Annotated in this window: 56 protein-coding genes, 1 other RNA gene and 1 pseudogene (2 of these 58 running past the window's edge); 25 read left to right on the top strand and 33 right to left on the bottom strand. The window is 68.5% G+C overall.

Going from position 1 to position 55,407, the window contains the following annotated elements; translation table 11 throughout:
• The 4 genes from ACR9FL_RS12670 to ACR9FL_RS12685 form a co-directional block, all read right to left on the bottom strand.
• Positions 1–1,064, bottom strand: the 5' end (the start) of a protein-coding gene (locus ACR9FL_RS12670) for a TonB-dependent receptor plug domain-containing protein (protein ID WP_296175297.1). It extends 1,822 nt beyond the left edge of the window; 1,064 of the gene's 2,886 nt are visible here — the first part of the coding sequence; it begins with the start codon at positions 1,062–1,064; its stop codon lies off the left edge, out of view.
• Positions 1,065–1,464: 400 nt separating this feature from the next.
• A complete protein-coding gene (ftsA, locus tag ACR9FL_RS12675; protein WP_105563928.1) occupies positions 1,465–2,790 on the bottom strand; it encodes a cell division protein FtsA in 1,326 nt (441 codons plus the stop codon).
• A 25-nt stretch (positions 2,791–2,815) separates the two neighbouring features.
• Positions 2,816–3,670, bottom strand: a complete 855-nt coding sequence (locus ACR9FL_RS12680) for a cell division protein FtsQ/DivIB (protein ID WP_296175296.1) — start codon at positions 3,668–3,670, stop codon at positions 2,816–2,818.
• Positions 3,658–4,596: a D-alanine--D-alanine ligase gene (locus ACR9FL_RS12685; RefSeq protein WP_296175294.1), complete on the bottom strand. Its 939-nt coding sequence runs from the start codon at positions 4,594–4,596 to the stop codon at positions 3,658–3,660. Before ACR9FL_RS12685 ends, ACR9FL_RS12680 begins: the two co-directional genes overlap by 13 nt.
• Positions 4,597–4,780: 184 nt before the next feature.
• Here ACR9FL_RS12685 and purQ point away from each other — a divergent pair, with 184 nt between their 5' ends.
• Positions 4,781–5,443, top strand: coding sequence for a phosphoribosylformylglycinamidine synthase subunit PurQ (purQ, locus tag ACR9FL_RS12690; RefSeq protein ID WP_292032795.1), 663 nt, complete (start codon positions 4,781–4,783; stop codon positions 5,441–5,443).
• Between the two features lie 6 nt (positions 5,444–5,449).
• Here the strand turns inward: purQ and ACR9FL_RS12695 are convergent, their stop codons facing one another.
• Positions 5,450–5,689, bottom strand: a complete 240-nt coding sequence (locus ACR9FL_RS12695) for a hypothetical protein (RefSeq protein WP_296175293.1) — start codon at positions 5,687–5,689, stop codon at positions 5,450–5,452.
• 130 nt (positions 5,690–5,819) lie between these two features.
• On the opposite strand from ACR9FL_RS12695, the gene ACR9FL_RS12700 reads away from it, so the two are divergent.
• The 5 genes from ACR9FL_RS12700 to ACR9FL_RS12720 are packed head-to-tail and all read left to right on the top strand — an operon-like array spanning position 5,820 to position 11,867.
• Positions 5,820–6,617, top strand: a complete 798-nt coding sequence (locus tag ACR9FL_RS12700; RefSeq protein WP_436355836.1) for a hypothetical protein — start codon at positions 5,820–5,822, stop codon at positions 6,615–6,617.
• A gap of 46 nt (positions 6,618–6,663) precedes the next feature.
• Positions 6,664–8,874, top strand: a complete 2,211-nt coding sequence (gene purL, locus ACR9FL_RS12705; RefSeq protein ID WP_436355837.1) for a phosphoribosylformylglycinamidine synthase subunit PurL — start codon at positions 6,664–6,666, stop codon at positions 8,872–8,874.
• Positions 8,874–9,230 (top strand): indole-3-glycerol-phosphate synthase, encoded by a 357-nt coding sequence (locus ACR9FL_RS12710; protein WP_436355838.1) that lies wholly within the window; start codon positions 8,874–8,876, stop codon positions 9,228–9,230. The genes purL and ACR9FL_RS12710 overlap by 1 nt, the downstream gene beginning before the upstream one ends.
• A gap of 55 nt (positions 9,231–9,285) precedes the next feature.
• Complete coding sequence (locus ACR9FL_RS12715; RefSeq protein ID WP_436355839.1) at positions 9,286–10,368, top strand: glycosyltransferase family 4 protein; 1,083 nt, start codon at positions 9,286–9,288, stop codon at positions 10,366–10,368.
• A gap of 59 nt (positions 10,369–10,427) precedes the next feature.
• Positions 10,428–11,867, top strand: coding sequence for a cytochrome P450 (locus ACR9FL_RS12720; protein ID WP_436355840.1), 1,440 nt, complete (start codon positions 10,428–10,430; stop codon positions 11,865–11,867).
• On the opposite strand, the gene ACR9FL_RS12725 is transcribed toward ACR9FL_RS12720, so the two are convergent.
• From ACR9FL_RS12725 to ACR9FL_RS12755, 7 genes are all read right to left on the bottom strand, one after another.
• On the bottom strand, positions 11,818–12,123 hold the full coding sequence (locus ACR9FL_RS12725) for a BlaI/MecI/CopY family transcriptional regulator (RefSeq protein ID WP_296175276.1): 306 nt from the start codon (positions 12,121–12,123) through the stop codon (positions 11,818–11,820). The two genes, ACR9FL_RS12720 and ACR9FL_RS12725, sit on opposite strands and share 50 nt — an antisense overlap.
• A gap of 26 nt (positions 12,124–12,149) precedes the next feature.
• Positions 12,150–12,599: a MotA/TolQ/ExbB proton channel family protein gene (locus ACR9FL_RS12730; protein ID WP_296175274.1), complete on the bottom strand. Its 450-nt coding sequence runs from the start codon at positions 12,597–12,599 to the stop codon at positions 12,150–12,152.
• 72 nt (positions 12,600–12,671) lie between these two features.
• Positions 12,672–13,493 carry a TIGR00282 family metallophosphoesterase gene (locus ACR9FL_RS12735; RefSeq protein WP_436355841.1) on the bottom strand — a complete coding sequence of 274 codons (822 nt, stop codon included), beginning with the start codon at positions 13,491–13,493 and terminating at the stop codon, positions 12,672–12,674.
• Positions 13,490–14,035, bottom strand: a complete 546-nt coding sequence (locus ACR9FL_RS12740) for a 5-formyltetrahydrofolate cyclo-ligase (protein WP_436355842.1) — start codon at positions 14,033–14,035, stop codon at positions 13,490–13,492. Before ACR9FL_RS12740 ends, ACR9FL_RS12735 begins: the two co-directional genes overlap by 4 nt.
• Positions 14,036–14,245: 210 nt before the next feature.
• Positions 14,246–14,406, bottom strand: a non-coding RNA gene (gene ssrS, locus ACR9FL_RS12745) — 6S RNA.
• Between the two features lie 165 nt (positions 14,407–14,571).
• Positions 14,572–14,910: a cell division protein ZapA gene (locus ACR9FL_RS12750; protein WP_436355843.1), complete on the bottom strand. Its 339-nt coding sequence runs from the start codon at positions 14,908–14,910 to the stop codon at positions 14,572–14,574.
• Positions 14,910–15,167 (bottom strand): hypothetical protein, encoded by a 258-nt coding sequence (locus ACR9FL_RS12755; protein WP_105563939.1) that lies wholly within the window; start codon positions 15,165–15,167, stop codon positions 14,910–14,912. The genes ACR9FL_RS12750 and ACR9FL_RS12755 overlap by 1 nt, the downstream gene beginning before the upstream one ends.
• A gap of 144 nt (positions 15,168–15,311) precedes the next feature.
• On the opposite strand from ACR9FL_RS12755, the gene tkt reads away from it, so the two are divergent.
• The 11 genes from tkt to fba all read left to right on the top strand — a co-directional run bounded on the left by tkt (position 15,312) and on the right by fba (position 27,760).
• Positions 15,312–17,261: a transketolase gene (tkt, locus tag ACR9FL_RS12760; protein WP_436358158.1), complete on the top strand. Its 1,950-nt coding sequence runs from the start codon at positions 15,312–15,314 to the stop codon at positions 17,259–17,261.
• 5 nt (positions 17,262–17,266) lie between these two features.
• Entirely contained in the window at positions 17,267–18,124 is an 858-nt protein-coding gene (locus ACR9FL_RS12765) for an alpha/beta hydrolase (protein ID WP_436355844.1), read from the top strand.
• A complete protein-coding gene (locus ACR9FL_RS12770; RefSeq protein WP_436355845.1) occupies positions 18,121–18,513 on the top strand; it encodes a VOC family protein in 393 nt (130 codons plus the stop codon). Before ACR9FL_RS12765 ends, ACR9FL_RS12770 begins: the two co-directional genes overlap by 4 nt.
• Positions 18,514–18,516: 3 nt before the next feature.
• Complete coding sequence (purT, locus tag ACR9FL_RS12775) at positions 18,517–19,710, top strand: formate-dependent phosphoribosylglycinamide formyltransferase (protein WP_436355846.1); 1,194 nt, start codon at positions 18,517–18,519, stop codon at positions 19,708–19,710.
• A 286-nt stretch (positions 19,711–19,996) separates the two neighbouring features.
• A complete protein-coding gene (locus ACR9FL_RS12780; protein ID WP_436355847.1) occupies positions 19,997–22,084 on the top strand; it encodes a carbon starvation CstA family protein in 2,088 nt (695 codons plus the stop codon).
• Entirely contained in the window at positions 22,077–22,334 is a 258-nt protein-coding gene (locus tag ACR9FL_RS12785; protein ID WP_436355848.1) for a YbdD/YjiX family protein, read from the top strand. Before ACR9FL_RS12780 ends, ACR9FL_RS12785 begins: the two co-directional genes overlap by 8 nt.
• Before the next feature lie 57 nt (positions 22,335–22,391).
• Positions 22,392–23,678 (top strand): S41 family peptidase, encoded by a 1,287-nt coding sequence (locus tag ACR9FL_RS12790; protein ID WP_436355849.1) that lies wholly within the window; start codon positions 22,392–22,394, stop codon positions 23,676–23,678.
• A gap of 115 nt (positions 23,679–23,793) precedes the next feature.
• The gene (gap, locus tag ACR9FL_RS12795) at positions 23,794–24,801 is read left to right on the top strand and encodes a type I glyceraldehyde-3-phosphate dehydrogenase (RefSeq protein ID WP_296175252.1); all 1,008 of its coding nucleotides are present in this window, start codon (positions 23,794–23,796) and stop codon (positions 24,799–24,801) included.
• A gap of 99 nt (positions 24,802–24,900) precedes the next feature.
• Complete coding sequence (locus ACR9FL_RS12800) at positions 24,901–25,248, top strand: endonuclease domain-containing protein (protein WP_436355850.1); 348 nt, start codon at positions 24,901–24,903, stop codon at positions 25,246–25,248.
• Between the two features lie 91 nt (positions 25,249–25,339).
• Positions 25,340–26,533, top strand: coding sequence for a phosphoglycerate kinase (locus ACR9FL_RS12805; RefSeq protein ID WP_436355851.1), 1,194 nt, complete (start codon positions 25,340–25,342; stop codon positions 26,531–26,533).
• Between the two features lie 162 nt (positions 26,534–26,695).
• A complete protein-coding gene (gene fba / locus ACR9FL_RS12810; protein WP_436355852.1) occupies positions 26,696–27,760 on the top strand; it encodes a class II fructose-bisphosphate aldolase in 1,065 nt (354 codons plus the stop codon).
• 159 nt (positions 27,761–27,919) lie between these two features.
• Here fba and ACR9FL_RS12815 read toward each other — a convergent pair whose 3' ends face one another.
• Positions 27,920–28,558 carry a DUF2799 domain-containing protein gene (locus ACR9FL_RS12815; protein WP_436355853.1) on the bottom strand — a complete coding sequence of 213 codons (639 nt, stop codon included), beginning with the start codon at positions 28,556–28,558 and terminating at the stop codon, positions 27,920–27,922.
• Between the two features lie 75 nt (positions 28,559–28,633).
• Here ACR9FL_RS12815 and ACR9FL_RS12820 point away from each other — a divergent pair, with 75 nt between their 5' ends.
• Positions 28,634–29,635, top strand: coding sequence for an RluA family pseudouridine synthase (locus ACR9FL_RS12820; protein WP_436355854.1), 1,002 nt, complete (start codon positions 28,634–28,636; stop codon positions 29,633–29,635).
• On the opposite strand, the gene ACR9FL_RS12825 is transcribed toward ACR9FL_RS12820, so the two are convergent.
• On the bottom strand, positions 29,632–31,212 hold the full coding sequence (locus ACR9FL_RS12825; protein WP_436355855.1) for a DUF5605 domain-containing protein: 1,581 nt from the start codon (positions 31,210–31,212) through the stop codon (positions 29,632–29,634). The two genes, ACR9FL_RS12820 and ACR9FL_RS12825, sit on opposite strands and share 4 nt — an antisense overlap.
• Positions 31,213–31,508: 296 nt before the next feature.
• Between ACR9FL_RS12825 and rpoH the strand changes: the two genes are divergently transcribed.
• On the top strand, positions 31,509–32,393 hold the full coding sequence (gene rpoH / locus ACR9FL_RS12830; protein WP_296176546.1) for an RNA polymerase sigma factor RpoH: 885 nt from the start codon (positions 31,509–31,511) through the stop codon (positions 32,391–32,393).
• Between the two features lie 45 nt (positions 32,394–32,438).
• Here the strand turns inward: rpoH and ACR9FL_RS12835 are convergent, their stop codons facing one another.
• From ACR9FL_RS12835 to ACR9FL_RS12860, 6 genes and pseudogenes are all read right to left on the bottom strand, one after another.
• A complete protein-coding gene (locus ACR9FL_RS12835) occupies positions 32,439–33,221 on the bottom strand; it encodes a response regulator (RefSeq protein WP_436355856.1) in 783 nt (260 codons plus the stop codon).
• Positions 33,222–33,333: 112 nt separating this feature from the next.
• On the bottom strand, positions 33,334–34,629 hold the full coding sequence (locus tag ACR9FL_RS12840) for an adenylosuccinate synthase (RefSeq protein ID WP_296176542.1): 1,296 nt from the start codon (positions 34,627–34,629) through the stop codon (positions 33,334–33,336).
• Between the two features lie 78 nt (positions 34,630–34,707).
• Positions 34,708–35,880: a phosphoserine transaminase gene (locus ACR9FL_RS12845; RefSeq protein WP_436355857.1), complete on the bottom strand. Its 1,173-nt coding sequence runs from the start codon at positions 35,878–35,880 to the stop codon at positions 34,708–34,710.
• 42 nt (positions 35,881–35,922) lie between these two features.
• Positions 35,923–36,828 (bottom strand): DnaJ C-terminal domain-containing protein, encoded by a 906-nt coding sequence (locus tag ACR9FL_RS12850; RefSeq protein WP_436355858.1) that lies wholly within the window; start codon positions 36,826–36,828, stop codon positions 35,923–35,925.
• An 80-nt stretch (positions 36,829–36,908) separates the two neighbouring features.
• Positions 36,909–37,739, bottom strand: coding sequence for a GTA baseplate fiber-binding domain-containing protein (locus ACR9FL_RS12855; RefSeq protein WP_436355859.1), 831 nt, complete (start codon positions 37,737–37,739; stop codon positions 36,909–36,911).
• A gap of 34 nt (positions 37,740–37,773) precedes the next feature.
• Positions 37,774–37,998, bottom strand: a pseudogene (locus tag ACR9FL_RS12860) (DUF2460 domain-containing protein); the annotation flags it as partial.
• Between the two features lie 161 nt (positions 37,999–38,159).
• On the opposite strand from ACR9FL_RS12860, the gene ACR9FL_RS12865 reads away from it, so the two are divergent.
• A complete protein-coding gene (locus tag ACR9FL_RS12865) occupies positions 38,160–38,861 on the top strand; it encodes a DUF805 domain-containing protein (RefSeq protein ID WP_296176526.1) in 702 nt (233 codons plus the stop codon).
• Positions 38,862–39,012: 151 nt separating this feature from the next.
• Here ACR9FL_RS12865 and ACR9FL_RS12870 read toward each other — a convergent pair whose 3' ends face one another.
• From ACR9FL_RS12870 to ACR9FL_RS12910, 9 genes are all read right to left on the bottom strand, one after another.
• The gene (locus ACR9FL_RS12870; protein ID WP_436355860.1) at positions 39,013–40,077 is read right to left on the bottom strand and encodes a phage portal protein; all 1,065 of its coding nucleotides are present in this window, start codon (positions 40,075–40,077) and stop codon (positions 39,013–39,015) included.
• A gap of 170 nt (positions 40,078–40,247) precedes the next feature.
• The gene (locus ACR9FL_RS12875; RefSeq protein WP_436355861.1) at positions 40,248–41,501 is read right to left on the bottom strand and encodes a DNA-packaging protein; all 1,254 of its coding nucleotides are present in this window, start codon (positions 41,499–41,501) and stop codon (positions 40,248–40,250) included.
• Positions 41,392–41,823, bottom strand: a complete 432-nt coding sequence (locus ACR9FL_RS12880) for a hypothetical protein (RefSeq protein ID WP_436355862.1) — start codon at positions 41,821–41,823, stop codon at positions 41,392–41,394. The genes ACR9FL_RS12875 and ACR9FL_RS12880 overlap by 110 nt, the downstream gene beginning before the upstream one ends.
• A 199-nt stretch (positions 41,824–42,022) precedes the next feature.
• Positions 42,023–44,077 (bottom strand): ATP-binding protein, encoded by a 2,055-nt coding sequence (locus ACR9FL_RS12885; protein WP_436355863.1) that lies wholly within the window; start codon positions 44,075–44,077, stop codon positions 42,023–42,025.
• Entirely contained in the window at positions 44,077–44,436 is a 360-nt protein-coding gene (locus ACR9FL_RS12890) for a hypothetical protein (RefSeq protein ID WP_436355864.1), read from the bottom strand. Before ACR9FL_RS12890 ends, ACR9FL_RS12885 begins: the two co-directional genes overlap by 1 nt.
• 28 nt (positions 44,437–44,464) lie before the next feature.
• Complete coding sequence (locus tag ACR9FL_RS12895) at positions 44,465–44,932, bottom strand: YcgN family cysteine cluster protein (protein WP_436355865.1); 468 nt, start codon at positions 44,930–44,932, stop codon at positions 44,465–44,467.
• 85 nt (positions 44,933–45,017) lie between these two features.
• The gene (locus ACR9FL_RS12900) at positions 45,018–45,356 is read right to left on the bottom strand and encodes a DMT family transporter (RefSeq protein ID WP_296175544.1); all 339 of its coding nucleotides are present in this window, start codon (positions 45,354–45,356) and stop codon (positions 45,018–45,020) included.
• Entirely contained in the window at positions 45,353–45,937 is a 585-nt protein-coding gene (locus ACR9FL_RS12905; protein WP_436355866.1) for a TetR family transcriptional regulator, read from the bottom strand. The genes ACR9FL_RS12900 and ACR9FL_RS12905 overlap by 4 nt, the downstream gene beginning before the upstream one ends.
• Positions 45,938–45,979: 42 nt before the next feature.
• On the bottom strand, positions 45,980–46,570 hold the full coding sequence (locus ACR9FL_RS12910; RefSeq protein ID WP_436355867.1) for a hypothetical protein: 591 nt from the start codon (positions 46,568–46,570) through the stop codon (positions 45,980–45,982).
• Between the two features lie 98 nt (positions 46,571–46,668).
• Between ACR9FL_RS12910 and ACR9FL_RS12915 the strand changes: the two genes are divergently transcribed.
• Complete coding sequence (locus ACR9FL_RS12915; RefSeq protein WP_436355868.1) at positions 46,669–48,468, top strand: ABC-F family ATP-binding cassette domain-containing protein; 1,800 nt, start codon at positions 46,669–46,671, stop codon at positions 48,466–48,468.
• Between the two features lie 60 nt (positions 48,469–48,528).
• Here the strand turns inward: ACR9FL_RS12915 and ACR9FL_RS12920 are convergent, their stop codons facing one another.
• The 3 genes from ACR9FL_RS12920 to ACR9FL_RS12930 form a co-directional block, all read right to left on the bottom strand.
• Positions 48,529–48,984, bottom strand: coding sequence for a hypothetical protein (locus ACR9FL_RS12920; protein ID WP_436355869.1), 456 nt, complete (start codon positions 48,982–48,984; stop codon positions 48,529–48,531).
• Positions 48,985–49,126: 142 nt separating this feature from the next.
• A complete protein-coding gene (locus ACR9FL_RS12925; protein WP_296175551.1) occupies positions 49,127–49,579 on the bottom strand; it encodes a hypothetical protein in 453 nt (150 codons plus the stop codon).
• 54 nt (positions 49,580–49,633) lie between these two features.
• On the bottom strand, positions 49,634–50,305 hold the full coding sequence (locus tag ACR9FL_RS12930) for a hypothetical protein (RefSeq protein ID WP_296175553.1): 672 nt from the start codon (positions 50,303–50,305) through the stop codon (positions 49,634–49,636).
• A 77-nt stretch (positions 50,306–50,382) separates the two neighbouring features.
• Here ACR9FL_RS12930 and ACR9FL_RS12935 point away from each other — a divergent pair, with 77 nt between their 5' ends.
• A complete protein-coding gene (locus ACR9FL_RS12935; protein ID WP_436355870.1) occupies positions 50,383–50,973 on the top strand; it encodes a TetR/AcrR family transcriptional regulator C-terminal ligand-binding domain-containing protein in 591 nt (196 codons plus the stop codon).
• Positions 50,974–50,998: 25 nt separating this feature from the next.
• Here the strand turns inward: ACR9FL_RS12935 and ACR9FL_RS12940 are convergent, their stop codons facing one another.
• Positions 50,999–52,090: a DUF5694 domain-containing protein gene (locus ACR9FL_RS12940; protein ID WP_436355871.1), complete on the bottom strand. Its 1,092-nt coding sequence runs from the start codon at positions 52,088–52,090 to the stop codon at positions 50,999–51,001.
• An 814-nt stretch (positions 52,091–52,904) separates the two neighbouring features.
• Here ACR9FL_RS12940 and ACR9FL_RS12945 point away from each other — a divergent pair.
• From ACR9FL_RS12945 to ACR9FL_RS12955, 3 genes are all read left to right on the top strand, one after another.
• On the top strand, positions 52,905–54,020 hold the full coding sequence (locus ACR9FL_RS12945) for an energy transducer TonB (protein ID WP_436355872.1): 1,116 nt from the start codon (positions 52,905–52,907) through the stop codon (positions 54,018–54,020).
• 51 nt (positions 54,021–54,071) lie between these two features.
• Positions 54,072–55,127, top strand: a complete 1,056-nt coding sequence (locus ACR9FL_RS12950) for an ABC transporter substrate-binding protein (RefSeq protein WP_436355873.1) — start codon at positions 54,072–54,074, stop codon at positions 55,125–55,127.
• A 77-nt stretch (positions 55,128–55,204) separates the two neighbouring features.
• On the top strand, positions 55,205–55,407 hold the beginning of the coding sequence (locus tag ACR9FL_RS12955; protein ID WP_436355874.1) for a hypothetical protein. 991 nt of this gene lie beyond the right edge of the window; the window shows 203 of its 1,194 coding nt (coding positions 1–203); it begins with the start codon at positions 55,205–55,207; the stop codon falls past the right edge of the window.

Below are 55,407 nucleotides of genomic sequence, written 5' to 3' on the forward strand. Positions count from 1 at the left end.
TCACGACGGTTGTACATCAGCTCGGTGTACAGCTCGACGTTCGGCGTCAGGTCATAGCCGCCGATGAAGGTCAGGGTCGCACGTTCCGTCGGGCTGATGACGGTCGAACGGTTCCACAGCTCCGACTCGGTCGGGGCGTAGAGGTAGGTGTTCTTGTCAGCGGAGTTGTTGAAGCGCGCCCAATCCGCATACGGCGAGGTGTTGCCCGGGGTGTCGTAGTTGTAGCCGTAACCCGAGAGGTCCTTGCGAACCAGCGAACCCACGCCCGACACCGACACGTACTGGTTGGTGAAGTTCACGCACTTGTACTTGCCCGTGCGCGGATCGATGTAGTCGACGCGCTCGCCGGTAGCGGCGCTGTGCAGGTTGTCGGCTTGGCAGCCCGTGTCATCGCGATCCGCGCGACGCAGCGCTTCAGCGCGATAGTATTCCGCGCCGACGCTGAAATAGCCGCGGTCGAAGGTCTTACCGTAGCTGCCGTCAATGCGGTAGACTTCGCCGCCATCCTCGAACGGCTGGCTCGCGTAGGCGCTCATGTAGCCGCCATCGAGATCGCGCTTGGTGACGATGTTGATGACGCCGGCCACGGCGTCCGAACCGTACAGCGACGAAGCACCGTCCTTCAGGATGTCGAAGCGTTCGACCACCGACTGCGGAATGACGTTCAGGTCGAAGGCTTGCACCTGGCCGCGCGTACCGGCCGGACCTGCGCGGCGGCCGTTCAGCAGCGTCAGGGTGCGTTGCGAGCCCAGGCCGCGCAGCGCAACCGATTGCGTGCCGCCGCCGCCAGCCGTCACATAGCCGGTCAGTTGGTCGTTCAGCTGGAACGAGCCGGCCGCGAGCGACGACGACATCAGAGCCGTGGCGGCGTCAGCGGTGCCCTTCAGTTCAGCCTGCTCAGCCGTGATCACCTGGATCGGCTGCGTGCTGGTGAACTCGCTCCGGCGAATGCGCGAACCGGTGACGACCACTTCCGAAACCTGGGTCGTTTGCGTGGTCGACGCCGGCGGCGTCGTCGCGGACTGGGTGGTGGTCTGAGCCAAGGCGGGGGCGGCGACAGCCATCACGCCAGCCAAAACCGTCGTCCCAAACAAATACTTACGCTTCAAGTGCATATGAATGTCGCCCCAACTCTTGATGAAAACCTCTGCGGATCGAACGGTCGGTCCGCAGCCCAAGCGTCCCGTCTAGCTAAATTTACCGCAGCGACAAGCTTTGTGACCCAAATCAGGCCATCGCACGTCAAACCTGTAACAATGGAGACACAGTCCGGTCACAGATGGCCGACACCCGTTCCTTGAGCGGAGATCATTCTCGTTTTGGCCGAGATGACGCACAAATCGCGCGCAGGCAGCGCCCTTCGAGGCGTTTCCGACAAACACCTATCAGACGCCGTGCGCCTAAATCAGACAGGAATGGGACCGGCCCTGCCCCGCAGGGGCCGCCAAGCGGCCCAGGGGCGGCCTAGAGGTTGTCGCGCAGCCAGCCGGCGGCGCGGGCGACCATGCCGCCGCGGTGGACCTTGGGGGCGTCGGCGGCGGTGATCTGACGGGACATCAGCTTGCGGGCGGAGACGGCCTCGCGCGGGCCGTAGGCGGCGCGCAGCAGGACGCCCGAGGCCGAGCAGAAGGCCGGGCCTGAGGCGGCGTCGGCCAGGTGGGGCGCGCGTTGCGGTTTGCCCAGGCGGACCGGGCGGTCGAAGACGCGCACAGCCAGTTCACGCACGCCGTTCAACTGGCTGGCGCCGCCGGTCAGGACGATGCCCGCGCCCGGGTCCATGCCGACGCCGGCGTGCTTGAGCCGGTCGCGCAGCAGTTCGAGGGTTTCTTCGACGCGCGGGGCGATGACGGTCTTCAGCATGGCGCGCGGGACGATGACGGGACCGGCGGACGGGTCCTCGCCGCGCGGCGGGGCCTCCAGCATCTCGCGGTCCTCGTTGGCCGAAGCCATGGCCGAGCCGTGCAGGGTCTTCAGGCGTTCGGCGCCGACCTTGGAGGTCGACAGGCCGCGCGCGATGTCGGCGGTGACGTGATCGCCGCCGACGTTCAGCGATTCGATGTGCAGCAGGCTGCGGCCGCCCCAGACGGCCGCCGAGGTCGAGCCGCCGCCCATGTCGATGCAGACGCTGCCCAGCTCCATCTCGTCCTCTTCCAGCGCGGCGAGCGAGGAGACGACGGGGGCGGCGGCCACGCCTTGCAGGTCGAGGTGCGCCAGTTCGAGGCAGTGGCTGAGGGCGCCGAAGGAGCCTTCGGACATGGAGACGACCAGCAGGTCGAGCCCCAGCGAGCCGCCGCGCATGGAGCGCGGGTCATGGACGCCGCGCGCCCCGTCCACCGACCAGGCGATGGGCAGGACGTGGATCGGACGGCGGTTGGGCAGGCGGATCTGGGCCAGGGCCATGCCGATGGCGCGGGCCAGGTCGCCGTCGCTGATCGGATGGGCGCCGAGCGAGACGCGGGCCTGGACCCGGTGGCTGGCCATCTGGCCGATGGCCGTGGTGACGATGACGCCGGAGACGGGCGAACCGGCGGCGCGCTCGGCGCGCTCGACCGCGTGACCGATGGCCTGGGCGGCCTCGTCCATGTTGACGATGGCTCCGCCGCGCACGCCGCGCGACTGGACATGGCTGGCGCCGGCGACGCGAATGGTGCGGTCGGCGTGGCGCACGCCCTCGGGCTTCATGATGAAGCAGGCGACCTTGGACTGACCCAGGTCGAGCGCGGCCACGGCCGGAGCGCGCGGGGCGCCCTTGGCTTGATCCGTGTTCGTGTCTCGGCTGCGTCCGGCCATGATGATCGTGTCCTGGGTATTTGTGTCAGACGGCGCCTTCGGAGGGCCGGACGGCGACCTCCTCGGGCGTGCGGAGATCGACCCGGGCGAAGCCCAGATCGAGAAGGCGTTCGCGCTGGTCCAGCGCGTCGAGGCGGATCAGGGCGCTGTCCTGATCGACGGCGGGCAGCTGGATCAGGGCGCCGTCCTTGAGGCGCAGGTCCCAGCGGCGCTCGTCCACGCGGACCAGGGCCTCGATGCGGGCCATCAGACGCGGGCGCTGGGCCAGAAGCGGCAGGATTTCAGACGCGGTCTGATCGGCGCCCTTGCCCACCACCAGCGGCAGCCTGGGATAGCGGCCGGCGTCGGCGCCCTGGATGACCTGGCCGCGGCTGTCGATGACATAGGCGTGGCCGCCGGTCTGCCAGACGGCCAGACGGTCGTGTTCCTTGACGTCGACGATCAGGGTGTCGGGCAGCAGGCGCACCACGCGCGCCTCCTTGACCCAGCCCACGGCCTGCACCCGGTCGCGCACGGCGTTCAGGTCCAGACTGACGATGGGCTGGTCGGCGCTGACGCCGACGGCCTGCTGGATGGCGGCGCGGGCCTCGGGCGAGGCGCCGGTGACGTGCAGCTTCTTCACCTTCAGGCCCATGCCCGAGGTGAGGCTGTCGAACCTGTTGGAAACCGAGTTGGAGATGCGTTCGGCCCGCGCCCCGGTGGCCAGGACCCCGCCCAGCACCACGACGCCCGCCACGATGGAGATCAGGACGGCGCGCGGCGACAGGTCCAGCCGACCGATGGCGGCGACCTTGCCCGGCGTGGCCGGAGCGTTGCGGGAGCCCTGCCCCCTGCCCTTCGTCGAACCCTGTCGCCGACCGCCACGCACTACCGCGGGCATGAGGCGTCCTCCACCATCCACCGAACCAGATCACGATACGCCATCCCCACATGGGCGGCCTGCTCGGGACTGAGCGAGGTCGGCGTCATGCCGGGCTGGGTGTTGACCTCCAGAAGAACGAGAACGTCCTTAACATCGTCATAACGAAAGTCGGATCGCGACACGCCGCGGCAGCCCATGGCCGTGTGGGCCAGCTCGGACTGACGCAGGGCCGCCTCGAAGACATGGGCCGGCAGATCGGCGGGCAGGACGTGCTTGGAGCCGCCCTCGGCGTATTTGGCCTCGTAGTCGTAGAAGCCCTTGGCCGGGGTGATGTCGGTGATGGTCAAGGCGCGCGGGCCGGTCGCCTCGCCCAGAACGGTGACGGCCAGTTCCTTGCCGCGAATGAAGGGCTCGACCATGACCAGGTCGCCATACTTCCATTCGGGCGCGCCGATCTCGACCGGCGGGGACTCGGCGCTCTCGTGCACCACATAGACGCCGACCGAAGAGCCTTCGGCGTTCGGCTTGATGACATAGGGCGGCGGAATGACGTGGCCGCGTGCGACCTCATGACGGTCGAACAGGCCGCCGCCGGGGACGATGACGCCCGCCGCGCTCAGCACGGCCTTGGACTTGTCCTTGTCCATCGCCAGGGCCGAGGCCAGGACGCCGGAGTGGGTGTAGGGGATCTTCAGAGTCTCGAGGATGCCCTGGACGCAGCCGTCCTCGCCCCATTTTCCGTGCAGGGCGTTGAAGACGACGTCGGGTTTCAGCGCCGTCAGCACCTGAGCCAGATCGCGACCGGCGTCGACGCGGGTGACCTTGGCGACCTGACCCTCCAGGGCGTCGGCGCAGCCGCGACCCGAGGACAGCGAAACCTCGCGTTCGGACGACAGGCCGCCCATCAGGACAGCGACGTGAAGGGTGTTCAGGGGCGCGCGCATGGGACGATCCGACTACTAGCCCGCCCCTATGGACTGAATACGGTTAACCGGTTGGAAACGATAGCGGGACGGATGCGGAATTCGCACCGGATCATCGCGGATCGGGAGTGGCGAAACGCACGCCTTGAAAAGCCTGATCGGCCACGCCTGACATCCTGAACAATTGATGCTAGGAGGCCCGCCCATGAGCGCAGCCGTCATCGTCTTCCCGGGTTCCAACTGCGACCGCGACTGCAAGGTCGCCGTCGAACGTTCCACTGGCGAACAGGTCCAAATGGTCTGGCACGCCGAGACCGAGCTGCCGAAAGGCCTCGATCTGATCGTCCTGCCGGGCGGCTTCTCCTACGGCGACTATCTGCGCTGCGGCGCGATGGCGGCCCAGGCCCCGATCATGCAGGCGGTCAAGAAGGCCGCCGACGACGGCGTCGCCGTCCTGGGCATCTGCAACGGCTTCCAGGTCCTGTGCGAAGCCGGCATGCTGCCGGGCGCCCTGCTGCGCAACGCCGGTCTGAAATATGTCTGCAAGCCGATCAGCCTGACGGTCGCCAACGGCCAGACCCGCTTCACCTCGGGCTATCAGGGCCAGCGCGAAGTCGTCATGACCCAGGGCAACGGCGACGGTAACTACTTCGCCGACGCCGAGACCCTGGCCCGTCTCGAGGGCGAGGGCCAGGTGGTCTTCCGCTATGTCGACAACCCCAACGGCTCCGTCGCCGACATCGCCGGCATTCAGAACGAGCGCGGCAACGTCCTGGGCATGATGCCCCACCCCGACCGCGCCTTCGAAGCCGAACTGGGCAGCGCCGACGGCGCCACCCTGTTCCAGAGCATCTACGCGGCGGCCTAAGCCCTCTTACTTGCGGCCGCGGTCCAGGACGCTGGCGCTGCGGCCCAGTTCGTCGACCTCGATTTCCTCCTCGACCGGCTCGCCGTCCTCATCCAGCGGGCGCTCCAGCGTGCCCTTTGCCCCGGACTCGCCGATGGCGGCCAGTTCGCGGGCGCCGACGCCCAGGCCCTGTTCCAGGGCGCGGTTGGTTTCCACCTCCTCGGTGTCGAGGGCCGGGTCGTCCGGCAGGTCGTCGGGGTCGGCCATGGCGCATCTCCTGAGCCAGCTGTCTGTCCTGACCTAAGCGGGGCGGCCCCCAGAGAGTTCCGTCGCCGTCCCTTGAACCAAACCGGCGCCCGACGCGTATGTATGGCGAAGCTGAGCCGGAGACGCCCGCATGTCCGCCATCGAACGCCCCACGCCCCGCCAGCGGACCCGCCGCCTGGTCGTCCTGGCCGCCGCCGTCTTCGCCGTCGTGGTCCCCGTGGTTCAGCGCCTGGGCGGGTTCGGCCTGTCGCAGGCTGAGTTCGCGGCGGACGGGGACCAGACCCTGCAGGTGGCGGGCTACGCCTTTTCGATCTGGGGCCTGATCTATCTGGGCCTGCTGGCCTATGCCGTTCGCCAGGCCCTGCCCCAGACCGGCGAGAGCGTGCTGATCAACCGCATGGGCTGGCCCTCGGCGGTGGCCATGTTCGGCATCGGCATGTGGATCGTCGCCGCCGCCCTGAACCTGAAGGCGGCCAGCGTGATCATTATCTTCGCTTCGCTTCTCGCCTTGCTGGTTCCGCTTCTGGTCAATGGAAGGACCATCCGCATGACCGGGGTGATGGACCGCGACCGCTGGTTCCTGATCTGGCCTTTGGCGGCGCTGGCGGGCTGGCTGACGGTCGCGGCGCCGCTGAACCTGATCACCACGGCGACGGCGTTCGACGCCCTGCCCGCTTTCGCCTCCCCCACGGCCTGGGCCATCGTCGCCATCGTGGTCGTGGTCCTGGTGGCGATCGAGGTGACGCTCTACCTGCGCACCCTGGCCTACAGCCTGCCGATCGCCTGGGGTCTGGTGGGGGCCTTCGTGGCGGAGCAGGAGCGGAATCCGATGTTGGGCTTCACCGCCCTAGGCGCCGCCTTCCTGCTGGCGGTCGCCGCCGTCATCATCACATTCGGTCTGAAACGCGGGATCGAGCGCGCCCGCTAATCGGACGGGCTGACAGGAGGCTCAGACCCGGCTAGAAGCCCCGCCCATGAGCGCTCCGCAAAAGACCACCGCAGAATTGGCCGCTGAATACGGTCTGGCTCCGAACGAGTATCAGGTCCTGCTGGACCGGCTGGGCCGAGAGCCCAACCAGGTCGAGCTGGGCGTCTTCTCGGTGATGTGGTCCGAGCACTGCTCCTACAAATCCTCCAAGAAGCAGTTGATGAAGTTCCCCGTCACGGGACCGCGCGTCATCTGCGGTCCGGGCGAGAACGCCGGGGTCATCGACATCGACGACGGCGACGCCTGCATCTTCAAGATGGAGAGCCACAACCACCCCTCCTACATCGAGCCCTATCAGGGCGCGGCGACGGGCGTGGGCGGCATCATGCGCGACGTCTTCACCATGGGCGCCCGCCCGGTGGCCCTGTTGAACGCCCTGCGTTTCGGCGATCCCTCGCACGAGAAGTCCAAGCGCCTGGTCAAGGGCGTGGTCGCCGGCATCGGCGGCTACGGCAACTGCGTCGGCGTGCCGACGGTCGCCGGCGAGACCAACTTCCACAAGGGCTACAACGGCAACATCCTGGTCAACGCCATGTGCGTCGGCCTGGCGCGCGCCGACGAGATCTACTACTCGGCCGCGCCGGAAGCCGGCCACGACGTGGTCTACTTCGGCTCCAAGACGGGCCGCGACGGCATCCACGGCGCCACCATGTCCTCGACCGAGTTCGACGACGAGTCGGAGGCCAAGCGTCCCACCGTCCAGGTCGGCGACCCCTTCGCCGAAAAGCTGCTGATCGAGGCCACGCTGGAGCTGATGGCCTCGGGCGCCGTCGCCGCCATTCAGGACATGGGCGCAGCGGGTCTGACCTCCTCCTCGGTCGAAATGGCCGGCAAGGGCGGCGTCGGCGTCGAGCTGGACCTCGACAAGGTGCCCCAGCGCGAAACCGGCATGACCGCCTATGAGATGATGCTGTCGGAAAGCCAGGAGCGGATGCTGGCCGTCCTGAAGCCCGGCTTCGAGGACGTCGGCTATCGCATCTTCCAGAAGTGGGGCCTGGACTTCGCCATCATCGGCAAGACGACCAACACCGGCCATCTGGTGCTGAAGCATCACGGCGAGGTGGTCTGCGACGTGCCGCTGGCCCCGCTGTTCGACGACGCCCCCCTCTATGACCGTCCCTGGGTCCAGCCGGAACTGCAGCCGCGCCTCGACCCGGCCGAGGTCCCGGCCCCGGAAAGCTGGAACGACGCGGTCATCAAGGTCATCGCCTGCCCCGACATGGCCTCCAAGCGCTGGATCTGGGAACAGTACGACCGCCACGTCATGGCCGACACCCTGCAGGACTCCTCGACCGGCGCCGACGCCGGCGTGGTTCGGGTCCACGGCACGGACAAGGGTCTGGCCGTCACCAGCGACTGCACCCCGCGCTATGTTCAGGCCGACCCCTATGAGGGCGGCAAGCAGGCCGTGGCCGAGGCCTGGCGCAACCTGACCGCCGTGGGCTCGCGCCCCATCGCCATCACCGACAACCTCAACTTCGGCAACCCGCAGCGCCCCGAGATCATGGGCCAGATCGTGCGCGCCACCGACGGCATGGCCGAGGCCTGCCGCGAACTGGACTTCCCCGTCGTGTCGGGCAACGTCAGCCTCTATAACGAGACCAACGGCGTCGCCATTCCGCCGACCCCGACGGTCGGCGCGGTGGGCCTGCTGAGCAACTATGACGTGGTCACCGGCTTCGGCGGCGTGGTCGAGGGCGATGTCCTGGTCCTGATCGGCCAGACCCACGGCGAGCTGGGGTCTTCCATCTATCTGCGCGAAGTTCTAGGCCGCGAAGACGGCGCCCCCCCGCCGGTCGACCTGAAGCTGGAACGCAAGACCGGCGACTTCGTGCGCGGCCTGATCGAAACCGGCGAACTGACGGTCGTTCACGACCTGTCGGACGGCGGTCTGGTCGGCGCCGCCGCCGATCTGGCCCTGGCCTCGGACGTCGGCATCGAGCTGAACGCCTCCAGCGCCGCCCACGCCCACGGCTTCCTGTTCGGCGAAGACCAGGCCCGCTATCTGGTCGCCGTCTCGGACGCCGAGGCCCTGATCGTCAAGGCTCAGGAAGCCGGTCTGCACGCCTCGGTCGTCGGCGCCGCCAAGGGCGCGGACTTCGCCTCCTCGGGTCCGAAGGGCGAGCTCTACCGCATCCCCGTCGCCCACCTGCGCGAGATCCACGAAAGCTGGATGCCGAACTGGATCGAAGGCTGATGCACCTGCGCGCCGTCGCTTTCGTCGTCGCTGGCGCGGCCCTGCTGGCCGCCTGCGACTTCGAGGGCGGCGACCCGGTCCAGCACGCCCTGCGCGACGCCGCCGCCGCACGGCAGGCGGCCGCGCTGAAGACCACGGAAGAACAGGAGGCGGCCGCCGTCCGGCGCGCCGCTTCTACGCCCGCCGAGGGCGACGAGCTTTCGCGCCTGATCGCCGCGCGCCGTCAGGCCGTCGAGGACACCCGCGTCCTGCTGGCCGCCACCACCGACCCGGCCCTCAAAGGCCAGTTGACCGGCGACCTTAAGGCCGAGGAAGGCCGTCTGCAGGCGCTCGAAGCGCACGCCGCCGCACGATAGCCCCAAAACCGCCCCCAGCCCGCATTAGCATGACGGCCGCATTGGGGATTTCTGCGTGAAAACAGCTGTGGTCATGCCGGTCGGCGCGCGCTTCTGCCGCGAGCAACCGAACTCCATGGAGACAGTGGCGCGAACCCTGGCAAAGGCCGCTTCGGGGTCCGTGCGCGTTTTCTGCTGCCAGGGCGCCGACGCGCATGATGTGCCGATGGCCCAAGCCCTGCCCGCCGTCGATCGGCTCAAGGCCCTGCGTCAGGCCCTGACCGACTACCGGCCAGATGTCATTGAGTTCCACCAGCAGACCCAGCAGGCCGTCGCCCTCGCCCGGCATTTTCCCGACGCCGCTGTCACCCTCTATCGCCACAATGCGGTGAAGCCGCCGCGCCATGCCGTTGATCGGTGGCGCTATGAGCGGCGCTATGACCGCATGGACGGGCTGATCTTCGTCAGCGAGGCGGCGCGGAGCGACTTCCTGAAGGACTTTCCACGTCTGAAGGCCAAGGCCTTCGCCGTGCCCAATCCCATCGAGTTCGACCTGTGGCGCGCCCCCATCGAGAACCGCCAGCCCGTCATCGCCTTCGCCGGGCGCGCCATGCCGGAAAAGGGTGTGGACCTGATCTGCGCAGCCCTGCCCGCCGTCCTCGACCGTCACCCCGACTGGCGCGCTGTGCTGATGCTGAACGACTGGGAGCGGCACCAAGCCTGGGCTTCGCCCCACGTCGCGCCGCTGGAAAGATACGGCGAGCGCGTCGTCGTTCTGCGCTCGGCGCCTCTGGTAAAGGTGCGCGAGGTCATGCAGACGGCGGCCGTCGCCCTGACGCCCTCGGTCTGGGCCGAGCCTCTGGGCCTGACTGCGCTGGAGGCCCATGCGGCGGGCGCGGCCCTGATCTCGTCGGGACGCGGCGGACTGCGTGAGGCCAGCGGCCCGCACGCCCTCTATGTCGATGATCTGACGGCCCAGGGTCTGACCCACGCCCTTGAAACCCTGATCGACGATCCCGGCCGACGCGAAACCATGGCACGCTCGGCCCAGGCCTATGTGATGGAGGCGCACACGCCTCAGCGTCGCGCGGCGCAACTGTCCGCCCTGCGTTCGACCCTGGTCCAGTCCAAGCGGGCCAGGCGAGGTTCGCGCGGATAGCCCCTTTCTTTTGACATTATCGTCAATAAATATGAAGCCCGCCTGAGAAGGAGCGCTTCATGACCGACGCCGCCGCCTCGACCTTCCGCCCGTGGACGCCGCCACGCCGCACCCGGAGGATGAGCCTGCCGCAGTTCCTGTGGCAGAGCTGGCGCGATCCTCTGCAAATCTGGTCCGAAGCCGATTTCCGGGAGCTCTACATCGACGGCGCCTCGCCGCTGGGGCCGACCCTGGTGGTCAGCGATCCGGCCGGCGTGCGCCATGTCCTGACCGACAAGGCCGCCAACTATGAGAAGGGCGACCTGCAAAGACGGGTGTTGGGTCCCCTGCTGGCCGACGGCCTGTTGCTGACCGAGGGCTACCAATGGCGACGGGCGCGGCGCATCATGGCCCCCCTGTTCACGCCGGCCCACACGACGCGCACGGTCGAAGCGATGGACCGGGTCTGCCGCCGCCGGGTCGAGGGCTGGGGACTGGAATACGGCGCGCGGGTGCTGAACATCGACAGCGAGATGAGCGGCCTGACTTTTGACATCCTGTCGGCCACGCTGTTTTCCGACGATCTGGACGGGGATGCGGCGGGCTTCGAGAAGGCGCTGAACCACTTCCTGGCGGTCGGGGCGCGGATCAGTCCGCTGGACGCGCTGAAGGCGCCCGACTGGATACCGCGCCTGGGCCGGGTGGCGTCGGGCGGCGACGCACGCTTCTTCAAGGACAGGGTCGACGCCCTGGTGGCCCGGCGTCGGGCCCGATTGGCGCAGGGCGACGCGCCCGACGACCTGCTGACCGCCCTGCTCAGCGCCCGAGACGAGGACGGCGACGGCTCGGGCCTGTCGGACCATGAGGTGGCGTCGAATATCCTGACCTTCATCCTGGCGGGGCATGAGACCACGGCGCGAACCCTGGGCTGGACCCTGCACCTGATCAGTCGCGATCCGCGCGTGGCCGGCATTCTCAAGGCCGAAGCCGACAGCTGGGATCGCAGCGCCGGCGCCCTGCGCGACCTGCACTGGCACCGGGCGGTGATCGAGGAGGCCATGCGCCTCTTCCCGCCCGCCCCGACCATGATCCGTCAGGCCGTGGCCGACGACGTCATCGGCGGGCATGAGGTCAAGGCGGGCCAGACCGTGCTGATCGTGCCCTGGGTCATCCACCGCCACGAGAAGCTGTGGGACGAACCCGACGCCTTTCGCCCCGAACGCTTCCTGCCCGAGAACCGCAAGTCGATCGACCGCTACGCCTGGCTGCCCTTCAGCGGCGGCCCCCGCATCTGCATCGGCGCCGCCTTCGCCATGCAGGAGGCCGTGATCGCCCTGGCCGAAATCCTGAAAGCCGCCGAGGTCGAGGCCATCTCCCCGGTCGAGCCCCGCCCCGTGCATCAGGTGACCCTGCGCAGCAGCCGGACAATGCGGCTGCGGCTGCGGGCGCGGCGGGATCGGGTCGAGGCGGCTAGTCGTCGGTCGCCAGAAAGGCCGCCAATGCAGCGCGATCGCCTTTGAACAGGCGTTGAACCAGGGCGTCGACCTCGCCCCCGATATAGGTCGAACGGTTGATCAGGGGGTGATACCGCTGTCGTCCATCCTCCTTGACCGACTTGACGGCGCCCTTGTGCATGAGGCGGTTCAACAGGGTCTTGATGGTGGCGTCGGCCCAGGGCTGGACCGACTTCACCTCATCGATCAGGGAGGCAAAGGACAGCGGCCCCTTGCGCCACAGCGCGGCCAGAACCTCGGCTTCCGCCTCGGTCACCGGCACGCGCGATCCGGGCGTGGCGGGCGGCTTCAGGATTGCAGGACCGCGCGATCAATGCGCGCCTCGACCGCCCAATGACAGATGACCGCCACGACGCCGCAGAACAGGCCCAGAAAGACCAGGAAGGCGGCCTCGGCCAGACCGGGCGCCACGACATGAAACGGCTGCGGCCCTTGAGACAGGCCAATCAGGATCATCAGCCCGTTGAAGGCCCCGCCTAGCAGGCCGATCAATGGTCCGCCCAGCCGCAGCGCAGACAGGAAGGCTGAACCGCCTGACAGGTGACGTCCTGACATCAGCTTGCGCGCCGTCACCGCGACCGCCGCCACAGCCGCGACCAGCAGCAGGATCATGATCAGCTTCATCGACGGCGCCGCGTCGGCGAAGATGCCTCCTGGCGTCAGGGGCTCAGCCTGGGCGAGTGCAGGGAACGCCAGCAGGGTGAAACCCAGCGAGGCGGATACGGAACGTGCAGACATGACTTCCTCCCAAGACTACGTGCGTAGCCTTGTTAGATTACAAACGTAATCTTTACTGTCAAGCCCGAGGGATCAGACCTGCGGGATCGCCTGACTCAGCCGCCCGCCGACGCGGATGGCTTCGACGCGAACCGCCAGGCCGGTGCGGTCGTCGGTCTCGACGAAGACGCCGCAGATGGTGGCCGGGCCGCTGGCGGGGGTGTAGCGCCCGCCGGAAAGCCGGGTGGTGAAGCGGCGCAGCGGCTCTTCCTTGTCGTTGCCGATGACCGAGTCATAGTCGCAGCAGCCGCCAGCGTCGGTCTGATAGGCCGTGCCGTGGGGCAGGATCTGGGCGTCGGCGGTCGGGACGTGGGTGTGGGTGCCGACCACCAGGCTGGCGCGGCCGTCGCAGAAGTGGCCCATGCCCATCTTCTCGCTGGTCGCCTCGGCGTGCATGTCGACGATGACGGCGTCGGCGACGACGCCCAGGGGCGCGGCCTCCAGCTCGCGCTCTACGGCGCTGAAGGGGTCGTCCATCGGGTCCATGTGGACACGGCCCAGGACGTTGATGACCAGCACCCGGCGGCCGTCGGCGGTGACGAAGACATCAGCGCCGCGACCCGGCGCATCCATCAGGCGCGGATAGTTGGCAGGACGGATCAGGCGCGGCTCGCGCACGATATAGGTCAGGGCCTCGCGCTGGTCCCAGCTGTGATTGCCCAGGGTCAGGACGTCGGCCCCGGCGGCGAAGATCTCGCGCGCTGTGTTCTCGGTGATGCCGAAACCGCCTGCGGCGTTCTCGGCGTTGACCACCACGAAGTCGAGCTTGAGGTCGCGCCTCAGCCCCGGAAGGTGGTCCGAAAGTCCATCGCGCCCGGACTTGCCGACCACGTCACCGAAAAATGCCAATCTCATTGGACGGCTCTATAGCCCTTCTCGGTCAAAACGCCATGCAGGCGCATGTCGTGGGCTTCCAGCGCCAGGCGCTCGACCGCCTGACCGGCATAGGCAAAGCCGACGCGCACCGCGTTCGGCAGGACCGCGAAAGTCCGGTCGTAATAGCCCCCGCCCTGCCCCAGCCGCCCGCCGCGAGCGTCGAAGGCCAGCAGGGGCGTCAGGATCAGGTCGGGCGTCACCGTCTCGGCCAGCGGCAGGGGCGCGGGGCAGCCGGCGGCGTCCAGCTCCAGCGGCTCGCCCGGCGCCCAGGCGCGAAAGATCATGGCGGCGTCGCGCTCGATCACCACCGGCAGACACAGGCGACGGCCCGCCTGATGCAGGGCGACAGCCAGGGCGTCGGTGTCCAACTCCGACCCCATGGCGCGATAGAGGGCCACGGTCGGGCCCGACGGCAGGGCCTCGGCGTGACCCGCCGCGCGCTCGGCCGCCTCGTTGTCGACCTCGGCCAGCCGCTTGCGCAGGGCGCGCATGGAGGCGCGGAGTTCGTGTTTTGAGGTCATCACGCATCACCTTCCGCCGTCATCCTCGGGCTTGACCCGAGGATCGAGCCCACCGGCGCGCTGTAGGCCGGATAGGTCGAGCGGTCGCCCAACCCGATCCTCGGGTCAAGCCCGAGGATGACGGCAAAGGGGAGTGGGCAGGAGAGCGATAGCGCACGCTCAAGCAGCGAGGCCCCGCGGGCCGCGCGATAGCGCAAAAAGGATGAGGGTGGCGGCGCCGCGAGAGCCGTGAAGAGCGTTTTAATCCTCTCGACCTGGGTAGCCAGGTGGGCTCCATATGCCCAGGCCCTCGAGCCCGGACAGGGACAGATCCCGTAGAGTGAATTAAGGTCAGAAGGATATGTTGTCTTCGACGTGAGCCGCAGCAGGACCCGCCGTTGAGCAAGATAGGCGGTCCGGTGGGATTCAACAATGGCGAACCGCCGCGCGTCATCCCGGAAAGCGCGCAGCGCTTATCCGGGACCGCTGAAAAACGCGACGCCCTGGGCGGTCCCGGCTCTTCGCTACGCTGCGGCCGGGATGACGCTAAGCGGCGATCAGATCGTCTGACAGATCTTCTCGATGCGGGCGGCGACGGCGTTCAGGGCCTCTGCTACACCGTCGCCAGGCGGTGGCGGCGGGGCCTTCTTCGGGCCGTCGTCGACCGCCGGCCCCTGCCCGCTTTCCAGCCGCTGGCGCGCCTCGTGCAGTTCATCGGCCAGCATCAGCGAGGCCATGAGGAACAGGCGCAGGTCGCCGACATGGCCGACGTCGCCGGCGATCTGGCGCACATGGCTGTCGAACTGACGCGCCAGGATGCCGACGCGCTCTTCCTGGCCGTCGGCGCAACCCACCGCATAGGAGCGGCCGTTGACCTCTACCGTGACGGTCGCCATCAGCGCGCCTCCTGCTCGGCCAGAACCTCGCGCACGGCCTCGGCCGCGCGGCCCAGGGCCTCGGCGGCGTCGCGGCCGGCGGCCTCCAGCTCGGTGATCCGCACCAGGTCGGCGGCGTTCGACGGGCGCGGCGCGAACAGGTCGTCGTCGGTGATGGCGGGGGCGGTGGCCGGACGCGCCTTCAGCTCCAGCACCCTGCGTTCCAGCAGGGCCAGGGCCTTGTCGATGCGTGTCTTTGCGGCCGTAACGGCGTCCATTGGGGTCCTTTCGTCCAGATTCCGTATAGAACCTGTGCGCGCGTCGGGGTAAAGGCGGCGCGCCCCCGCTTTATCCTGTTCCTGAGGAAAGGTCTCGCCGTGACCGACGCCCAAGCCGCATTCGCCAAGCCTTCGCCCAAGCAGATGGCCGACGCCATCCGCGTCCTCGCCATGGACGGCGTTGAAAAGGCCAAGAGCGGCCACCCCGGCATGCCGATGGGCATGGCCGACGTCGCCACCGTCCTCTACTCGAAATTCCTGAAGTTCGACGCCAGCCGCCCCGACTGGGCCGACCGCGACCGCTTCATCCTGTCGGCGGGCCACGGCTCGATGCTGATCTACGCCCTGCTGCACCTGACCGGCTACAAGGAAGCCACCAAGGAACAGCTGGAAAACTTCCGCCAGTGGGGCTCCAAGACCGCCGGTCACCCGGAATACGGTCACCTGGCCGGGATCGAGACGACCACCGGCCCCCTAGGTCAGGGCCTGGCCACCTCGGTCGGCTTCGCCCTGGCGGAACGCCATCTGGCCGCCCGCTTCGGCAAGGATCTGGTGGACCACCGCACCTGGGTCGTCGCCGGCGACGGCTGCCTGATGGAAGGCGTCTCGCAGGAGGCCATCGCCCTGGCCGGTCGCCTGAAGCTGAACAAGCTGTGCGTCCTGTGGGACGACAATGAGATCACCATCGACGGCAAGGTGTCGCTGTCGGACGCCACCGACCAGCTGGCCCGCTTCAAGGCCTCGGGCTGGGCGGTCAAGGCCATCGACGGCCACGACTACAAGCAGATCCAGAAGGCCCTGGCCTGGGCCACCAAGCAGGACAAGCCGACGCTGATCGCCTGCAAGACCAAGATCGGCAAGGGCGCCGCCACCATGGAAGGCAGCCACAAGACCCACGGCGCCGCCCTGGGCGCCACCGAAATCGCCGCCACCCGTCAGGCCCTGCACTGGCCTTTCGCCCCGTTCGAAATGCCGGAAGGCGTCCAGAAGGCCTGGGCCAAGGTCGGCAAGCAGGGCGCCAAGACCCGCAAGGGCTGGGAAGCCCGCCTGCTGAACCACGACCAGCGCGACGACTTCACCCGCGCCATGGCCGGCGACCTGCCGACCGGCGCCTTTGAGACACTTGAAGCCAAGCTGAAGGAACTGGTCTCGACCCAGCCCGCCCTGGCCACCCGCCAGTCGTCGGGCGAGGCCCTGGAGACCGTGTTCAACGCCATCCCCGAACTGATCGGCGGCTCGGCCGACCTGACCGGCTCGAACAACACCTTCGTCAAGGACACCCAGATCCTCGACGCCCCCGACTACGCCGGTCGCTACCTGAACTACGGCATCCGCGAGTTCGGCATGGCCGCGGCGATGAACGGCCTGGCCCTGCACGGCGGCGTCATCCCCTACGGCGGCACCTTCATGGCGTTCGCGGACTACAGCCGTCCGGCCATCCGCCTGGGCGCCCTGATGGGCGTGCGCGCGATCCACGTCCTGACCCACGACTCGATCGGTCTGGGCGAAGACGGCCCGACCCACCAGCCGGTCGAGCACCTGGCGGCCCTGCGCGCCATCCCCAACCTGATGGTCTTCCGCCCCGCCGACACCGTCGAGGCGCTGGAGTGCTGGCAGGTCGCCCTGCAGCACAAGAAGACGCCGTCGGGCATGTGCCTGTCGCGTCAGAAGACCCCGGCGGTCCGTCTGACCGACGCCGGCGAGAACCTGTCGCGCAAGGGCGCCTATGAGCTGAAGGCCGCCAACGGCGTGGCGAAAGTCACCCTGTTCGGCACAGGCACCGAGGTCGCCCTGGCGCTGAAGGCTGCTGAAACGCTGGAGGCCGAAGGCGTGCCGACCCGCGTCGTCTCGGTCCCCTGCTTCGAACTGTTCGAGCAGCAGCCCAAGGCCTATCAGGACGCCGTCATCGGCCGCGGCACCGTCCGCGTCGCCGTGGAAGCCGCCATCAAGCAGGGCTGGGAACGCTTCATCGGCGAAGACGGCGGCTTTGTCGGCATGACCGGCTTCGGCGCCTCGGCCCCGGCCGAAGTCCTCTACCGCGAGTTCGGCATCACCGCCGAGGCCGTGGTCGAAGCCGCCAAGGCCCGGCTGTAAGCCTGATGCGCCGCCTCGCCCTCGTATTGAGCTTCGGCTTGTCGATGGCGGGCGGCGCAACCGCCCTCGCCGAGACCGCCCCGGCACAGACAACCGTCCCCGTGGCGGTCGAGACGCCCGTCGTCATCGGCCAGTCCTATGCCCTGCCCTCAAGCGTCATGGGCCAGACGCGCGAGATCAACGTTTGGCTGCCGCCCGGCTATGAGAACAGCGGCCAGACCTATCCCGTCCTCTATCTACTGGACGGCGGTCAGGATCAGGACTTCCACCACATCTCGGGCATCGAACAGCTGGGGACCATCGTCGGCACGACGCGCGACGTCATCGTCGTGGGCATCGCCTCGGTTGACCGCCGCAACGAGCTGGCCCTGCCGACCGAAAACGCCGAACTGATCGCCCGCTACCCGACGCAAGGGCAGTCCGAGCGTTTCCGTCGCTTCGTGTCAGACGAGGTCATGCCCTTCATCGAGGGGCGCTTGCGCACCAACGGCGAGACGGCCCTGATGGGCGAGTCCCTGGCGGGGCTTTTCGTGGTCGAGACCTTTCTGAAGGAACCGCAGATGTTCGACGCCTATGTCGCCGTCAGCCCCAGCCTGTGGTGGGACGGTGGGCGGCTGGCGCGGCAGTCGGGGGCGCATCTGCGTGACCATTCCAACGACCCGCGCACCCTGATCCTGACGCTCGGCGACGAGGGCGAGGAGATGCAGGCGCCGATGGATGTTCTGATCGCCAATCTGCGCGATCACGCCCTGCCCGGCGTCAAATGGGACTTCACCCCGCGCCCGACCGAGAGCCACGCCAGCATCTATCACGGCGCCGCGCTCGACGCCTTCCGCCGCCTCTATGCGGTTCCTGCATCATGAGCCATCTCGGCGCCGTCAGCCTGCTGGTCCGCGACTATGACGAGGCCATCGCCTTCTACGTCGGCAAGCTGGGCTTCGACCTCAGCGAAGACACCGACATGGGCGGCGCCAAGCGCTGGGTCCGCGTCACCCCCAAAGGCGGCCAGACCTCGCTTCTGCTGGCCCGCGCCGCGACGCCCAAGCAGGTGGCCCAGATCGGCGATCAGGCTGGCGGCCGCGTCTGGCTCTTCCTCTACACCGACGACCTGATGCGCGATCACGCCGCCTGGCTCAAAGCCGGCGTCGTCTTCCGCGAAACGCCCCGTCACGAGGCCTATGGCAAGGTGGTGGTCTTCGAAGACCTCTACGGCAACGCCTGGGACCTGATCGAACCCGCTACCGGAGCCTGAGCCATGAAGATCGGCACGCCGCTTACCGACCACGCCACCCGCGTCATGCTGCTCGGCTCGGGCGAGCTGGGCAAGGAGGTGGCCATCGAGCTGCAGCGTCTGGGCGCCGAGGTGATCGCGGTGGACCGCTACGCCAACGCTCCGGCCATGCAGGTGGCGCACCGCAGCCACGTCATCCCCATGACCGATCCTCAGGTGCTGAACGGGATCATCATGGCCGAGGCCCCGCACATCATCGTGCCGGAAATCGAGGCCATCGCCACCGACGCCCTGGCGGCGATTGAGGCGGCGGGTATGGCTCGCGTCATCCCCACCGCCCGCGCCACCCAGCTGACCATGAACCGCGAGGGCATCCGCCGTCTGGCCGCCGAGGAGCTGGGTCTGCCGACCAGCCCCTACACCTTTGCGGGCAGCACCGAGGAACTGGCGGCGGGCGCCGAGGCCGTCGGCTTCCCCTGCTTCGTCAAGCCGGTCATGTCGTCCTCGGGCAAGGGCCAGTCCTATGTCGAAAGCGCCGATCAGGTCGCCGATGCCTGGGCCTACGCCGAGGCCTCGGGCCGGGTCGCGGGCGGCCGGGTCATCGTAGAGGGCAAGATCGACTTCGACTATGAGATCACCCTGCTGACCGTGCGGTCTTTGCGCGACGGCGCCGTCCGCACGGACTTCTGCGCCCCCATCGGCCATCGCCAGCAGAAGGGCGACTATGTCGAGAGCTGGCAGCCGCAGATCATGAGCGAGGCTGCGCTGAAGGCCGCTCAGGATATCGCGGGCAAGGTCACGGATGCGCTGGGCGGTCTCGGGGTCTTCGGCGTCGAACTGTTCGTGACGGGCGACAAGGTCTGGTTCTCGGAGGTCTCGCCGCGCCCGCACGACACCGGACTGGTGACGCTGGCCACCCAGACCATGAGCGAGTTCGCCCTGCACGCCCGCGCCATCCTCGGCCTGCCGGTGGACGTCACCCTGCGCGAGCCGGGCGCCAGCGCCGTCATCTACGGCGGTCTGGAGGCCGAGGGCGTGGTCTATGAGGGCGTGGCCGAGGCCCTGTCGGTGCCGACCGCCGACCTGCGCCTGTTCGGCAAGCCGGAAGCCTTTGAGCGTCGCCGCATGGGCGTGGCTCTGGCGCGCGGCGCCGACACGGATCAGGCGCGCGAGCGCGCGGCCGAGGCTGCGGGCAAGGTGCGGGTGGTCAAGCCCTGACCCACCCCTGCTCCGTCATCCTCGGGCTTGACCCGAGGATCGAGCGAAGCGGCGCGCTCTGCCTCGCCAATGTCGCGCAGGCGGATAATCCGATCCTCGGGTCAAGCCCGAGGATGACGGCGAGTGGGTGACAGACCGCGTCGGAGCCTCAAAACCCGCCGCAAAGCTTGCCCTGACTGTAAAATAAAGGCGCCGACCTTCGACTTTAGTCGGTTGGCGCCGAGGCCCTAACGGGTTCAGAAATGCCGAAAGGTCGCACGTAGTCGGCCCGGAGGACCGTTTCGCCATGGGCAAGCTCAAGACCGCGCTAATTTTTGGCGCCATAGCCATATTGGGGGCCATCGCCCTCGCCGTCATCGCCCTGCATCAGGGCGAGAGCATCAGCGCCGTCTGGATCGTGGTGGCGGCGCTCTGCGTCTACGCCATCGCCTACCGCTTCTACGCCCGCTACCTGGCCGGAAAGGTCATGGGGCTGAACGCGAAACGGCCCACGCCGGCGGTTCGTCATAACGACGGGCTGGACTATGTGCCGACGCCCCGCAACGTCCTGTTCGGCCACCATTTCGCGGCCATCGCGGGCGCAGGGCCTCTGGTCGGGCCGGTGCTGGCGGCGCAGATGGGCTATCTGCCCGGCGTGCTGTGGATTCTGGTCGGCGCGGTTCTGGCCGGCGCGGTGCAGGACATGATGGTCCTGTTCATGTCCACGCGGCGCGACGGTCGCTCGCTGGGCGACATGGTCCGCACCGAAATGGGCCCCATCCCCGGCATCATCGCCCAGGTCGGCGTGCTGATGATCATGGTCATCATTCTGGCGGTTCTGGCCCTGGTCGTGGTCAAAGCCCTGGCTGAAAGCCCGTGGGGCACCTTCACGGTGGCCGCCACCATCCCCATCGCCGTCTTCATGGGCCTCTACACCCGCTATCTGCGGCCCGGCCGCGTGGGCGAGGTCTCGGTCATCGGCGTGGTCCTGCTGATCCTGGCCATCATCGGCGGCGGACATATCGCGGCTGACCCCTTCTGGGGTCCGGCCTTCACCCTGTCGGGCACGACGCTCGCCCTGGCCATGATGGCCTATGGCTTCGTCGCCTCGGTCATTCCGGTCTGGCTGCTGCTGGCGCCGCGCGACTACCTGTCCACCTTCCTCAAGATCGGCGCCATCCTGGCCCTGGCCGTCGGCATCCTGATCGTGCGCCCGCACGTCCAGATGCCCGCTATCACCCCCTTCATCGACGGCACCGGCCCGGTCTTCTCCGGCGCTCTCTTCCCCTTCCTCTTCATCACCATCGCTTGCGGCGCCGTCTCGGGCTTCCACGCCCTGATCTCGTCGGGCACCACGCCCAAGCTGCTGGAGAATGAGAACCAGATCCCGCTGATCGGCTATGGCGCCATGCTGTGCGAAAGCTTCGTGGCCATCATGGCCCTGATCGCCGCCACCGTGCTGGACCCGGCCGTCTATTTCGCCATGAACAGCCCGGTCAGCATCATCGGTGACAATGCGGCGTCCGCCGCCGCCGCCGTGGCCCAGTGGGGTTTCCACATCACCCCTGGCGAGCTGGAGCAACTGGCCCGCGACGTGGGCGAGCACTCCATCCTGTCGCGCGCGGGCGGCGCCCCGACCCTGGCCGTCGGCATGGCCCACATCCTGTCGGGCATCATCGGCGGCAAGGCCATGATGGCCTTCTGGTACCACTTCGCCATCCTGTTCGAGGCCCTGTTCATCCTGACCACGGTCGACGCCGGCACCCGCGTCTGCCGCTTCATGATCCAGGACCTGCTGGGCGTGGCCGTGCCCAAGATGCGTGAGACCAAGTCCTGGACCGCCAACGTCGTGGCCACGGCTCTGACGGTCAGCCTGTGGGGCTATTTCCTCTATACCGGCGTGGTCGATCCTCTGGGCGGCATCAACAGCCTGTGGCCGCTGTTCGGAATCGCCAACCAGATGCTGGCCGCCGTCGCCCTGATCCTGGGCACGGTCGTCCTGTTCAAGATGAAGCGCGAGCGTTTCGCCTGGGCCACGGCGGTTCCGGCGGTCTGGCTGCTGATCTGCACCCTGACGGCGGGCTTCCAGAAGCTGCTGCACCCCGACGTCAAGATCGGCTTCCTGGCCCACGCCCGGAAGTATCAGGACGCCCTGGCCGCCGGCGACATCCTGGCCCCGGCCAAGACGGCGGGCGACATGCACCGGATCATCATCAACGACTACGTCAACTCGGCCCTGACGGCGGGCTTCCTGTTCGTGGTCCTGACCATGGTGGTCTATGGCGTGCGCGCCTGCCTCAAGGCCCGTCAGAACAGCCAGCCCACCGTGGTCGAGCAACCCGCCGCCCACGAGCTGACTCTGGAGGACGAAGCCATGGACGCGGCCCGTGCCTAGGCCCTCGCCCGCATCCCCAGAACCGGCTGGCGGCGCAGACCTGCTCTGCGTCTGCCGCGACACCCTGGTGCGGTGGGGTAAGGACGCCCGCCGCACCGCCAGCCTCATGGTCGGCCAGCCCGACTATGAGGCCTATGTCGCCCACGCCGAGGCGACCCACCCCGAGCAGCCGCCGCTGGACCGCACAGCCTTCTTCCGCCTGCATGAGGCGCGACGCTTCGGCGCCGGCGGCGCCTTCCGCTGCTGCTGAGGCGACCTTACCGCGAGTTCACTCGCCAAGACGGGGCGGCGGCATAAGCTGACGGGCATGAAAGCGCCCGTCTTCATCGCCGCCCTGCTCCTCGCCGCCTCGCCCGCACTAGCGCGACAGGCCGAGACCCCCGCCGCGCCTCGCGTCGTCGTCGGCCAGATCGCCGCCGCCATCCGCGACGCCTATTTCGACCCCGCCAAGGCCGAGACCATCGCTGCAGCGCTGGAAGCCGAGGCCGCCCAGGGCCGCTACGACGGCCTGACCGATCCGCGCGACCTGGAGACGGCGCTGACCGCGCGGCTCGAGCCCTACGACCAGCATTTCAGCGTGGGCCGTCCCGCCCCCTCGACGCCCGCCGCCGCCACGCCGGCGACTTCATCTGGCCTCTCCCCCGTGCCCTTCCCCGTCGTCGCCGCGCGGGGCGGCCAGGGCTTCCGCGCGGTCCAGATCCTGCCCGGCAATGTCGGCCTGATCGACATGAGGATGTTCTCCCATTTCGAGGGAGGCGAGGACCTGGCGCGCCGTCAGGCCGACGCCGCCCTGCAGATGGTGTCGGGCGCCGACGCCGTCATCTTCGACCTGCGCAACAACGGCGGCGGTTCGCCCGCCATGGTCGGCTATCTGGTCAGCGCCTTCGTCGGGCCGGACGCCGACGTCTATAACCGCTTCCATTCCCGCGACGGCGAAGCCAGCGAGGCCCCCGCCCAGCCCTACGCCGCCCCCCGCGTGGATGTGCCGGTCTATGTCCTGATCAGCGGCCGCACCGGCTCGGCGGCCGAGGCCTTCGCCTACACCCTGCAGGCCGCCAAGCGCGCCGTCGTCGTCGGCGAGACCTCAGGCGGCGCGGCCAATCCGGGCGGTCCCGTCTTCACCCCCTCGGGCTATCGCGTCTTCATCTCCACCGGCTCTCCGACCAACCCTCTGACCGGCGCCAACTGGGAAAAGGTCGGCGTCCGCCCCGACGTGGCCGTGCCCGCCGAAGACGCACTGGAAACCGCCTGGAAGGCCGCGCTCGCAGCCCAGTCCAACGCCACGCCCGCCGCCGCGACCGAGGCCGCCTGGGTCCGCGAAGCCCTGGACGCCAAGCCCGCCGCGTTCGACGCCGCCCCATACCTGGGCGCCTATGGCGGCTCCGTGGTGCAGGCCGGCGATGACGGCCTGACGTGGAAGAACGAGCGCCGTCCGGCCTGGCGGCTGCGCCCCCTGTCGCCCGACCTCTTCTTCGACGCGGACGAGCCCTATCGCCGCATCCGCTTCGTCCGCGACGAGGCGGGGCGCGTCACGGCGCTGGAGGTTCTGGACAGTCAGACGGGCGTCAGCCGCCTGCTGCGACGCTCCGCCTAGGTCGGCTTTCCGTTACAGGCGATCACACCTTGTTACGGCGACGGGGTTGCAACCGCGCGCGCTCCGTCCCACTAAGGCGCCAATCATAACCGCCCTCGTTCAGGAGACCTCCCCCATGACCGTTCGCGTCGCCATCAACGGCTTCGGCCGCATCGGCCGCCTCGTGCTTCGCTCGATCGTCGAGCATGGCCGCAAGGACATCGAGGTCGTGGCGATCAACGACCTGGGTCCGGTCGAGACCAACGCCCACCTGCTGCGCTATGACTCGGTGCACGGCCGGTTCCCCGGCACCGTGACCTCGGGCGAGGACTGGATCGACGTCGGCACCGGCAAGATCAAGGTCACCGCCGAGCGCGACCCGGCCAACCTGCCGCATGCCGAGCTGAAGGTGGACATCGCCTTCGAGTGCACCGGCATCTTCACCTCCAAGGACAAGGCCTCGGCCCACCTGAAGGCCGGCGCCAAGCGCGTCCTGGTCTCGGCCCCCGCCGACAACGCCGACAAGACCATCGTCTTCAAGGTCAACCATGAGACCCTGACCGCCGACGACATCGTCGTGTCGAACGGCTCGTGCACCACCAACGCCCTGGCCCCGGTGGCCAAGGTGCTGAACGATCTGTTCGGCATCGAGCGCGGCTACATGACCACCATCCACGCCTACACCGGCGACCAGCCGACGCTGGATACGATGCACAAGGACCCGTACCGCGGTCGCGCCGCCGCCCTGTCGATGATCCCGACCTCGACCGGCGCCGCCAAGGCCCTGGGCCTGGTCCTGCCTGAACTGAAGGGCAAGCTGGACGGCTCGTCGATCCGCGTCCCGACCCCGAACGTCTCGGTCGTGGACCTGAAGGTCGTCGCCGCCCGCGACGTGACCGTCGAGGAAATCAACGCCGCCCTGCAAGCCGCCGCTGACGGCGCCATGAAGGGCGTTCTGGCCACGACGACCGACCCGCTGGTCTCGATCGACCTGAACCACATCGCCGCTTCGTCGACCGCAGCCCTGCCCCAGACGCAGGTCGTCGACGGCAAGCTGGCCCGCGTCCTGACCTGGTACGACAACGAGTGGGGCTTCGCGACCCGCATGGCCGACACCGCCCTGGTGATGGCCAAGTTCCTGTAAGAACCAATGCTGAGCCCTCTCCCACTGGGAGAGGGCTTGAGCGCCCAAGAGCCGAAGGCGATTGGCTGCGCGAAAGGGTGAGGGTCGGCGGCCATGACTGTGGAACGCACCGCCTTCGCCCGCACGCTTCGACAAAAATCCGGCCTTGCCGAGCAGCGCGTTTGGGCTTTGCTGCGTAGCGGACGGATCGACGACCACAAGTTCCGTCGCCAGCATCCGATCAGTCGATATGTCGCGGATTTCGCCTGCGACCGCTTGAGGCTGGTGATCGAAATCGACGGCGGGGTCCATGATCGGGACGAGGTCGTGACAAGCGATCACCTCAGACAGACCGATCTGGAAGCCTTGGGGTGGACTGTCCTGCGCTTCACCAACGCCCAAGTATTGAGCGAACCTGAAGCCCTGGCCTCCGCTGTTCGTGCACACGCCCGCTTGAACACGCCCTGACCACGGCTTACGCCGACTTATACGTTCGACCCTCATCCGGCCCTGCGGGCCACCTTCTCCCACTGGGAGAAGGAAGACCTGGAACTTCATCATGACCTTCCGCACCCTCGACGACGCCGCTGACCTGTCCGGCCAGACCGCTCTGGTCCGCGTGGACTTCAACGTGCCGATGGAGGGCGGCAAGGTCACCGACGACACCCGTCTGAAGGCCGCCCTGCCGACCATCCACCGCCTGCGCGAAGCCGGCGCCAAGGTGGTGCTGCTGGCCCACTTCGACCGGCCCAAGGGCGAGCGCGTGGCCTCGATGAGCCTGCGTCCCGTGGTCGAGCCGCTGGAACTGCTGCTGCACGGCCCGGTGCGCTTCGCCGACGACTGCGTGGGCGATGAGGCCAAGGCGGCCGTGGCCGACCTCGACGCCGGCGGCGTGCTGCTGCTGGAGAACGTCCGCTTCCACAAGGGCGAGGAAAAGAACGACCCGGCCTTCGCCGCGCAGCTGGCGGAACTGGGCGACCTCTATGTCAACGACGCCTTCTCGGCGGCGCACCGCGCCCACGCCTCGACCGAGGGTCTGGCCCGCCTGCTGCCCGCCTATGCCGGTGAAGCCATGAAGCGCGAACTTCAGGCCCTCGACGCCGCCCTGGGCAGCCCGCAGAAGCCGGTCATCGGCATCGTCGGCGGCGCCAAGGTCTCGACCAAGCTGGACCTGCTGAAGAACCTGGTCGCCAAGCTGGACTATCTGGCCATCGGCGGCGGCATGGCCAACACCTTCCTGCACGCGCAGGGCGTCGATGTCGGCGGTTCGCTGTGCGAGAAGGACCTGGCCGACACCGCGCTCGAGATCATCGAGGAAGCCCGTCAGAAGGGCTGCGAACTGCTGTTGCCGGTCGACGTCGTGGTCGCCAAGGGCGTGAAGCCGGGCATCGAATCGGGCGTGCGCGCACTGGACCGCATCGCCGCCGACGACCTGATCCTGGACGCCGGTCCTGAAACCGTCGCCCGCCTGGCGCGCGCCATGGACCTGTCCAAGACCCTGATCTGGAACGGCCCGCTGGGCGTGTTCGAGGTCCCGCCCTTCGACAAGGCCACCGTGGCCGCCGCCAAGCACGCCGCCGAACTGGCCCACGCCGGCAAGCTGGTCGCCGTGGCCGGCGGCGGCGACACCGTCGCGGCCCTGAACCACGCGGGCACGGCCGACGACATGACCTTCGTCTCCACCGCGGGCGGCGCCTTCCTGGAATGGATGGAAGGCAAGGTCCTGCCGGGCGTCGAGGCCCTGCGCGCCTGACCTGACCTCTTCTCGGCATTGCCAACGCCGCCTCCCCTGGAGGCGGCGTTTTCTTTGCCACAGACTTCACAGAACGCCGGATTGGTCCTGTTACACGGCGTGACTTCCCCGCCCTGCCGGGCTAAAGCCTCAGCAAAATAATACCGGCTCAGGAGACTACCCATGGCGCGCATCACGCTGCGACAGTTGCTCGATCACGCGGCGGAAAACGATTACGGCCTGCCCGCCTACAACATCAACAACATGGAGCAGGGTCTGGCGATCATGGAGGCGGCCCACGAGGTCAACGCCCCGGTCATCATCCAGGCCTCGCGCGGCGCCCGCAGCTACGCCAACGACATCATCCTGGCCAAGCTGATCGACGGCCTGGCCGAACTGTATCCGCACATCCCGGTCTGCATGCACCAGGACCACGGCAACGGCCCGGCCACCTGCGCCACCGCCATCCAGTACGGCTTCACCTCGGTGATGATGGACGGCTCGCTGGAAGAAGACGCCAAGACCCCCGCTTCGTATGAATACAACGTCGACGTCACCCGTCGCGTCACCGAAATGGCCCACTCGTGCGGCGTCTCGGTCGAGGGTGAACTGGGCGTTCTGGGTTCGCTGGAAACCGGCATGGGCGAGGCCGAAGACGGCCACGGCTTCGAAGGCAAGCTGGACCACTCGCAACTGCTGACCGACCCGGATCAGGCCGTCGACTTCGTCAAGGCCACCAAGGTCGACGCCCTGGCCATCGCCATGGGCACCTCGCACGGCGCCTACAAGTTCACGCGTCAGCCGGACGGCGACGTCCTGGCCATGAACGTGATCGAGGAAATCCACCGTCGCCTGCCCAACACCCACCTGGTGATGCACGGATCAAGCTCGGTGCCGCAGGATCTGCAGGACATCATCAACGCCTACGGCGGCCAGATGCCCCAGACCTGGGGCGTGCCGGTCGAGGAAATCCAGCGCGGCATCAAGCACGGCGTGCGCAAGATCAACATCGACACCGACAATCGCATGGCCATCACCGGCGCCATCCGCAAGGTCCTGGCCGAGAAGCCCAGCGAGTTCGACCCGCGCGCCTATCTGAAGCCCGCCAAGGAAGCCATGAAGAAGCTGTGCATCGAGCGCTATCAGCAGTTCGGCTGCGAAGGCCAGGCCTCCAAGATCAAGCCCCTGTCGACCGCCCAGATGGCCAAGCTCTACGCCGCCGGCGACCTGGACCCGCGCATCGGCTGATCAAGCCCCAGAGATCTCCTCCCCACTCGTGGGGAGGGGGACCGCGTAGCGGTGGAGGGGGCGACGCAAACATCAGCCGTTAAGTCGCCCCCTCCGTCTCGTCGGCTATCGCCGTCGATCCACCTCCCCATCGCTTCGCGACAGGGAGGAGAGCTCCAATCACCACACCCCGTAGCGCCCGCCGATCATGCCGATCACCATCCGGGCCTCGATCCGGGCGTGGTGCAGATCGTCTTCCGACTGCCTGGCGTCCCGGCGGGCGTCGCGGATTTCGTCGCGCACTTCACGAATGCGGTCGCGGATGCGCTGGCGCTGCTCATCCGTCAGGCCTTCCTGACGCAGTTCGCGCTGCTTGGCCTCCAGCTTGTCCTCGCGGTCGTCGATGCGGCTGATGGCCGAGTTCAGCGCGCTTTCCGCCGAGGACACCGCCTGCTCGACCACATAGATTCGTCGCCCGTCCTCATAGGCCGGCAGGAAGTCGCGCTCCTCGGCCGGCGAACAGACGCCCCCGTAGCTGTTGCCCTGCCGTCCCTGCCGGAAGCCACTCTCCCACGTGCAATAGGTCCGCAGCCCGTCGTCTCGCGCCGACAGATAGGCGCCGGGATTGGCCTCCACCCCGAACTTGGCGCAGGCCTGGGCGTGGTCATGCAGACGGCTGGTCCGATAGCCCGACAGCCCGTCCTGATAGCCCTTCTCGCCCCAGGCGCCCGCCAGGCACTGTTCCTTGGTCATGGTGGTGCAACCGGCCAGAAGCGCCACGCCCGTCGCGGCGACAGCAGCAGCGATCACAATCCTCATGTCCCTCTCCCAACAGCTTGACCGCTGCAGTGGACGACATGACGACCCGCCCCGCAAGCCATGCTATCTCGCCCTATGGCCGATGAACCTTTGCTGACGGAAGACGACGACGCGGAAATGCTCGAGGCGCGCATCGACGCGCCCGGCGTCCGTCTGGACAAGGCCCTGGCCGCCGCCTTCCCGACCCTGTCGCGCGCCCGGCTGCAAGCCCTGCTGGCCGAGGGCGCCGTCACCCGCGACGGCCAGCCGATCACCAGCGGCTCGGCCAAGGCGCAACCGGGCCTCTACGCCGTCATCCTGCCGCCCGTCGCCCCGGCCACGCCCCTGCCCGAGGCCATTCCCCTGACCGTCCTTTACGAGGACGCCGACCTGATCGTCATCGACAAGGCGCCGGGCATGGCCGCCCACCCGGCGCCCGGCTGCGAGACCGGCACCCTGGTCAACGCCCTGCTGGCCCACTGCGGCGCTGGGCTGTCGGGCATAGGCGGCGTGGCCCGCCCCGGCATCGTCCACCGCCTGGACAAGGACACCTCGGGCGTCATGGTCGCCGCCAAGACCGACCGCGCCCACCAGGGCCTGTCCGCTCTGTTCGCGACCCACGACATCGAGCGCACCTACATCGCCCTGACACGCGGCTCGCCCACGCCGGAGAAAGGACGCATCCAGACCCTGATCGGCCGCTCGCCCCACGACCGCAAGAAGATGGCCGTGCTCAAGGGCGGCGGCCGCGAAGCCATCACCGACTATGTGGTGCAAAAGACCTTCGGCCAGCCCGCCAAGGCCTCCGGCGCCCCCATGGCCGCCCGCGTCGCCTGCACCCTGCACACCGGCCGCACCCACCAGATCCGCGTCCATCTGGCCTCCAAGGGCTCGCCCCTGCTCGGCGATCCCGTCTATGGCTCGGGCAGCCCCGCCGCCCCGGTCCGCGCCGCCGTCGCCGAAGCCGGTCTAACCCGACAGGCCCTGCACGCCGCCGTCCTCGGCTTCGTCCACCCGGTGACCGGCGAGGCCCTGCGCTTCGAAACCGCCCTGCCCGAGGACATGCAGCGTCTGGAAGCGTTTCTGGCCGAGCTCTAGGCCACCCGCGTCAGACGCACCGCCATCCACTTCCGTCCCGGCAGGGTCAGCGTCGGCCGCGCCGGATCGTGGAAGAAGTATTTCGTGTCCTTCTGCGCCAGGGTGAAGACGCCGGGCACGGCTTCGACCGTCATGTTCCAGGTATCGATGACGTCGGCCCGGAAACGCTCGCCGCCGGCGATCTCGTCGCGCGGCACGTCCACCGCCCATTCGCTCGGGGCGTCATCGCCGAAATAACGCAGGTAGTAATGACCCGGCACGCCGCCGAGGTGCTGCTCCCACCACTTGTCGATCGGCTCGATCCCCGGACGCGGCCCCGCCTCCATGATCGACTTGAGGAAGGCCAGCCTCGGCGCGCTCTCGCCACGCAGTTCGCCGCCCTCGCCCAGCCAGAACTCGCCGCCCTCGACGGGGAAGCACTCCGAATGGCCGACATAGGCGCCGGCGATCAGGCCATGCCAGAAGGCGCGCACCATCTGCGGGCCGGTCAGATTGCCCCAGCGTTCGCTCAGAGAGCCCTCGTAGCAGACCTCGTCAAAGATCACGGCCTTCTGCCAGACGCTGCGATAGGTCTCGGCCCGTGCGTCATCCAGAACGGCGGACCCGTTCTGGATGCTGGAATGAGTCACCCAGGGCTTGCCGTTGTCGTACAGCCGCCGCCAGTTGTGGATCGACCTCAGCCGGCCATAGGGGTCGCTGGCCTGCACCACCTGGAACAGACGGTCCCAGTCCGCATCCGTCTTGGTCTTCAGGATGTCGAACTCATTGGCCATCGACCACCAGACGTTCCGATAGGCCGCCAACCGCGCCACGACATAGCGGAGATAGCGATCATCCGCCTCGGCCGGCATCTCGTCGAAGCCATACCGGCCGTCATAGGGATGGAACAGGATGACGTCTGCCTCGATCCCCAGCGCACCCAGCGCGGCGACACAGGCCTCCAGTCGTTGGAAATAGGCCGGGTTGAACCGCGTCAGATCCCAATCCTTGTCGCCCGGCCCGGTCTTCTCGAAGGGGAACAGAGCCTCGTTGGTCTTCACCGAGGCGTTGGGGAAGACCAGCATCCGCATCTTGTTGAACGGCGCGGCCTTCAGCGTTTCCAGCGTCTGCGCCCGCTTGGCCGCCGGCTGGTGCGTCCAGCCATAGGCTGTGGTGCCGATCTGGCGGTAGGGCGTGCCGTCCGCATGGGCGAAGTGATAGGTCTCGACCACCCCGACGGGACCGTGGTTGCCAGGGCCAGGATCCACGACCTCGAAACGCCCCTGCTTGCCATTCAGGGCCGCTAGCGGGCTTTCAGAGGTCCAGCGCCACGCGCCGGTCTCAGGCGGCGAGAACCGAATGCGCCACACCCCGTCGCCGTCGTAGAAGCCCGGCGCGCGCATCGTCGTCCGGCCGTCCGTGAAAACCCCGACCACCTCGACCTCGAAGGGATTGGCCGAGGCCGCTCCCTGCAGCGCGACTTCAAACAGCCCCCAGCGCTCAACCCGCCGTGACGGCGCCTCGGCCCTCGCCGCCCCTGCCAGTCCCAGAGCCGCCGCGCTGACGATCGCGCCCCTGCGCGTCATGTCGTGCGTCATTCACCCCTCCCCAGAAGCAATTGTCCACCGGTGTCATACAAAAGACGCGCCGGCGTTAGCAAGCGCGTCAACCTGCCACGTCGCGCCCCTTGAACAGCAACAGTAAGTGTTCTATATGGAGTTCACCCGGAACGGGTGGCTTGGGAGCCACAGTCACGCCTTCGTGTGACGATCCGCCCCTACACAAGGCGGCAACCCATACCCATCTGGATCGGTTGAGGGGTGAGGCGATGGCGCACGCATGTGGTCATGGCCGCGACGCCTGCTCTTGCTTTTGGTCGGAGGGACCACGTCTCATGGCTAACTCGACGCTCGCGGTAATGTCGCCTGAACAGGGACTGTCGCGCTATCTCACGGAAATCCGTAAGTTTCCGATGCTCACCAAGGACGAGGAGTTCATGCTCGCCAAGCGTTGGAGCGAGCATCAGGATCCCGAAGCGGCCCACCGCCTCGTCACCTCTCACCTTCGTCTCGTGGCCAAGATCGCCATGGGGTATCGCGGCTACGGCCTGCCGATCGGCGAAGTGATCTCAGAGGGCAACGTCGGCCTGATGCAGGCCGTCAAGAAATTCGATCCCGACAAGGGCTTCCGCCTGGCCACCTACGCCATGTGGTGGATCCGCGCCTCGATCCAGGAATACATCCTGCGCTCCTGGTCCCTCGTGAAGATGGGCACCACCGCCGCGCAGAAGAAGCTCTTCTTCAACCTGCGCAAGGCCAAGAGCCAGATTTCGGCCTTTGAAGAAGGCGACCTGCACCCCGAACACCTCGCCGCCATCGCCACCAAGCTGGGCGTGACCGAGGAAGAGGTCACCAACATGAACCGCCGTCTCGGCGGCGACGCCTCGCTGAACGCGCCCCTGCGCGCCGACGGCGAAAGCGAGTGGCAGGACTGGCTGGCCGACGACGATGCGGTGTCTCAGGAAACGGCCCTGGCCGACTCCGAGGAAAAATCCATCCGCATGAGCCTGCTCGAAGAAGCCATGCAGGAGCTGACCGAGCGCGAGAAGCACATCCTCACGGAACGCCGCCTCAAGGACGACCCGGTCACGCTCGAAGAACTCGCCGGCCAGTACGGCGTGTCGCGCGAGCGCGTGCGTCAAATCGAGGTCCGCGCCTTCGAGAAGCTGCAAAAGGCCATGCGCGCCGCCGCCGAAGAGCGGAATCTGGTCGACGCCTAAGCGATCAAGCAGCCGAAGGCGGTAGCGTAAATAGACGGATGAGCCTCAGCCCGCTCGAGACAGGCTCTCGGGCGGCGCCAGCGCCAGGACTGCGCCGATCGGACCGGCCAGGATCGCCTTGGTCGGCGCGCCTCCGGCCAGGCTGGTTTCCAGCCCCGCCGCCGCAATGGCCAGCGAGGCGTCGCCGGTCTTGATGGCCAGGGCCTTCAGCGTCTCGGCCTGCTGCTTGATGGCGCGCACCGCCTGCATGGGATCAGTGTCGAACTGGGCCAGGGCCGAGGCCAGAATCCGCATGGCCTGATCCTTGACCGCCACCACGGCTTCCGCCGCCGACGCCGGCTTGTCCGCCTTGCGCTTGCCCGGTCCCGCGTAGTCGTCGGAGTTGAAGCGCCGACGGTCCGGCCCGATGTAGCCCACCGCCTCAACCCAGTCGCGCGGCTTGGTGGCCAGGTTCTCGACCCGGCGGAACAGGTCGCCGCTGGTGAAAGGCTTTCTCAGAAACTCGTGCACGCCGGAATCCCGCGCGCCCTTGATGGTGCTGGCGGTGGCTTCGGCGGTCACCATGATAATCGGCACGCGACGGCACGACAGGCTGGATCGGCGGATACGTCGCACCAGCCCCTCGCCATCCAGGCGCGGCCCTGACCGCTCGGTCAGGATCAGTCCCGGCTCCATCTCACGCGCCAGATCAATCACCCGCGCCTCATCGCCCTCGACCGCGACATCGCGCGACCCAAAGCCCTTCAACAGGTCGGACAGCAGCCGCGCGGCGGCAGGATTGGGATCGACGATCAGCACCCGGCGCACGACCGGAGCGATCCTCTGCATTGTCTTGGCGTCTAAGGCGAACACGGCTCGGCTCCATCTGGAGCCCAAAACGTAAACTCAGGGGGTTAAGGGGCCGTTTCCCTTATCGGGACACAGCCCCCTGACCTCAGGCTCACCCCTGGAAGGGGTCGCGCATCAGGATGGTGTCGTCCCGCTCGGGGCTGGTCGACAGCAGGGCCACCGGCGCCCCGATCAGTTCCTCGATCCGACGCACATATTTCAGCGCATGGGCGTTCAGGTCCTTGAAGGTGCGGACCCCGGCGGTGCTCTCGTTCCAGCCTTCCAGCTCCTCGAACACCGGCTCGGCCGAGGCCTGATCCTTCAGGCTCGACGGCAGGTAGTCCAGCACCTCGCCGTTGATGCGATAGCCGACGCAGATCTTCAGCGTCTTCAGACCGTCCAGCACGTCGAGTTTCGTCAGGGCGATGCCGTCGATGCCGTTGATGGCTACCGACTGGCGCACCAGAACCGCATCGAACCAGCCGCAGCGACGCGCCCGGCCCGTGTTGACGCCGACCTCGCGGCCCACGACCGCCAGATGCTCGCCGACCTCGTCGTTCAGTTCACAGGCGAAGGGGCCTTCGCCGACGCGGGTCGTATAGGCCTTGACGATGCCCAGCACGTATCCGACGCCGCGCGGCCCGATGCCCGAGCCCGCCGCCGCCTGACCGGCCACGGTGTTCGACGACGTCACATAGGGGTAGGTGCCGTGATCCACGTCCAGGAAGGCGCCCTGCGCCCCCTCGAACAGCACGCGCTTACCATCCTTCTGGGCCTGATCCAGCACGCGCCAGGCCGGCTTGACGTAGGGCAGGATCTTCGGCGCGATCTCCAGCAGTTGCGCCAGCAGGGCCGCCGGGTCGATCGGCTCCAGCCCCAGGCCCGCGCGCAGCGGGTCGTGGTGTGAGCGCAGACGGTCGATCTTGATCTTCAGGTCGTCTTCGTTGGCCAGGTCGCAGACGCGGATGGCGCGACGGCCCACCTTGTCCTCATAGGCCGGGCCGATGCCACGGCCGGTCGTGCCGATCTTGGCGCCCGGCGCGCTGGCGGCGGCCTCGCGCGCCACGTCCAGGGCCGGGTGGATCGGCAGGATCAGGCAGGCGTTGTCGGCGATGGTCAGGATGTCGGGGGTGATAGCCACGCCCTGGGCCTGGATCTTCTCGATCTCGCCGACCAGATGCCAGGGGTCCACGACCACGCCATTGCCGATGATCGAGGGCTTGCCCTGCACCACGCCCGACGGCAGCAGCGCCAGCTTGTAGACCTTGCCGTCGACGACCAGGGTATGGCCGGCGTTATGGCCGCCCTGGAACCGGACGACCATGTCGGCGCGATTGGACAGCCAGTCCACAATCTTGCCCTTGCCCTCGTCGCCCCATTGGGCGCCGACCACTGCGACGTTAGCCAAGACCGTTTCTCCGCAATCCAGAATGCGGTGGGAGCCTATAGCCCCTGAATCGTCAGGAGTCCCCCCAAGGAAACAGATTTATCCGCCCAGCTCGCCAACCGCCGTCGCAAACGCCCATTCCAGCCACGGCGTCGCTGCAACCACATCCGCCGTCTCGACCGTGCAGCCGCACCACAGACGCAGGCCCGGCGGCGCATAGCGGTGCGGCTCCATGTCGAACACCGCCTCCTCGCCTTCCAGCAGGGCCTTGAACCGTTTGACGAACGTCTTCTGTCCCGCCTCGTCCATCGCCGCGATGCGCGGATCGGTGAATTTCAGGCAGACCGAGGTGGTCGAGCGCACTTCGGGCCGATCCGGCAGGAAGGCGATCCAGTCGGTCCGCTCCACCCATTCCGCCAGGGCCGCATAGTTCCGATCCGTGCGGCGGATCAGTTCCTTCAACCCTCCCACGTCCCTGGCCCACTCCAGGGCGTCGATCCAGTCCTCGATGGTCAGGATCGAGAAGGTGTTGATCACCACCCCGTCCGCCAGCGTCCGGTCAAAACCCTTCTTGTCGGTCAGGCGCAGCACCTTGGGGATCGACCGTTCAGGCCGATAACTGTCCAGCCGCGCCACGGCGCGCGGCGACAGCACCATGACGCCGATGCCCGCCTCGCCGCCCAGCGCCTTCTGGAAGCTGAAGGTGGTCACATCCAGCTTGTCCCACGGCAGGTCCATGGCAAAGGCCGCCGAGGTCGCGTCGCAGATGGTCAGCCCCTCGCGGTCGTCGGACACCCAGTCGACGTTGTCCACGCGCACGCCCGAGGTCGTGCCGTTCCACGGAAACACCACATCCTTCTTGGGATCGACCTGGGTCATGTCCGGCAGCTCGCCCCAGGGCGCCGTCAGCACCTCGGGCTCCAGCTTCAGGTGGTCGCGCACGTCCGTCGCCCAGACCTGGCCAAAATTCTCATAGGCCACGACCTGGACCGGCCGCTCGCCCAGCATCCCCCACAGCGCCGCCTCGACCGCGCCCGTGTCCGACCCCGGCGTATAGAGCAGCACGTAATCTTCGGGCGGGCTCAGCACCTCGCGCGTCAGCTGCAAGCCATAGCTGAACCGCTCCACCACTTCCGGCGCGCGGATGCCGCGCCCCAGCAGGTTGGTCGGCAGCCCCTCCAGCGACCACCCCGGACGCTTGGCCGTCGGACCGGCGGAAAACCACGGGCGAGCAGGCTTGGCGTCAGGCTTAGTCGCGGCTTGGGCGATCATGGCGTCGTCGGTCCTTGGGGAGGAGAAGTAGAAAGGGTCGGCTCAGCGTCCGGGCGTATAGGGCCGTTTGTCGCGCCACTCGGTCGCGAAACGGATCAGCTCGTCGTCGGGCGTTTCCGGCAGGGTCACCGCCAGCTTGGCCAGCAGGTCGCCACGCTTGCCCCCGGCATAGGCGCCCCGCCCCTTGAGCCGCAGGATCTTGCCGCTGTTTGAGCCCTTGGGAATGGTCATCATCACCGCGCCCTCGGGCGTCGGCACCTGAATCTTGCCGCCCAGCACCGCATCGGGGACCGAGACCGCCAGGTCCATGGTCAGGTCCGCGCCGTCGCGCTTGAACACCGGGTGCGGCGCGATCTTCAGTTCGATCAGAGCATCCCCCGCCTGACCGCCGCGTCCCGGCGCGCCCTGTCCCTTCAGCCGGATCACCTGGCCTTCGGACGCGCCCTTGGGGATGGCCACGTCCAGCATCCGCCCGTCCGAGAACTGGATGCGGCGCGTCGTCCCGGCGATGGCGTCTTCCAGACTGATGTCCAGCGTGGCCCGCACGTCCTGGCCCTTGCCGCCGCCGAAGCCGCCGCGACCCGCCGTGCGACCGCCGCCGCCAAAGGCGCCGAACAGTTCTTCCAGGTCGATGTCCTCGAAGCCGCCGCGTCCGCCCGAACCGCCGAACCCGCCAAAGCCGCCCGACCGACCGCCGCCGCCCGGCGGCGCCCGGAACTGTTCGCGTCCATCGGCGTCGATCTCGCCGCGATCAAACTTGGCCCGCTTTTCAGCATCGCCCAGCAGGTCAAAGGCCGCCGTAATGCGCTTGAACCGCTCCTCAGAGACCTTGTCGCCGGGATTCTTGTCCGGGTGCAGCTCCTTGGCGAGTTTGCGAAACGCCTTCTTGATCTCGTCCGCGCTCGCGCCTCTGGCAACGCCCAGTTCCTTATAGGGATCGCCAGCCACGTTCGCTTCACTCCGACATCAGAAAAGACCAGAGCGTCAGTTAAGCCATGCGCCCCCCCGCTGGAAGGGGCAGACGTGGTTTAGAGCAAAGGCGCAAACGCCTCCGTCCCCCAGCCATAGCCCTCGCCCCACTGAGCCACGCCGACCCGCGCGCCCTCGCCAACCCCGCCGGGCCAGTCCGTCGCTACTTGGGTCGCCGCATAGATCGCCTCCAGCCCCTGGACCTCCCAGACCCGCTTCTCGACGCCGCCGTCCAGCACCCGCACGCGGAACCGGCGCGGATCGACCTCCACCGGTTCAGTCTCCCAGCCCTCGCCGTTCACCCGTACGCGCGGCGTCCACGACAGCCGCCATCCGCCGCCCTCGGCCACGGCCCCCAGATGCGCCGGTCGCCAGGGCCGCGCCGAGCGCCCTGCCCAGGTGAAGCCCGCCTCCGCAAAGCCCGCCCCGCCCGGCGGCCCCCCCGTCGGTCCCGCCCGCCACAGACGCGGCAGGCCCCGCTCGCCCGCGCTCATCTCCACGCGCGGCAGGTCCCGATCCAGCATCACGACCAGAGCCCCGGCCGCCGCCCCGGCAGCCGCCTCCGCCTCTGTCCCCTGCTGCCCCCGCAACAGACCGGTCAGCCGCCAGACCCCGCCTCCGATCAGGTCCGCGCGCCGATACTGCACCACCTCCCAGCCCGCCGCCGTCTCGACCGCCAGGGCATTGCCCCCGCCCAGCACCGCAGCCCCAGACAGGCTCTGAGGCGCCGCGCCTTCGATCCGCACTGTGATCGCATTGGCCTCGTCCCAGCGCCCCACGACGCCGCGCCTCAGCGGCCCGGTCAGCACGCCCACCGTCGCTGGCTGCATCGCCGCCGCGCGCGGCGTCAGCGTCGCCGCGTCCTGCCGCGACCGCCGCGCCTGGCGCACAGCTCTTGAAGTCGGCGAAGTCGCGAAACCGGAAGCCGTACAGCCGCCCGCGTCGCGCCTCGAAAAAAGCCGTCAGCGCCGCCACGTCGTCCAGCGACCGCAGCCCCGCCCCGATCAGATAGCGCCGACGCCCCTCGGCCCAGGGCATCGAGCGGCGCTCGAACCCCGAGCCCAGGGTGGTGATCTCCGTCCGTCGCTCGACCCCGCCGGTCGATCCGAACGCCAGCCGCGCCGGCAGGCGCACCTCGTGAAAGGCCATGCATCCTCGCTTGTGTCTTGAACTGCGCCATTCCGAGACAAGCTGCGATTTGTTCGCAGAAAATCTGCCCCAAGGTCACGCTTCGGGTTGTCGGGAAACCGGCGCTCGGTCATGCTCGCGTCAAAGCGGCCGGGGGCCGTTCAGATTCAGGAGACTTCCGAGTGCGCGGTGAAATTCTCAGCTACGACGATGTGTCAGGCACCGGCCTGATCAGCGGCGACGACAGCATCCGCTACGGCTTCGCCCGTTCGGCGATTCAGGCCGGCGGCGTCATCCGCCCCGGCGCACGCGTCGATTTCGCCGCTGAAGGCGTCGAGGCGACCCTGGTCACCGTCCTGGCGGCCGATCCCGCCGCCGCCTTCGGCGCCGCCGCCGCTTCCTCGTACGTCGCCCGCGACACCGGCGGCGGCTACGACATCAAGAGCGCCATGCTCTCGTTCAAGGGCCGTCTGCGCCGCCAGCACTTCTGGATCAGTTGGGCCATTCTTCTGGTGCTGGGCATCGTCTGCAGCTTCTTCCCCGCGGTCAGCTTCTTCCTCGGCCTGATCCTCCTGGTTCCTCACCTGGCGATCGGCTTCAAGCGCTTCCACGACATGGGTAAGCCCGGCTGGCTGGTCGTGATCCCCTGGGTCTTCTGGTACGGCGCCATGGGCATGATGGTCGCCGCCTTCGGTCTGGCGGTCATCACCGACCCCAACGCCATGCAGTCGATGGACCCCGAAACCCTGCTCGCCACCGGCGGCGCCGCCTTCGGCCTCATGTTCCTGGCCGTTTTGGTCAGCCTCGGTTTCTGGCTCTGGCTCGGCATCGGCGACAGCCAGCGCGGCGACAACAAATACGGCCCCAATCCCAAGGGCGAGTAGGTTCAAGGGGCGCTCTTCGGAGCGCCCCTTTTTCATGACTTCAGTAAGCCCTCCCCCTCGAGGGGGGGAGGGTTGGGTGGGGGTGTAGGCAGACCCCATCCCTTAGGTCTCTGGAGACTGGAATGCGTCGAGGGAAACACGCCCCTACAGCCTACGCGCGCCCAGGGCCGTCGCCCGCGCCAGCATCCGCGCGATCTGCGCCTCGGACCGCAGCAGGCCCTGCGCCCCGCCGTCCACGCTGACATTGACCGTCATCCCGGCCCCGCCGCCCACCGCTTCGATGCTCCCCGCGCCCGCCGGTCGAAACACCTCCGGCCCGCGCTCGCCGACCAGATAGGCCCCGCCGCCCAGCACCGGCCCGCCCTCGGCCCGCGCCCCGCCAATCCATGTCGTGCGGCGTCAGGCTCATCGGCTTCCAGTCCAGCCCGCCTTCCAGCAGCAGAGGCCGCCCGGCGTTCCGCGCCCCCGCATGGGCCTCGCCCAGCTCGGCCTTCAGCGCCTCGAACTGCTCCCCCGTCAGCCGCTCGCCGTCCTTCGCCCCATAGACCAGCGCGCCGCTCGGCCGCGCCGCATTGTCCAGCAAGGCCTTGTTCCAGGCCCCCGAGGCGTTGTGCACGTCGATGGCGAAGGCCGCCGCCTCCAACGGTGAAAACCCGTAGTGATCATCCGTCGGGTGAAACAGCTTCAGATGCATGACCGGCGACCAGCCGTCTGCGTGCCGCGCGATCCGCACCGCCTGCCCGCCGACCGCATACTCATAGGCCGCGGGCCAGCCCGCCCGCCCCGGAACCACCTTCACCCGGTCCGGCCGCAGCGCCCACAACTCGTCGGGCGCCCCGTCCCCATCGGCGTCCCCCGACGCCTCGACATAGGCGTTGCCCGCCGTCTGCAGCGCGCCGTAAAGCCCCTCCATCAACTCCCCGCCCGACTGCTCGGGATTGGGTTTGGCCAGCAGCCGCGCCAGCGGATGCTCCGTCGTCCGCACGCCCCCGACCATGACGATCAAGGGCGTCGAGGCCGCCGCCTCCGCGATCATCCGCACGCAGCGATAGGCCACGGCGTTCTTGGCGAACCCCTCCTCGGCCAGATGGGCGTAGTCCCGCGGCGTCCACCGGGGGCGGCCGGCCGATGTCAGGGCGATCAACGGCCCCGCCCGGCTATCCTTGATCTCAGGCGCAGCAACGCGCCGCCGACCGAACGGTCGTCGCCAATCCATGTGGTTCTCCATGATCTCTTACCCTTCTCCCCTTGCGGGAGAAGGTGGCAGGCGAAGCCTGACGGATGAGGGGTAGCGCTGCCGCTTGCCCTCTTCCGACGGTCGCCGTCGCAAAACCCCTCATCCAGCCCTGCCGGGCCACCTTCTCCCGCAAGGGGAGAAGGATCAGATCACAACGCCCTCAACCTCGGCTGCGTCTTGCCGGCCAGCAGCAGGTGGGTCAGCCCCCACACCAGCGCATCCGCCCGATCCGGGCTCTTGCTCCCCGGCGTCTCGCTCCCCAGGGCCATCATCTCTTCTTCCAGCGCCGGGAAGGCCCCACAGTGGACCACCCGACCCTGCTCATAGAGGGCCGCCACCGGCTCGGCCCGCGCCTTCTTCGACCGGCTGGCGTGGACCAGCTTCACCTGGGCCGGGCAATCCGCCTGCCCCAGCAGGGTCCGCACCATCTCTCCGCCCTGATTGGCTTCGGCCAGCACCAGGTCGGCCTCGAACTCCCGCGCCGTCTCGGCCACGCGCCGCGCCCATCCGGCCGGCGACAGGCCACGCGCCGAGCGGTCCGCCAGCACGTATCCGACCTTGTCCTTGCGCCCCGCGACCACGATGCCGCAGGCGTCGCCGTGGGCGCTGGCCGGCGGGTCGACCGCCACCACCACCCGCTCGAACTTCGCCGGTCGGTTGCCTCGCGCCCGCGCCAGGTCCTCGGCCCGGAACAGCGCGCCGTCGGCCTCGACCACCAGACCCTCCATCTCCTGCGCCTCCAACCGGGTCCCGGCGTAGAGCGTCTTCAGATGGGCCAGGAACCCCGGCGCCAGGTTGTCGGCATTGGCCTGCGTGGCCAGCCGCGCCTTCACCACCCCCGGCTCGGCCAGCAGCCGCCGCAGCGCCGGAATGGGCCGGGGCGTCGTGGTGATCGCCAGCTTGGGGTCATCCCCCAATCGCAAGCCGAACCTCAGGTTCGACAGGGTCGTCTCGATATGCCTCCAGGCGCAGAACTCGTCGGCCCAGGCCGCATGGAACTGCGGCCCGCGCAGACTGTCCGGGTCCTCCGCCGAAAAGGCGTAGGCCGCCGACCCCGAGGGCCAGATCAACCGGCGCCGCCCCGCCTCCCAGCGCGGCCGGTTGTCGAACGGCGCCTGGGCCTTCAGCCCCGACGGCCCCTCGACCATGACCTCGCGCACGTCATGTAGGGCCGGTCCGACCAGGGCGAAGGTCCGATTTTCGCCCCGCGCCAGTTCGTTCAGCCAGAACCCTCCGGCGAAGGTCTTGCCCGACCCGCGCCCGCCCAGCAGGACCCAGGTGCGCCAGGCGACCTCACGCGGCCAGATCTGTTCGTCGTTCAGCTTCGGCGTCGCCCGGATCGCCGCCCGCAGCGCCCGGATCTTCTCCTCTCGCGGCAGGCTCTCGATCCAGTCCAGCAGCAAGGGACTTGCGCTCGAAGGCTGCGACGAGATGATCGACACGGGCGAAGAATTCGGCCTGGAGCCCGGCCAGTTCGGCGTCGCTGACATCACGATCGTCTTCGCTCATTTCATCCTCATCAGGGGTCTTGCGGGCGGGTTTCAGCGCCGCCACCGCCTTGGCCGTCCGCGCCAGGACCCCGACGGCCCGCGCCCGCTTCTCGGCCTCGGCCACGTCGGTCGGCGGCGGGGCCGCCGCGACCACCGCGATCGCCTCGTCGGTCAGGACCTTCAGCCGGTCGAAGACCGCCGCCAGCCACCCCGTCTCATCCGCTTTTCCCGCCATGCCTGAACCATAGAGCACCAGCGTCCCCAGGCTGGCGAACAGCCGCGAGAACGAACCAATCCCGGTAAATTTCAGGCTTTGCGCGTCGCAACTGCGATAGCCGCTGGAGGATGGCGCTTCTATCCTCCCCATTCCATGGGGAGGGGGACCGCGCAGCGGTGGAGGGGGCGACGCAGACTTGGGGAGGAAAGACCTCGCCTCAGCTCGCCAGGGCCGCCGGATCGCCGCCCGCCAGCCAGTGGGCCAGGGCCCCGGCCAGCTCCGGGATCTGGATCGGCTTGGCCAGATGCCCGTCCATGCCCGAGTCCAGGCAACGCGCCACCTGGTCCGCCTGGACGTTGGCCGTCAGGGCCAGGATCGGCGTGCGATGCCCCGTCCCCGCCTGCATCCGCCGGATTTCCCGCGTCGCCGTCAGCCCGTCCATGACCGGCATGTGCACGTCCATCAGCACCAGGTCATAGGCGCCGGTCTGCATGGCCTGCACCGCCTCGGCGCCGTCGCAGACCGTGTCAATCTCCAGCCCCAGCCCGCGCAGGATGGCGCTGACCAGCTCCCGGTTGCCCGGCGCGTCGTCGGCCATCAGGATGCGTCCGCCCGCCATTCCGCCCGACGCCGGCATGTCGTCGTCGCCGCTGGCCAGTCGCCCGACCGCTCCGCCCTGGGCCAGGGGGGCCTCGAACCAGAAAGTCGCCCCCTCGCCCGGCTGGCTGTCGACCCCGATCTCGCCGCCCATGATCTCGATCAGGCGTCGTGAAATCGCCAGCCCCAGCCCGGTCCCGCCATAGAGCCGCGTGGTCGAGGCGTCAGCCTGCGAGAAACGCTGGAACAGGACCTCGATCTTCTCGGCCGGAATGCCGATGCCGGTGTCCGTCACCGCCACCCGCAGCCGCCAGCGCCCCTCGGCGTCCGGCGCTCCGCCGACCCGCAGCGTCACCCCGCCCTTGCCGGTGAACTTCACCGCATTGGACAGGAAGTTCAGCATGACCTGACGCAGCCGCCCGGCGTCCCCGGTCAGGACCTCGGGCATGGCGGCGTCGACCACCACCTTGAGGCTCAGCCCCTTGGCCACGCACTGGCCCTCGACAATGGCCGCCGCCCCGTCGACCAGGGCCGCGACCTGGAAGGGCTCGGGGTCCATCTCGATCGCGTTCGCTTCCAGCTTGGAATAGTCGAGGATGTCGTTGATCACCCCCAGCAGGGCTTCGGACGCCGTCGCGATCCGCTCGACATAGGTCCGCTCCTCGTCGGGCAGGGCCTCCGACCCCTGCAACAGGCCCGAGAAGCCGATCACGCTGGTCAGCGGCGTGCGCAGCTCATGGCTCATATTGGCCAGGAACTCGCTCTTCACCCTGGCCGCCGCCTCGGCCGTCTCCTTGGCCTCCAGCACCTCGGCCTCCAGGGCCTTGCGCTGGGTCATGTCGCGGATCACCACCACGACGTCGTCGACGTGGCCGTGCTCGTCCCTCAAGGCCTTGAAGGTGCATTCGACCCAGACGGTCGAGCCATCCTTGTGCAGGGCGCGGTGCTCCAGTCGCGTCGGCTGGCCGGTCTTCACCGCCTTGCCGATGGCGCCCAGCACCAGGTGACGGTCCTCGCGGTGCACATAGTCGGTCGACTGACCGCTCATGTCCTCGAAGGTCCAGCCCAGCAGTTGCTGGATCGCCGGCGAGATATACTTGCTCGACCCGTCCATCTTGACGCGGGTGATGACGTCGCCGGTATTCTCGGCCAGCAGACGATAGCGCCGCTCATTGGTCTGGGCCGCCCGCAACAGACGCTCGCGCTCGGTCACGTCCTGCAGCACCCCGAACAGGGCGATCACCCGGCCCGTGGCGTCCTTCTCGGTCGCGCCCTCGGCGGCGACCACCCGCTCGACCCCGTCGGTCCCCAGCAGTCTCAGCTTGAAGGTATAGCCCTCGCCCGTCTTCAGCGCCCGTTCGACCAGATGCTGGATCTCGGCCCGGTCATCGGCGTGATAGTGGCGGAAGACATCGTCCAGCGTCGGGGCGAAGGCGCCCGGCGTGATGGCGTGGATGCGATAGATTTCGTCGGACCAGGTCACATCGCCCGAGGCGACCTCATAGCGCCAGCGTCCCACCCCGACCATGTCCTCGGCCAGACGCAGGGTCTCCAGACGCGCCGCCTCCTGCCGCATGGTCTCGGCGTGCTCCACCAACTGCCCGGCCAGGCCCGCCAACTCCAGGATCAGCCGACGCTCCGCCTCGCTGGGCGCCGGTCGCGGCTTGACGTCCATCACCCCCCGCCGACCGGCAGGCCGTCCGGGGTGCAGACCGTGGCCCCCAGGAAGAAGCGCACATAGGGCGGGCCGACAACCATCGGATGCTGACAAAAGTCAGGTCTCGCCAGCGCGTCCTCGACCACCACCACGGCGCCCGGCCCCATGCCGACCAGGACATGGCTGACGCTTTGCAGGCGCGGCACGCTGGTTTCATCCAGACCGACGCTGGACCGGAACACGGCCAGGTCCTCGTCCAGCACCGTGATCATGGCGTGCGGCGCGTCAAAGGCCGCACAGACCACGGCCGTCAGCCGGTCGAATGCGTCCCGTCCGCCCGTCTCAACCGATCCCGTCTGCGTAACCACGATCCCCATAATCGCCCCCTACACCCCGCACGACGAATTATTCGTTAGCGTCGCCGCCGCGCTCCAGCATCCATTCCGGCGCCTCGAAATCCAGCGCATCCTCCTCGGTGGCCAGGGCGGTTTCCGAGATCGTCTGGCGTCGGATCGACACCCCGGCCGTATGTACGGTCTCAGGATCGCCCGAGATCAACGGATGCCACCAGGCCAGGCCCCGCCCCTCATGCACCCGGCGATAGCCGCACGACGGCGGCAGCCAGCGCAGCCCCCCGATCTTGCCGGGCGTCAGCTTGATGCAGTCCGGCACATGCGCCTGCCGGTTGGCGTAGTCCGAGCAGGTGCACCTGTCCGGGTCGAACAGCTTGCAGTGCACCCGCGTCGGCACGATCTCGCCGGTGTTCTCGTCCTCGAAGCGAATGACGCAGCACAGACCGCACCCGTCGCACAGGCTCTCCCACTCGGTCGCCGACATCTCCGTCAGCGGTGTTGTTTCCCAGAAGGGTTTCATGCGCCGGGCCTATACGCGCCCTGGCCCGCCCTGTCGCCCTTCGCCTTTCCTCCCCATGAAATGGGGAGGAAAGTGGATCGCACGCTCAGTGCGTCACGCTCTTGGAGAAGAGGTTGATCACCACCACCCCGCCGACGATCATCACCAGGCCGATGACGGCCGGCAGGTCCAGCTTCTGCTTGAACAGGAACAGGCCGATCACCGAGATCAGCACCACGCCCAGCCCGCTCCAGATGGCGTAGGCCAGGCCCACCGGCATCTGCTTCAGCGCGATGGTCAACAGGTAGAAAGCCAGTCCGTAGCAGAGCGCCAGCCCCGCCGTCGGCCAGGGCCGGGTGAACTGCTGCGACTGCTGCAACAGGGTCGTCCCCATCACTTCAAAGCCGATGGCGCCCAGCAGGGCCGCCCAGGTGATCGGGTTCATTCGAAACCCTGGGCCTCGGTCAGGATGCTGCCCGGCGTCAGCAGGGACAGCAAGGCGCGGCGCTGATCGGGCGAGACCTCATGGGTGCCGAACAGATCGCTCATCCACAGACCGTCGGCGATCAGCCGCAGCATCAGGGCGTCGTCCTTGCCCGCCGGATCGACCGGATCGTCCTCGGCCAGAGTCCGCATCGCCGTCCGCCAGCGTGCGATCAGGCTCGGCTCCACCGCACAGGCCACCAGGGCGGCCCGGCCGATGCTGACGTCGCGCTCGGTCACCGGCTCGTTGACCGTGGCCCGCAGATAGGCCCGCGCATTGCGGCCATAGGGGTTGGGATCGCGCGCCGCCTCGGCCAGGATGGCCGCCGTCATCTCCGACGCCAGGTGGTCGATCACCCCTTCCAGCAAGGCCAGCTTGGTCGGGAAGTGATGCAGCAAGGCGCCCTTGCTGAAGGGCAGGCGCGCCACCACGGCGTCCAGCTTCAGCCCGGTCGCCCCCTCTTCGGCGGCAGCCTCGATGGCCATGTCGATGATCTCGGCGCGGGTGGCTTCCGGCGCGCGGCGGCGAGTCTGAGCGTCCATGCCGCCTTACATACCAACTGGACGGTAACAATCAAGGCCCCGTCAGTTTTGTCGCACCCGCCGACGCGCCAGATAGACCCCGATCACCACCGCCGCCGCCAGGATCATGCCCAGGAAGGCCGATCCCAAGGCTGACAGGATGGTCGTGAACAGCGTCCCCATGAAGCCCTGTCCCACGGCGATCACCGTCTGGGGCCCCGCCGTCCCGCCATAGTCGGCGGAAACCCGGTAGGCGCCGGCCCGTTCGACATCAAAGACGTTGATCGCCTCGCCCTGGCGTCCGCCCAGAGAATAGCTCGCGCTGCCCATCGGCGCGCGCACCGCCACCGGCGCCCCGTCCGCCGCCTCGACCCGCACAGTCAGGCCCGACACCTGATCGACGCGATAGACCCGGCCATCGACGACGCTGCTGTATTCCAGAAAGACGGTGTGCAGACCGGGCTCCAGCCTCAGTTCGCGCGTCCCCGGCACGACGATCTGCTCCAGTCCGTCGTCCAGCTTCGACAGCTGGGTGAACAGGATGACGCCCATGGCCGCGAAGCCGCAGATCGCCGGCAAAAGGGCCAGGGCGTACCACCCCTGACCCGGCGCCTTGGACGGCGCCCCGCGTCGTTCCGAACCCTTGAGATCCATGTCCGCACCCTGCCGTCATTTCAAACGACTACAGCCCGCGACGCCGACTTGGTCAACGCCGATGGTCGAACCGGCGGTCAGTCGCTATATGGCCGCCCATGGCTGCTCGTCCCCCCCTCGTCGCCCTTAAGGATGTCCGTCTTCAGGACGGTCAACGCCCGCTGTTCGACGGGGTCGATCTGGCGGTCGAGCCGCGCAGCCGCGCCGCCGTCGTCGGCCGCAACGGGGCCGGCAAGTCGACCCTGATGAAGGTGGTCATGGGTCTGGTCGAGGCCGACAGCGGCGACCGCGCCGTCCAGGCCGGGACCCGCTTCGCCTATGTGGCGCAGGAGCCGGACATCACTGGCGACACCCTGCTGGACTACGCCGCCTCGGGCGGGGCCGAGCGCTGGACCGCCGAGAGCTGGCTGACCACCTTCGGCCTCAACCCCGAAAAGCCCGCGCAGAACCTGTCCGGCGGCGAGACCCGCCGCGCCGCCCTCGCCAAGGCCTTCGCCGAGGAACCCGACGTCCTGCTGCTGGACGAGCCGACCAACCACCTCGACATCCTGGCCATCGAACTGCTGGAGAACGAGCTGGTCCAGGCCCGCTTCGCCGTCCTGGTGGTCAGCCACGACCGCGCCTTCCTGAACAAGGTCACGAACACCGTCCACTGGCTGGACAACCGCCGCGTCCGCACCCTGAACAAGGGCTTCGACGCCTTCGACGACTGGGCCGCCAAGGTTCAGGAAGAAGAGGCCCTCGCCCTCGAAAAGCTGACCAAGACCATCGAGCGCGAGACCGAAACCTTCTACCGCTCCATCACTGCGCGGCGCACCCGAAACGAGGGCCGCGCCCGCAACCTGGCCGCCCTGCGCGCCGAACGCGCCGAGAAGATGAAGGACGTCCCGCGCGACCTCTATCTGGGCGTCGATTCCGGCGCCGTGTCAGGCAAGCTGGTGGCCGAGTTGAAGGGCGTGTCCAAGGTCTTCGGCCAGCGCACCATCTTCAAGGGCCTGACCACCCGCGTCATGCGCGGCGACCGTCTGGCCATCGTCGGCCCCAACGGCGCGGGCAAGACCACCCTGGTCAAGACCCTGCTGGGCGAGCTGACGCCCGACGAAGGGACCGTCCGCCTCGGCGCCAATCTGGAGCCCGTCTATCTGGATCAGTCGCGCGAGGGGCTGAAGTCGGACATGACCCTGTGGGACGCCCTGACGCCGGGCGGCGGCGACAGCATCATCGTGCGCGGCTTCTCAAAGCACGTCGCCGCCTACGCCAAGGACTTCCTGTTCCAGGAAAGCCAGCTGCGCCAGCCCATCTCGACCCTGTCGGGCGGCGAGCGCAACCGCCTCCTTCTGGCAAGGGCGCTGGCCAAGCCGGCCAATATGCTGGTCCTCGACGAACCGACCAACGACCTGGACATGGACACGCTCGACAAGCTGGAAGAGCTGCTCGAGAGCTATGACGGCACCCTGATCCTTGTGTCGCACGACCGCGACTTCGTCGACCGCCTGGCCACCTCGACCATCGCCATGAACGGGCGCGGCGACATCGTCGAAACCCCCGGCGGCTGGCAGGACTTCCTGCGCCAGAACCCCACCTTCCTCGCGCCCCCGCCGACCCACGCGGAAGCCGCCCCCAAGGCCCCTGCCCCGGTCGCCGCCGCGCCCAAGAAGTCAGTCAAGCTTTCGTATAAAGACGCCCGCCGCCTGGAAGAGGTCGAGAAGCTGATGGAGACCCTGCCGGTCGAGATCGCCAAGCAGGACGCCATCCTCGCCGACCAGAGCCTCTACACCCGCGACCCCGCCGCCTTCGACCGCGCCATGAAGGCCGCCGACAAAGCTAGAGCCGACCTCGAAGCCGCCGAACTGGACTGGCTGGAGCTGGAAGAGAAGAAGGCCGCCCTGGCGGGGTGAGGCTGAGGCCTTCGCTGCGAAGCGGACGCGCGGAATGTCCGCAACGGGTGGAACGCGGACCTAATGATCGGTGACGTTGATTGCGATCATGGTTGGTTCGCTGGCGTCGTTCGTCCAGATTGAGAGGCTGGTCAGTTGCGTGGGAACGGCGACTTCGATCAGCGTGTTCAGTTCAGCGTCGCTAACCACCAGTCGCCGGGCCGGAGTGGAGATTTCACCGCTGAAGGCTAGCGCGAGGTTAGCGTGATCAACATTCGATCCGACAATCACCCGCGTGTGCCCATCGACCTCAGCGAGGGTTCCAATGCAGACGCAACGCTCATCAGCCCAGAGCCGGGCCGGACCGTCCTCAAACGGGGGAGCATCGACTTCCACGCTACCGCCAACCAATATGAACGAGCCGGGCGCGCGGGCTAAAACCTCTCTATGTTCCACGGTCGAAAAGCCCCTCGCGCATTCACAGGCGCCGAACTTGCCCGTCGCGCTGAATGTCCGCAACGGGTCGGAAGCGGACATTGCGTTTCAAGCCGTCACCCCGGACGGCCCGAACGGGCGATCCGGGGTCCAGGCGTTCAACACAATGGCAGGGACGCAGAAACCGCAGTCGCCTGGGTTCCGGGTTCACTGCCCCCGGAATGACGGCGGAGGGGCGCTGCCTTTACCGCCGCGCCATGGTCACGGCGCCGATCGACCCGCCGATCGGCAGGAGGCGGACCCTCATGCTCGCCGCGCCGCTGAATCCGCCGCGCATCCGGTCGGTGAGGGTGAAGGTCATCCTGAAGCCGTCCTGGGCCATGACGACGACCAGCCTGCCGTCCCGGATGCGGCATTCAGCCGGCTCGCCGTCGAGGACGCAGGCGAGCCGTCCATTGGCCTGGGCCGCGACCGTCAGCGGAAAATCGAGCTTCCGCCCCCCGTCCCTGGCCTTGAAGGTGATGCTGACGTCCTCACGGTCGGCAGGCGTGACCGCCAGTCGCCAGTCGCCGACCACCTCCCGGCTGGTGATGGGCGCCGCGCCTTGGGCCCAGGCCGCCCCGCCCATGACGGACGCAGCCAGCAGAGCCGCCCCCGCCGCCTTCAGCCTCGCCATGACGCCCCCGAAGATGTCCATCCCCGGCAGCATCGGGCGCCCGCGCTGAACTGACCCGTGAATTTTCAGCAAGGTTCAGACAGCCCGCGCCTCCGCCCGATCGACCAGCCAGCTGAGCAGCAGGCCGGGCAACAGGAAGCCCGCAGTCACCAGAACCCCGTGCAGCAGATGCGCCGCCGGTTCGTCCAGACCTGCAACCAGCTTCATCGGCGAGGCCCAGGGCGACAGGTTGAGGAAGGCGACGATCAGAACCACGACCGGCCAGAGGATGGACACCCCGCGCGCCTTGAACCGGGTCCAGGCCCAGGCCAGGACGACGGCGGCGAACACCCCTTCCAGCACCCAGGCGCCGGTCTGCAACCGCCCCCACAGGCCGAAGCCCAGGTGCTGGGCGGCATAGGGATAAAGGGCCAGGTCCGCATTGTGCATGGGGACGTCCGCCAGGAAGTGCGAGAAACAAGCGGCGGCGGCGATCACCGCCACCTGCCGGTTCTTGAGGAAGAAGGCGCCCCACAACAAGGACAGGATGATCGCCATCAGCAGCGAATGGTCCCAGTCGATGAAGGTCAGGTCGAAGAAGAGATAGGGCCCGGCGTTTAGATTGGCCGTCACCTTGTCGATCCCGGCGACGATCAGCAGGCCGTCGATGATGTCGAGGAACCCGGCCCCCAGAATGATCGGCAGGGCCCGCACCTTGGGCGCGACCGCCTTGATGCCCAGGGCGATGGCGAAGTGGCCGACGTACATGATCCCGTTCCTTCCGAACCCACAGCCCGCTACAACTGGGCTGGCGCTATTAACGAGACACTTGTATTATTAACATCGTGACCCGGTCAATCATCCCCTCCGATCCGCCCCAGGCCCGCCCCGGCGGCCGAACCCAGGACGTCGGCCTGCGCGTGGCCGAGGCCGTGCTGAAACTGCTGGAAGGCGGCGGATACACCGCCGTCACGCATCAGGCGGTGGCCGAGGCCGCCCAGGTCGGGCGCGCCACCGTCTATCGGCGCTGGCCGACCCGGCCCCTACTGACCCTGTTCGGCATCGCCCAGGGCGTGGCTGACCGGGTGATGATCGCCGATACGGGGGCGCTGCGGACGGATATGACGGCGGCCCTAAGCCAGATCGCCGCCTTCCTGGACTCGCCCCTGGGCCGCGCCGCCCTGGCGGCCTCGATGGAGATGGAGGTCGAGACGGACGCGCGGCATCTGTTCTGGACGCCGCGCGCCCAAACCTTTCAGGCCCTGTTCGAGCGGGCCATCGGCCGGGGCGAAATCGGCCCCGGCAGCGACTGGGAGGCCGCCCTGGCCATGGCGGCAGGCGCCCTCTACTTCCGTATCCTGATCCAGGACCAGCCGATCGATGCCGACTGGATCGCGCGCATCGTCACCCTGGGCCTGAACAGCCTGGACGCCTGATCGATCAGAGCGCCCAGGACTTAAGTCAGCGCAGGACCTCGTTCACGTCCGCCAGGACCACGTCGTGCATCTGGTTCAGATAGGCCTCGTAGTAGCCCTTGTGCGAGGCGCCCACGAGGGTCAGCATCTTCACGCCCGGCTTCACCCCCATGACGTCGCGCATATTGGCGACCATGCGCAGGTTCCGCGTCTCATAGGCGGCCAGATACATCCGGCCGAAGCCCTCGGGCGACGGGTCCTTCTGGGCCGCGCCGAAGTCGCTCTCATAGGCCCGGCGCATCGCCTCGGCGCTGTTGTAGTAGCGATAGAGGTTCAGCAGGCCGTCGGGCTGCGACAGCCCAGCCTCGAACGGCGCCTCCGCCGCCTTGCGCTCTGCGCTCGCCGGATTGTTCCAGACCTGGCGGATCGCCCGGACGAAGCCCTTGATGTCCGCCGGATAGCGATCGGCCGAGTGGTCATCGACGCTCCACACCCGCTCCAGTCCCAGCCGGGCGGCCAGGACGGCGGCGATGGAATCGCTCTCGTTGATGCTGTCGAGCTGGGTGTTCAGTTGCGCGACCAGCTCAGCGTCCAGCCCTTCGCCCTCGCGGCGGTCGACCGGGGCCAGGCGCAGCCACTGGACGAAGGCCGAGGTCGGCTCGCCCGCCGCCAGGAAGACCGCCGCCAGACGGCGACGCTGCTCAGGCGTCGGCGCCGCCGGCCATTCCGCCAGCAGGCGCTCGGCCTCGGCGTTGGCCGCCGGGACGTCCAGTCCGGTCTGCTGCCCGGCGTGGCTGAAGTCCTCGCAATAGTCGCTGATCGACATGGCGTAGCGCTGCGGATAGCGGCGCATGGCGTCGCATTGCAGGCCGGAGACGTTCTCGATGGCGATCACCTCCGGCCCCCAGGCCGCCAGACGATCCAGCAAGGGCGGCAGCATGTCGGCGCGCACCGCGTCGCCCATCTGGGCCAGGTGGGGCGAGCCCACCACCAGCACCTGATTGAGCGGACCCGCAGGCGGCCCCTTCAACTGGTCGGGGTGGAAGACGGGGCGATAGGTCTGGGCGGCGGCGGTCCCCGTCAGAGCGAGGGCGACGCCGAGGGCCAGAAGACGGGCGGAAGAACGCGCAGTAATCACAGCTGACAGCCTTAAAAGGATCGAAAGCGCCGCCCACGACGGCTCAAGCGCGACCGTTAGACGAAGTCGCCGTCGCCGCCTCGTTAAATCCCGCTCATTTTCGAGACTCGCCGCTTTCCTGTGGACAGCCGCAAAACCCTGATCTTCGACCGCGATTTCCGTCCGTCCACGAATATCCACAGGCTTGCCCACAGGGGCCGGGACAGTTCCGCACAGCCGCTCCGATTCGGGTGCTTGCCGGATAGAGGATTCCGCGAGAACGTCAACAGGCCAACGGGACACGGCGGCGCGGAAATCTCAAACTCAGCAATGGGTTAGCGAGAGATCAAGCGAACCGGCCCGGCTCTCTGACCCAGGGTCCCAAAGCCTTTTCGAAGGACGCGGAGACACCGAGGCAGGGCCACAGGCTCCCGATCCTTCAGCGCCTCGGCGCAGGGATCACGGAGAACCAGGCCGGGATCGAAGACGACGCGTCCCGACGACGCGCCCGACACGACCAGGGGCCGCCAGGAGACCAGCCGACGCCGCCGGGTTCGCCCGACGTCGCCGCAGCGAAATCGGTTCGGACGCTCGCGTCCCAACGCGGATCTTCGCTTCGGAAAAGGCCAGGCCCGAACCCGAACGGCCAGGTCCAACCCGGACTTGGCGAGGGGACGTGATCAAGGTTCGCCTTCGGGTGCGCCAAGGGTCGCGTCCCCTCGCTCAATTCCGCCTCAGGCCATGCGACAAGCCGCCTCGCAAGCTTTCGCATGGCGCCGATAGACAGAACCTCGCCCGGCGCCCACCCTGACCCGAATCTGGACGGGGGCCGCCGATGCCTAGACATTTCATCGCCGCGATCTGCGGCCTGGCGGGCGCGAGCCTCAGCGGCGCGACCGCGGCGCAGGACCGACCCTCGCCGGTCATCATCCCAGCGCCGAACGCCTCGTCCCCGCTGCTGCTCGTCCGCGACGTCTCGTTGCGCTGCGACGGTCGGCGGATCGAGCCCCTGCACGCAGAGCCCCTGCCGCCGCGCGTCGTGGCGCCCGCCACGCCGGAGCGCGAGCCCTCGACCCTGGTCCTGCGTTTCTCGGTCGATGACGAAGGCCGCGCGCGCAGCATCCGTCCGACCCCGACCAATCCGCCCCGCTTCGTCGTCACCGATGACGCCCAGGCCAGCCTGGCCGCCTATCGTTTCGCATCCGGCGAGGCCCGCTCGGACTGCGCCATGACCATCCGCCAGACCCCGCGTCCCCTGGACGAGGCCGGAACCAGGGCCCTGGCCTTCGCCTACGCCGCTGATCGCGCCCGTCCCGCCGCTGTGGCCAAGGCCCTGGCGCGCGAAGGCGACGACTGCCGCGGCCGCCCCCGTCCCGCCGTGGCCGTCTATCCGTCGCCAGAGGCAGGCCGCCTCGCGCCGGGCGGTCTGGCCTGGAGCGTGACCCGCTGGAACATCGGTCGCGACGGCCGCACCTCGGACGTGGAGACCCTCGCCTCTTCCGGCGACGCCGAGGTCGACGCCGAGGCCCGCCGCGTCATCGTCGCCAGCACCTTCCAGCCCGACGCCCCGCGCCGGGGCTGCATCAACGCCTGGACCCGCCAGGGCGAGCCCCTGCCCGACACGCCGGAGCCCGAGCCGACCGGCGATCCGCTGAAGAACTGCCCCGCCGAGCTTCGCGCCCGTTTCACGCCGGGTCGGCTGACCTATCCCGCCGCCTTCCGCGAGCGCGGCATCGAGGGCTGGGCCATCGTCCGTTACGACATCGCCTCCTGGGGCGAGACCGGCGCCATCGAGGTGCTGGACGCCCAGCCCGCCGCCGCCTTCGGCGACGCCGCCCGCAACATCATCCGCAGCGGTCGCGCCACGCCGGGTCATGTCGCCGGCATCCGCTGCACCGACCGCGTCATCTTCCGTCTGCCCGAGGGCGACGAGCGGCCGAATGCCGACTGAAGGCCCGCGCGACCTTCCCAATTTCGGCCCCGCCCCCTACACCAAGACGAGATGACTCGCGCCCATCCCTCCCCCAACGGTCCTTCCCGCCGTCGCCTGATGCTGGGCGCCGCCGGCCTGACGCTCGGCGGCGGCCTGCTGGGCGGCCTGGCCGCCTGTGGTCGGACCGAGGCGCCGGTCGATGAATCGGGCCGCGTGCGCCTTCGCCTGGCCGCCGGCGGTCCCGTCACCGCCGCCCACGGCGGCTTCTATCAGGCCATCGCCACCGGGGCCTATGAGCGGCGCGGCCTGAACGTCGAGATCCTGACCGGCCCCGCCGGGGCCGACGTCCCGGCCCTGCTGGCCGCCAGCGCGGTGGAACTGGCCGTCGGCGTCGACAGCTTCGCCCCGCTGCGGCTGATCGCCGACCGCGCCCCGGTCAAGGCCGTCGCCGCCTTCCTGCAAAAGGACCCCGTGGTCCTGATGGCCCGCCCGGATCAGCCGCTGGAGACCCTGTCGGCCCTGCGCGACCGGCCCATCCTGATGAGCCCCGCCGACCAGGCCGGGTTCTGGAACTGGCTGCGGACCCGGTTTGAGCTGACCGCCGATCAGGCCCGGTCGGGCGCGCCGGACGACAACCTCAAGGCCTTGCGCGATGATCCGAAGGCGGTCCTGGTCGGGCGGCTGACGGCGGGCGATCCGGCCCTGATCGCGCGCGAGGCGGGCTTTACGCCGCGCGTCCTGATCCCCGCCGACGACGGCTATCCCTCCTACGGCGGCCTGGTTCTGGCCCCCAACGCCTTCGCCCGCGACAACGCCAGGGCCCTGCGCGACTTCATCGCCGCCTCGGTCGAGGGCTGGCGCGACTATGTCCACGGCGACGGGTCCAAGGGCGACGCCCTGATCCGGCGCGCCAACCCCGACCTGAACCAGCGCCTGCTGAACGCCGTGCGCGACAGCCTGAAGACCGAGGCCGTGGTCGATGGCGGCGACGCGGCCCTCTACGGCCTGGGGACCATGACCGCCGACCGCTGGCAGGCCTTCGCCGAACAGACCGAGGCCGCCTACGCCGCCGCCCCCGACTGGCGCGAGGCCTTCACCATCCAATACCTGCCTGGCCGGGGTTGAGACCGGCGTTAGCAGCGGATTAAGCCGTCACGGCCTAGTCTGGACGCTGAACGCCGTCCCGCAGCAGGAGGCCGTCCGTGCGACGCCCAGCCATCATCGCCGCCCTGACCGCCGGGGCCTGCGCCCTGGGCGCCGCCGCGCCTGCCGCGGCCCAGTCGTCTGCGCCACAGAACGCCGCCCAGAACGCTGCGCCTCGCTCCGTTCCGTCCAGCGCCGGCGCCGCCGGTCTGCGTTACCTCAGCTGGCCCGGCCGCCCCTATCGCCCGGCCACGGCGGCGGA

Origin of the sequence: Brevundimonas sp. CEF1, assembly GCF_051353055.1 — a bacterium.
In the GTDB taxonomy this organism is placed as follows: Bacteria; Pseudomonadota; Alphaproteobacteria; order Caulobacterales; family Caulobacteraceae; genus Brevundimonas.

Excerpts from the sequence above, each read along its gene's own strand:
- ACR9FL_RS12750 (WP_436355843.1), bottom strand. The coding sequence starts at position 14,910 with ATGGCGACCGTCACGGTAGAGGTCAACGGCCGCTCCTATGCGGTGGGT.
- ACR9FL_RS12925 (WP_296175551.1), bottom strand. The coding sequence starts at position 49,579 with ATGGACATCTTCGGGGGCGTCATGGCGAGGCTGAAGGCGGCGGGGGCG.
- purL (WP_436355837.1), top strand. The coding sequence starts at position 6,664 with ATGAGCGCTCCGCAAAAGACCACCGCAGAATTGGCCGCTGAATACGGT.
- ACR9FL_RS12680 (WP_296175296.1), bottom strand. The coding sequence starts at position 3,670 with ATGCCCGCGGTAGTGCGTGGCGGTCGGCGACAGGGTTCGACGAAGGGC.
- ACR9FL_RS12735 (WP_436355841.1), bottom strand. The coding sequence starts at position 13,493 with ATGAGATTGGCATTTTTCGGTGACGTGGTCGGCAAGTCCGGGCGCGAT.
- ACR9FL_RS12710 (WP_436355838.1), top strand. The coding sequence starts at position 8,874 with ATGCACCTGCGCGCCGTCGCTTTCGTCGTCGCTGGCGCGGCCCTGCTG.
- ACR9FL_RS12890 (WP_436355864.1), bottom strand. The coding sequence starts at position 44,436 with ATGGGGATCGTGGTTACGCAGACGGGATCGGTTGAGACGGGCGGACGG.
- ACR9FL_RS12950 (WP_436355873.1), top strand. The coding sequence starts at position 54,072 with ATGACTCGCGCCCATCCCTCCCCCAACGGTCCTTCCCGCCGTCGCCTG.
- ACR9FL_RS12900 (WP_296175544.1), bottom strand. The coding sequence starts at position 45,356 with ATGAACCCGATCACCTGGGCGGCCCTGCTGGGCGCCATCGGCTTTGAA.
- ACR9FL_RS12770 (WP_436355845.1), top strand. The coding sequence starts at position 18,121 with ATGAGCCATCTCGGCGCCGTCAGCCTGCTGGTCCGCGACTATGACGAG.
- ACR9FL_RS12870 (WP_436355860.1), bottom strand. The coding sequence starts at position 40,077 with ATGGATTGGCGACGACCGTTCGGTCGGCGGCGCGTTGCTGCGCCTGAG.
- ACR9FL_RS12845 (WP_436355857.1), bottom strand. The coding sequence starts at position 35,880 with ATGATCGCCCAAGCCGCGACTAAGCCTGACGCCAAGCCTGCTCGCCCG.
- ACR9FL_RS12700 (WP_436355836.1), top strand. The coding sequence starts at position 5,820 with ATGTCCGCCATCGAACGCCCCACGCCCCGCCAGCGGACCCGCCGCCTG.
- ACR9FL_RS12895 (WP_436355865.1), bottom strand. The coding sequence starts at position 44,932 with ATGAAACCCTTCTGGGAAACAACACCGCTGACGGAGATGTCGGCGACC.
- ACR9FL_RS12825 (WP_436355855.1), bottom strand. The coding sequence starts at position 31,212 with ATGACGCACGACATGACGCGCAGGGGCGCGATCGTCAGCGCGGCGGCT.
- ACR9FL_RS12885 (WP_436355863.1), bottom strand. The coding sequence starts at position 44,077 with ATGGACGTCAAGCCGCGACCGGCGCCCAGCGAGGCGGAGCGTCGGCTG.
- ACR9FL_RS12720 (WP_436355840.1), top strand. The coding sequence starts at position 10,428 with ATGACCGACGCCGCCGCCTCGACCTTCCGCCCGTGGACGCCGCCACGC.
- ACR9FL_RS12815 (WP_436355853.1), bottom strand. The coding sequence starts at position 28,558 with ATGAGGATTGTGATCGCTGCTGCTGTCGCCGCGACGGGCGTGGCGCTT.
- ACR9FL_RS12685 (WP_296175294.1), bottom strand. The coding sequence starts at position 4,596 with ATGCGCGCGCCCCTGAACACCCTTCACGTCGCTGTCCTGATGGGCGGC.
- ACR9FL_RS12765 (WP_436355844.1), top strand. The coding sequence starts at position 17,267 with ATGCGCCGCCTCGCCCTCGTATTGAGCTTCGGCTTGTCGATGGCGGGC.
- ACR9FL_RS12805 (WP_436355851.1), top strand. The coding sequence starts at position 25,340 with ATGACCTTCCGCACCCTCGACGACGCCGCTGACCTGTCCGGCCAGACC.
- ftsA (WP_105563928.1), bottom strand. The coding sequence starts at position 2,790 with ATGGCCGGACGCAGCCGAGACACGAACACGGATCAAGCCAAGGGCGCC.
- ACR9FL_RS12755 (WP_105563939.1), bottom strand. The coding sequence starts at position 15,167 with ATGGACGCCGTTACGGCCGCAAAGACACGCATCGACAAGGCCCTGGCC.
- ACR9FL_RS12740 (WP_436355842.1), bottom strand. The coding sequence starts at position 14,035 with ATGACCTCAAAACACGAACTCCGCGCCTCCATGCGCGCCCTGCGCAAG.
- ACR9FL_RS12695 (WP_296175293.1), bottom strand. The coding sequence starts at position 5,689 with ATGGCCGACCCCGACGACCTGCCGGACGACCCGGCCCTCGACACCGAG.
- ACR9FL_RS12910 (WP_436355867.1), bottom strand. The coding sequence starts at position 46,570 with ATGGATCTCAAGGGTTCGGAACGACGCGGGGCGCCGTCCAAGGCGCCG.
- ACR9FL_RS12835 (WP_436355856.1), bottom strand. The coding sequence starts at position 33,221 with ATGCAGAGGATCGCTCCGGTCGTGCGCCGGGTGCTGATCGTCGATCCC.
- ACR9FL_RS12780 (WP_436355847.1), top strand. The coding sequence starts at position 19,997 with ATGGGCAAGCTCAAGACCGCGCTAATTTTTGGCGCCATAGCCATATTG.
- ACR9FL_RS12920 (WP_436355869.1), bottom strand. The coding sequence starts at position 48,984 with ATGTCCGCTTCCGACCCGTTGCGGACATTCAGCGCGACGGGCAAGTTC.
- rpoH (WP_296176546.1), top strand. The coding sequence starts at position 31,509 with ATGGCTAACTCGACGCTCGCGGTAATGTCGCCTGAACAGGGACTGTCG.
- ACR9FL_RS12915 (WP_436355868.1), top strand. The coding sequence starts at position 46,669 with ATGGCTGCTCGTCCCCCCCTCGTCGCCCTTAAGGATGTCCGTCTTCAG.
- ACR9FL_RS12880 (WP_436355862.1), bottom strand. The coding sequence starts at position 41,823 with ATGGCGGGAAAAGCGGATGAGACGGGGTGGCTGGCGGCGGTCTTCGAC.
- ACR9FL_RS12790 (WP_436355849.1), top strand. The coding sequence starts at position 22,392 with ATGAAAGCGCCCGTCTTCATCGCCGCCCTGCTCCTCGCCGCCTCGCCC.
- ACR9FL_RS12905 (WP_436355866.1), bottom strand. The coding sequence starts at position 45,937 with ATGGACGCTCAGACTCGCCGCCGCGCGCCGGAAGCCACCCGCGCCGAG.
- purT (WP_436355846.1), top strand. The coding sequence starts at position 18,517 with ATGAAGATCGGCACGCCGCTTACCGACCACGCCACCCGCGTCATGCTG.
- fba (WP_436355852.1), top strand. The coding sequence starts at position 26,696 with ATGGCGCGCATCACGCTGCGACAGTTGCTCGATCACGCGGCGGAAAAC.
- ACR9FL_RS12930 (WP_296175553.1), bottom strand. The coding sequence starts at position 50,305 with ATGTACGTCGGCCACTTCGCCATCGCCCTGGGCATCAAGGCGGTCGCG.
- ACR9FL_RS12945 (WP_436355872.1), top strand. The coding sequence starts at position 52,905 with ATGCCTAGACATTTCATCGCCGCGATCTGCGGCCTGGCGGGCGCGAGC.
- ACR9FL_RS12820 (WP_436355854.1), top strand. The coding sequence starts at position 28,634 with ATGGCCGATGAACCTTTGCTGACGGAAGACGACGACGCGGAAATGCTC.
- ACR9FL_RS12730 (WP_296175274.1), bottom strand. The coding sequence starts at position 12,599 with ATGTCTGCACGTTCCGTATCCGCCTCGCTGGGTTTCACCCTGCTGGCG.
- tkt (WP_436358158.1), top strand. The coding sequence starts at position 15,312 with ATGGCCGACGCCATCCGCGTCCTCGCCATGGACGGCGTTGAAAAGGCC.
- gap (WP_296175252.1), top strand. The coding sequence starts at position 23,794 with ATGACCGTTCGCGTCGCCATCAACGGCTTCGGCCGCATCGGCCGCCTC.
- purQ (WP_292032795.1), top strand. The coding sequence starts at position 4,781 with ATGAGCGCAGCCGTCATCGTCTTCCCGGGTTCCAACTGCGACCGCGAC.